This is a genomic window from Pseudomonas sp. H11T01 (genome assembly GCF_048515765.1).
GTDB lineage: Bacteria > Pseudomonadota > Gammaproteobacteria > Pseudomonadales > Pseudomonadaceae > Aquipseudomonas.
The window spans coordinates 343,315-398,178 of sequence record NZ_JBLYED010000002.1; the positions used below are offsets into that span (position 1 = coordinate 343,315).

The 54,864-nt window shown below is 57.5% G+C and carries 58 protein-coding genes and 3 pseudogenes (1 of these 61 only partly in view); 27 read left to right on the forward strand and 34 right to left on the reverse strand.

The window, feature by feature from the left end; genetic code table 11:
- Positions 1–14: 14 nt before the first annotated feature.
- The 3 genes from ACN1C3_RS04150 to ACN1C3_RS04160 form a co-directional block, all read right to left on the reverse strand.
- Positions 15–617, reverse strand: a complete 603-nt coding sequence (locus tag ACN1C3_RS04150; RefSeq protein WP_419114509.1) for an NADPH-dependent F420 reductase — start codon at positions 615–617, stop codon at positions 15–17.
- Between the two features lie 34 nt (positions 618–651).
- Positions 652–1,401, reverse strand: coding sequence for an SDR family NAD(P)-dependent oxidoreductase (locus tag ACN1C3_RS04155; RefSeq protein WP_419114510.1), 750 nt, complete (start codon positions 1,399–1,401; stop codon positions 652–654).
- A 111-nt stretch (positions 1,402–1,512) separates the two neighbouring features.
- Positions 1,513–2,529, reverse strand: a complete 1,017-nt coding sequence (locus ACN1C3_RS04160; protein WP_419114511.1) for an alcohol dehydrogenase catalytic domain-containing protein — start codon at positions 2,527–2,529, stop codon at positions 1,513–1,515.
- A gap of 123 nt (positions 2,530–2,652) precedes the next feature.
- On the opposite strand from ACN1C3_RS04160, the gene ACN1C3_RS04165 reads away from it, so the two are divergent.
- A complete protein-coding gene (locus tag ACN1C3_RS04165) occupies positions 2,653–3,288 on the forward strand; it encodes a TetR/AcrR family transcriptional regulator (RefSeq protein ID WP_419114512.1) in 636 nt (211 codons plus the stop codon).
- Between the two features lie 340 nt (positions 3,289–3,628).
- On the opposite strand, the gene ACN1C3_RS04170 is transcribed toward ACN1C3_RS04165, so the two are convergent.
- Positions 3,629–4,579 carry a GlxA family transcriptional regulator gene (locus ACN1C3_RS04170; protein ID WP_419114513.1) on the reverse strand — a complete coding sequence of 317 codons (951 nt, stop codon included), beginning with the start codon at positions 4,577–4,579 and terminating at the stop codon, positions 3,629–3,631.
- Positions 4,580–4,689: 110 nt separating this feature from the next.
- Here ACN1C3_RS04170 and ACN1C3_RS04175 point away from each other — a divergent pair, with 110 nt between their 5' ends.
- Positions 4,690–5,481: an SDR family NAD(P)-dependent oxidoreductase gene (locus ACN1C3_RS04175; RefSeq protein WP_419114514.1), complete on the forward strand. Its 792-nt coding sequence runs from the start codon at positions 4,690–4,692 to the stop codon at positions 5,479–5,481.
- Positions 5,482–5,588: 107 nt separating this feature from the next.
- Here the strand turns inward: ACN1C3_RS04175 and ACN1C3_RS04180 are convergent, their stop codons facing one another.
- The gene (locus ACN1C3_RS04180) at positions 5,589–5,909 is read right to left on the reverse strand and encodes a cupredoxin domain-containing protein (RefSeq protein ID WP_419114515.1); all 321 of its coding nucleotides are present in this window, start codon (positions 5,907–5,909) and stop codon (positions 5,589–5,591) included.
- 13 nt (positions 5,910–5,922) lie between these two features.
- On the reverse strand, positions 5,923–6,894 hold the full coding sequence (locus ACN1C3_RS04185) for a metallophosphoesterase family protein (RefSeq protein WP_419114516.1): 972 nt from the start codon (positions 6,892–6,894) through the stop codon (positions 5,923–5,925).
- A 152-nt stretch (positions 6,895–7,046) separates the two neighbouring features.
- Here ACN1C3_RS04185 and ACN1C3_RS04190 point away from each other — a divergent pair, with 152 nt between their 5' ends.
- Entirely contained in the window at positions 7,047–7,559 is a 513-nt protein-coding gene (locus ACN1C3_RS04190) for a sigma-70 family RNA polymerase sigma factor (protein WP_419114517.1), read from the forward strand.
- Positions 7,552–8,319, forward strand: a complete 768-nt coding sequence (locus ACN1C3_RS04195; RefSeq protein ID WP_419114518.1) for an anti-sigma factor family protein — start codon at positions 7,552–7,554, stop codon at positions 8,317–8,319. Before ACN1C3_RS04190 ends, ACN1C3_RS04195 begins: the two co-directional genes overlap by 8 nt.
- 69 nt (positions 8,320–8,388) lie before the next feature.
- Here ACN1C3_RS04195 and ACN1C3_RS04200 read toward each other — a convergent pair whose 3' ends face one another.
- Positions 8,389–8,586, reverse strand: a complete 198-nt coding sequence (locus ACN1C3_RS04200; protein ID WP_419114519.1) for a hypothetical protein — start codon at positions 8,584–8,586, stop codon at positions 8,389–8,391.
- Between the two features lie 156 nt (positions 8,587–8,742).
- Here ACN1C3_RS04200 and ACN1C3_RS04205 point away from each other — a divergent pair, with 156 nt between their 5' ends.
- Together ACN1C3_RS04205 and ACN1C3_RS04210 are read left to right on the forward strand one after the other, a co-directional pair.
- Complete coding sequence (locus tag ACN1C3_RS04205) at positions 8,743–9,087, forward strand: NIPSNAP family protein (RefSeq protein ID WP_419114520.1); 345 nt, start codon at positions 8,743–8,745, stop codon at positions 9,085–9,087.
- 145 nt (positions 9,088–9,232) lie between these two features.
- The gene (locus ACN1C3_RS04210; RefSeq protein WP_419114521.1) at positions 9,233–9,754 is read left to right on the forward strand and encodes an N-acetyltransferase family protein; all 522 of its coding nucleotides are present in this window, start codon (positions 9,233–9,235) and stop codon (positions 9,752–9,754) included.
- A gap of 13 nt (positions 9,755–9,767) precedes the next feature.
- Here ACN1C3_RS04210 and ACN1C3_RS04215 read toward each other — a convergent pair whose 3' ends face one another.
- Positions 9,768–10,655, reverse strand: a complete 888-nt coding sequence (locus ACN1C3_RS04215) for a LysR family transcriptional regulator (RefSeq protein WP_419114522.1) — start codon at positions 10,653–10,655, stop codon at positions 9,768–9,770.
- Positions 10,656–10,749: 94 nt separating this feature from the next.
- On the opposite strand from ACN1C3_RS04215, the gene ACN1C3_RS04220 reads away from it, so the two are divergent.
- Positions 10,750–11,733: an SDR family oxidoreductase gene (locus ACN1C3_RS04220; protein WP_419114523.1), complete on the forward strand. Its 984-nt coding sequence runs from the start codon at positions 10,750–10,752 to the stop codon at positions 11,731–11,733.
- Between the two features lie 38 nt (positions 11,734–11,771).
- Here ACN1C3_RS04220 and ACN1C3_RS04225 read toward each other — a convergent pair whose 3' ends face one another.
- Positions 11,772–12,419 carry a c-type cytochrome gene (locus tag ACN1C3_RS04225; protein ID WP_419114524.1) on the reverse strand — a complete coding sequence of 216 codons (648 nt, stop codon included), beginning with the start codon at positions 12,417–12,419 and terminating at the stop codon, positions 11,772–11,774.
- A 10-nt stretch (positions 12,420–12,429) separates the two neighbouring features.
- Positions 12,430–13,689 (reverse strand): molybdopterin-dependent oxidoreductase, encoded by a 1,260-nt coding sequence (locus ACN1C3_RS04230; RefSeq protein ID WP_419114525.1) that lies wholly within the window; start codon positions 13,687–13,689, stop codon positions 12,430–12,432.
- Between the two features lie 637 nt (positions 13,690–14,326).
- Between ACN1C3_RS04230 and ACN1C3_RS04235 the strand changes: the two genes are divergently transcribed.
- On the forward strand, positions 14,327–15,067 hold the full coding sequence (locus ACN1C3_RS04235) for a Mut7-C RNAse domain-containing protein (RefSeq protein ID WP_419114526.1): 741 nt from the start codon (positions 14,327–14,329) through the stop codon (positions 15,065–15,067).
- A gap of 103 nt (positions 15,068–15,170) precedes the next feature.
- On the opposite strand, the gene ACN1C3_RS04240 is transcribed toward ACN1C3_RS04235, so the two are convergent.
- The 9 genes from ACN1C3_RS04240 to ACN1C3_RS04280 all read right to left on the reverse strand — a co-directional run bounded on the left by ACN1C3_RS04240 (position 15,171) and on the right by ACN1C3_RS04280 (position 20,910).
- Positions 15,171–15,653: a DUF2867 domain-containing protein gene (locus ACN1C3_RS04240; protein ID WP_419114527.1), complete on the reverse strand. Its 483-nt coding sequence runs from the start codon at positions 15,651–15,653 to the stop codon at positions 15,171–15,173.
- A gap of 201 nt (positions 15,654–15,854) precedes the next feature.
- Positions 15,855–16,391, reverse strand: a complete 537-nt coding sequence (locus ACN1C3_RS04245) for a GNAT family N-acetyltransferase (protein ID WP_419114528.1) — start codon at positions 16,389–16,391, stop codon at positions 15,855–15,857.
- Between the two features lie 231 nt (positions 16,392–16,622).
- Entirely contained in the window at positions 16,623–17,249 is a 627-nt protein-coding gene (locus tag ACN1C3_RS04250) for a LysE family translocator (protein WP_419114529.1), read from the reverse strand.
- A gap of 272 nt (positions 17,250–17,521) precedes the next feature.
- A complete protein-coding gene (locus tag ACN1C3_RS04255; protein ID WP_419114530.1) occupies positions 17,522–18,178 on the reverse strand; it encodes a VOC family protein in 657 nt (218 codons plus the stop codon).
- A gap of 2 nt (positions 18,179–18,180) precedes the next feature.
- Positions 18,181–18,411: an IS66 family insertion sequence element accessory protein TnpB gene (gene tnpB, locus ACN1C3_RS04260; RefSeq protein ID WP_419114531.1), complete on the reverse strand. Its 231-nt coding sequence runs from the start codon at positions 18,409–18,411 to the stop codon at positions 18,181–18,183.
- Positions 18,338–18,505, reverse strand: coding sequence for an IS66 family insertion sequence element accessory protein TnpB (gene tnpB, locus ACN1C3_RS04265; RefSeq protein WP_419114532.1), 168 nt, complete (start codon positions 18,503–18,505; stop codon positions 18,338–18,340). The genes tnpB (ACN1C3_RS04260) and tnpB (ACN1C3_RS04265) overlap by 74 nt, the downstream gene beginning before the upstream one ends.
- Positions 18,506–18,578: 73 nt before the next feature.
- Complete coding sequence (locus ACN1C3_RS04270) at positions 18,579–18,854, reverse strand: hypothetical protein (protein ID WP_419114533.1); 276 nt, start codon at positions 18,852–18,854, stop codon at positions 18,579–18,581.
- A gap of 35 nt (positions 18,855–18,889) precedes the next feature.
- Positions 18,890–19,237: a DUF6124 family protein gene (locus tag ACN1C3_RS04275; protein ID WP_419114534.1), complete on the reverse strand. Its 348-nt coding sequence runs from the start codon at positions 19,235–19,237 to the stop codon at positions 18,890–18,892.
- A gap of 392 nt (positions 19,238–19,629) precedes the next feature.
- Positions 19,630–20,910 carry a haloacid dehalogenase-like hydrolase gene (locus tag ACN1C3_RS04280; protein WP_419114535.1) on the reverse strand — a complete coding sequence of 427 codons (1,281 nt, stop codon included), beginning with the start codon at positions 20,908–20,910 and terminating at the stop codon, positions 19,630–19,632.
- 264 nt (positions 20,911–21,174) lie between these two features.
- Here ACN1C3_RS04280 and ACN1C3_RS04285 point away from each other — a divergent pair, with 264 nt between their 5' ends.
- Positions 21,175–21,945 carry a DeoR/GlpR family DNA-binding transcription regulator gene (locus ACN1C3_RS04285; RefSeq protein WP_419114536.1) on the forward strand — a complete coding sequence of 257 codons (771 nt, stop codon included), beginning with the start codon at positions 21,175–21,177 and terminating at the stop codon, positions 21,943–21,945.
- Positions 21,946–22,591: 646 nt separating this feature from the next.
- Here ACN1C3_RS04285 and ACN1C3_RS04290 read toward each other — a convergent pair.
- Both ACN1C3_RS04290 and ACN1C3_RS04295 read right to left on the reverse strand, forming a co-directional pair.
- Positions 22,592–22,774, reverse strand: coding sequence for a DUF1289 domain-containing protein (locus ACN1C3_RS04290; protein WP_419114537.1), 183 nt, complete (start codon positions 22,772–22,774; stop codon positions 22,592–22,594).
- Positions 22,775–22,777: 3 nt separating this feature from the next.
- Entirely contained in the window at positions 22,778–23,149 is a 372-nt protein-coding gene (locus ACN1C3_RS04295) for a hypothetical protein (protein ID WP_419114538.1), read from the reverse strand.
- 487 nt (positions 23,150–23,636) lie between these two features.
- On the opposite strand from ACN1C3_RS04295, the gene ACN1C3_RS04300 reads away from it, so the two are divergent.
- Complete coding sequence (locus tag ACN1C3_RS04300; protein ID WP_419114539.1) at positions 23,637–24,545, forward strand: alpha/beta fold hydrolase; 909 nt, start codon at positions 23,637–23,639, stop codon at positions 24,543–24,545.
- Positions 24,546–24,587: 42 nt separating this feature from the next.
- Here ACN1C3_RS04300 and ACN1C3_RS04305 read toward each other — a convergent pair whose 3' ends face one another.
- The 3 genes from ACN1C3_RS04305 to ACN1C3_RS04315 all read right to left on the reverse strand — a co-directional run bounded on the left by ACN1C3_RS04305 (position 24,588) and on the right by ACN1C3_RS04315 (position 26,345).
- Positions 24,588–24,971, reverse strand: a complete 384-nt coding sequence (locus ACN1C3_RS04305) for a VOC family protein (protein WP_419114540.1) — start codon at positions 24,969–24,971, stop codon at positions 24,588–24,590.
- 126 nt (positions 24,972–25,097) lie between these two features.
- Entirely contained in the window at positions 25,098–26,003 is a 906-nt protein-coding gene (locus tag ACN1C3_RS04310) for an NmrA/HSCARG family protein (RefSeq protein ID WP_419114541.1), read from the reverse strand.
- Positions 26,004–26,147: 144 nt separating this feature from the next.
- Positions 26,148–26,345, reverse strand: coding sequence for a hypothetical protein (locus tag ACN1C3_RS04315; protein WP_419114542.1), 198 nt, complete (start codon positions 26,343–26,345; stop codon positions 26,148–26,150).
- Positions 26,346–26,491: 146 nt separating this feature from the next.
- Between ACN1C3_RS04315 and ACN1C3_RS04320 the strand changes: the two genes are divergently transcribed.
- From ACN1C3_RS04320 to ACN1C3_RS04330, 3 genes are all read left to right on the forward strand, one after another.
- Positions 26,492–27,418, forward strand: coding sequence for a LysR family transcriptional regulator (locus ACN1C3_RS04320; protein ID WP_419114543.1), 927 nt, complete (start codon positions 26,492–26,494; stop codon positions 27,416–27,418).
- Between the two features lie 133 nt (positions 27,419–27,551).
- Complete coding sequence (locus ACN1C3_RS04325) at positions 27,552–27,752, forward strand: hypothetical protein (protein WP_419114544.1); 201 nt, start codon at positions 27,552–27,554, stop codon at positions 27,750–27,752.
- Positions 27,753–27,995: 243 nt separating this feature from the next.
- A complete protein-coding gene (locus tag ACN1C3_RS04330; protein WP_419114545.1) occupies positions 27,996–28,559 on the forward strand; it encodes a histidine phosphatase family protein in 564 nt (187 codons plus the stop codon).
- A 133-nt stretch (positions 28,560–28,692) separates the two neighbouring features.
- On the opposite strand, the gene ACN1C3_RS04335 is transcribed toward ACN1C3_RS04330, so the two are convergent.
- Together ACN1C3_RS04335 and ACN1C3_RS04340 are read right to left on the reverse strand one after the other, a co-directional pair.
- Entirely contained in the window at positions 28,693–34,548 is a 5,856-nt protein-coding gene (locus ACN1C3_RS04335; protein ID WP_419114546.1) for a DUF3320 domain-containing protein, read from the reverse strand.
- Positions 34,549–34,744: 196 nt separating this feature from the next.
- On the reverse strand, positions 34,745–36,499 hold the full coding sequence (locus tag ACN1C3_RS04340; RefSeq protein WP_419114547.1) for a L,D-transpeptidase family protein: 1,755 nt from the start codon (positions 36,497–36,499) through the stop codon (positions 34,745–34,747).
- Positions 36,500–36,580: 81 nt separating this feature from the next.
- Here ACN1C3_RS04340 and ACN1C3_RS04345 point away from each other — a divergent pair, with 81 nt between their 5' ends.
- Positions 36,581–37,285 (forward strand): murein L,D-transpeptidase catalytic domain family protein, encoded by a 705-nt coding sequence (locus ACN1C3_RS04345; protein WP_419114548.1) that lies wholly within the window; start codon positions 36,581–36,583, stop codon positions 37,283–37,285.
- 82 nt (positions 37,286–37,367) lie between these two features.
- Here ACN1C3_RS04345 and ACN1C3_RS04350 read toward each other — a convergent pair whose 3' ends face one another.
- On the reverse strand, positions 37,368–38,021 hold the full coding sequence (locus tag ACN1C3_RS04350) for a peroxiredoxin (protein ID WP_419114549.1): 654 nt from the start codon (positions 38,019–38,021) through the stop codon (positions 37,368–37,370).
- Positions 38,022–38,375: 354 nt separating this feature from the next.
- Between ACN1C3_RS04350 and ACN1C3_RS04355 the strand changes: the two genes are divergently transcribed.
- The 8 genes and pseudogenes from ACN1C3_RS04355 (at position 38,376) to tal (ending at position 44,902) form a co-directional block, all read left to right on the forward strand.
- Positions 38,376–38,657 (forward strand): hypothetical protein, encoded by a 282-nt coding sequence (locus tag ACN1C3_RS04355; protein ID WP_419114550.1) that lies wholly within the window; start codon positions 38,376–38,378, stop codon positions 38,655–38,657.
- A 225-nt stretch (positions 38,658–38,882) separates the two neighbouring features.
- The gene (locus ACN1C3_RS04360; protein ID WP_419114551.1) at positions 38,883–40,646 is read left to right on the forward strand and encodes an L-lactate permease; all 1,764 of its coding nucleotides are present in this window, start codon (positions 38,883–38,885) and stop codon (positions 40,644–40,646) included.
- 175 nt (positions 40,647–40,821) lie between these two features.
- Complete coding sequence (locus ACN1C3_RS04365; RefSeq protein WP_419114589.1) at positions 40,822–41,043, forward strand: hypothetical protein; 222 nt, start codon at positions 40,822–40,824, stop codon at positions 41,041–41,043.
- Positions 40,982–41,107, forward strand: a pseudogene (locus ACN1C3_RS04370) (IS5/IS1182 family transposase); the annotation flags it as partial. The gene ACN1C3_RS04365 and the pseudogene ACN1C3_RS04370, both read left to right, overlap by 62 nt.
- A gap of 110 nt (positions 41,108–41,217) precedes the next feature.
- A complete protein-coding gene (locus ACN1C3_RS04375; RefSeq protein ID WP_419114552.1) occupies positions 41,218–42,330 on the forward strand; it encodes a CapA family protein in 1,113 nt (370 codons plus the stop codon).
- A 75-nt stretch (positions 42,331–42,405) separates the two neighbouring features.
- A pseudogene (locus ACN1C3_RS04380) lies at positions 42,406–42,587 on the forward strand (IS256 family transposase); the annotation flags it as partial.
- A gap of 207 nt (positions 42,588–42,794) precedes the next feature.
- Entirely contained in the window at positions 42,795–43,796 is a 1,002-nt protein-coding gene (gene dusA / locus ACN1C3_RS04385) for a tRNA dihydrouridine(20/20a) synthase DusA (RefSeq protein ID WP_419114553.1), read from the forward strand.
- A gap of 179 nt (positions 43,797–43,975) precedes the next feature.
- Complete coding sequence (gene tal / locus ACN1C3_RS04390) at positions 43,976–44,902, forward strand: transaldolase (RefSeq protein WP_419114554.1); 927 nt, start codon at positions 43,976–43,978, stop codon at positions 44,900–44,902.
- A 73-nt stretch (positions 44,903–44,975) separates the two neighbouring features.
- On the opposite strand, the gene rssC is transcribed toward tal, so the two are convergent.
- Positions 44,976–45,458, reverse strand: coding sequence for an anti-sigma factor antagonist RssC (rssC, locus tag ACN1C3_RS04395; RefSeq protein WP_419114555.1), 483 nt, complete (start codon positions 45,456–45,458; stop codon positions 44,976–44,978).
- A complete protein-coding gene (gene rssB / locus ACN1C3_RS04400; RefSeq protein WP_419114587.1) occupies positions 45,458–46,639 on the reverse strand; it encodes a two-component system response regulator RssB in 1,182 nt (393 codons plus the stop codon). The genes rssC and rssB overlap by 1 nt, the downstream gene beginning before the upstream one ends.
- A 277-nt stretch (positions 46,640–46,916) precedes the next feature.
- Here rssB and ACN1C3_RS04405 point away from each other — a divergent pair.
- Positions 46,917–47,216 (forward strand): annotated as a pseudogene (locus tag ACN1C3_RS04405) (PilZ domain-containing protein).
- Between the two features lie 60 nt (positions 47,217–47,276).
- Here the strand turns inward: ACN1C3_RS04405 and ACN1C3_RS04410 are convergent.
- Complete coding sequence (locus ACN1C3_RS04410) at positions 47,277–47,966, reverse strand: VacJ family lipoprotein (protein WP_419114556.1); 690 nt, start codon at positions 47,964–47,966, stop codon at positions 47,277–47,279.
- 201 nt (positions 47,967–48,167) lie between these two features.
- On the opposite strand from ACN1C3_RS04410, the gene ACN1C3_RS04415 reads away from it, so the two are divergent.
- Positions 48,168–48,791 carry an HAD family phosphatase gene (locus tag ACN1C3_RS04415; RefSeq protein WP_419114557.1) on the forward strand — a complete coding sequence of 208 codons (624 nt, stop codon included), beginning with the start codon at positions 48,168–48,170 and terminating at the stop codon, positions 48,789–48,791.
- A 113-nt stretch (positions 48,792–48,904) separates the two neighbouring features.
- Complete coding sequence (locus ACN1C3_RS04420) at positions 48,905–49,168, forward strand: DUF4404 family protein (RefSeq protein WP_419114558.1); 264 nt, start codon at positions 48,905–48,907, stop codon at positions 49,166–49,168.
- Positions 49,169–49,343: 175 nt separating this feature from the next.
- Here the strand turns inward: ACN1C3_RS04420 and queF are convergent, their stop codons facing one another.
- Entirely contained in the window at positions 49,344–50,174 is an 831-nt protein-coding gene (queF, locus tag ACN1C3_RS04425) for an NADPH-dependent 7-cyano-7-deazaguanine reductase QueF (protein WP_419114559.1), read from the reverse strand.
- Positions 50,175–50,243: 69 nt separating this feature from the next.
- Positions 50,244–50,822: a plastocyanin/azurin family copper-binding protein gene (locus ACN1C3_RS04430; protein ID WP_419114560.1), complete on the reverse strand. Its 579-nt coding sequence runs from the start codon at positions 50,820–50,822 to the stop codon at positions 50,244–50,246.
- A gap of 154 nt (positions 50,823–50,976) precedes the next feature.
- On the opposite strand from ACN1C3_RS04430, the gene ACN1C3_RS04435 reads away from it, so the two are divergent.
- Positions 50,977–51,657 (forward strand): heavy metal response regulator transcription factor, encoded by a 681-nt coding sequence (locus tag ACN1C3_RS04435; RefSeq protein ID WP_419114561.1) that lies wholly within the window; start codon positions 50,977–50,979, stop codon positions 51,655–51,657.
- Positions 51,657–53,018, forward strand: a complete 1,362-nt coding sequence (locus ACN1C3_RS04440; protein WP_419114562.1) for a heavy metal sensor histidine kinase — start codon at positions 51,657–51,659, stop codon at positions 53,016–53,018. Before ACN1C3_RS04435 ends, ACN1C3_RS04440 begins: the two co-directional genes overlap by 1 nt.
- 98 nt (positions 53,019–53,116) lie before the next feature.
- On the opposite strand, the gene ACN1C3_RS04445 is transcribed toward ACN1C3_RS04440, so the two are convergent.
- On the reverse strand, positions 53,117–54,361 hold the full coding sequence (locus ACN1C3_RS04445; RefSeq protein ID WP_419114563.1) for a lipoprotein-releasing ABC transporter permease subunit: 1,245 nt from the start codon (positions 54,359–54,361) through the stop codon (positions 53,117–53,119).
- A gap of 66 nt (positions 54,362–54,427) precedes the next feature.
- Positions 54,428–54,864, reverse strand: the 3' portion of a protein-coding gene (gene lolD, locus ACN1C3_RS04450) for a lipoprotein-releasing ABC transporter ATP-binding protein LolD (RefSeq protein WP_419114564.1). 247 nt of this gene lie beyond the right edge of the window; the window shows 437 of its 684 coding nt (coding positions 248–684); its start codon lies off the right edge, out of view; its stop codon occupies positions 54,428–54,430.

Genomic DNA, 54,864 nt, shown 5'->3' on the forward strand with positions numbered 1-54,864 from the left:
TTGAACAAGTGGACTCACTCGATGACGAGCATGTCTCGACCGGCCAAGGGACCGCCGGCCTGCTGGATCCGCCCTCCCGTTTCAAGGCTTCCGAGGTCCGCGACAGCAAAGCCAAAACTCACGATCAGGTTCTTGACCCGGGCCTTGGCATTCTCGTCATCGCCGGACACGAACAGCACCCGCCGAGCATCGCCATGGATCGGCCCGGCTTCGAATTTATCCATCGTGATCGAGTTGAACGCTTTGACTACGCGAGCCCCTGGCGCCAGGGCAGCGACAATCTCGCTCGCACTCCGCCCACCGAGATCGGCCAGGACGAGCTTGGGGTGCGTCTCGATGAACGGGTTGGTGGCGTCGATCAGTATCCGTGAGCCCCAATCAGGCAGCCCGGACAGCGACGACTCTATATTCAGCCAAGGAACAGCCAACATGACCACGTCGGCCTGGGCGGCTTCGGCGACCGTAACGCCGGACGCGCCAACCCCGAGGGCGTCCACTGCCCTGCCGAGTTTCTGCGGCCCGCTGTGATTGCTGAGCAACACCTCGTGGCCTTGTGCAAGGGCGAACCGGGCGACTGCCAGCGACACGCTGCCTGCACCGATCATTCCGATTTTCATGGTGATCTCCTGAACATTAGCAACGCGATGTCACTTAGGCGTTGTAACCACCGTCGGCATCGATGATGGCGCCGGTGATGTAAGAGGCCTGCGGACTGGCGAGGAACAGAATCGGCGCAACAACTTCTTCAATGCGAGCAAACCGTGGGAAGCACAATGTCGCCAACAGCGGCTTCAGGGAGTCCCCAGCTTCAGCATTCATGTCCGTCTCCATCAGCCCCGCATGAACGACGTTGACGGTGACGTTGCGGGGAGCAAGATCGCGGGCGACTCCGCGTGCATAACCATCGATGGCCGCTTTGACAGCGCCGTTATCCGACAGGCCGGCCATGCCAATGCGTGTCCCAAGGTTGGAGCCGATCATGATGATGCGACCGTTGTCGCTGATGACGCGGGAGGCCGCCCGAACGGTTGCCATGAAGCCGGTCAGGGTCACAGCCCAGAAACGATCGAAGGCCTCGGCGTCGTAGTCAGGATCATCGACCACACCAAAAATATTGATCGAGGCGTTGCTCACGAGGATGTCGAGACGGCCAAACCGGGTGACGACGTCGTCGATTAACCGGGTCGCCGCGACACGATCGCCCTGGTCAGCCTTGAACGCAGCACTACGAACACCGAGCGCTTCCAGCTCCCGCACGACGGCTTCAGCCTTGTCGGCAGAATTGACGTAACTGATCGCGACATCCGCCCCCTGCGCTGCCAGCGCTTTGGCCGTTGCAGCCCCGAGGCCTCGTGCGCCGCCCGTTACCAAAGCGACCTTGCCAGCCAATGATTGATTCATGAACGTGTTTCCTTCTTGAGAGATTAATGCGAGCACAAGCCATCGCGTCGAACGCCCGATGGCATCGAGTTGCTGGTCGGTTATGGGTGTTGTAGGCGCGACTGCGCGGTTTCAGAAACTCAGGAGTACAGCGCCGGACTTGCCCGCAAGACTCATCTTTGCGATTGCTGCAGTGATATCAGCCGCCTCGAAACGGGCCACTTCATCGAACAACTCCGGGCGGTTTTGGACCAATCCCAGCGCAGTGTCCATATCGGCACGGCGCTGCTCGGGCGGGTCATTTTTCCACTCGCCGATAGACACCCCGCGCAGTACGAGAGAGCGCGGCGCGATACCCCGAATGTCCGTCCCCGCGCCACCGAGGGAGCCGTAGTTCACAATCGTGCCGCCCTCGATGAGGAAGCTGGCCACCTCGGATAGATGCACCCCGCCGACCCCATCGAACACGGTGAAAATCGGACGCCCGTCGATCTCGCGCTGGAGCACATCCTTCCAGTCGGCGTTTTCGGTTGAAACAATTGGAGGTCCCGGCATGCGCTTGGCGAGGGCCGAAGCACTTGCCTCGCTACGAACGAGCCGGATCGTGTCCACACCATTGGCGATCAACAGCGCGGTCAACAACTGCCCCACTGCCGAGCTGGCGCCTGTCTGGATGACGGTGACACTCGTCTTGCGTTCTGACGGCAAGGCGTTGTGTCCAGCGCTCAAAACCAACCGCGCCGTGATGGTGTTGATGAGCATGTGAGCAGCCTGTTCGTCAGTCACTTCATCAGGCAAACGAACCAGGGATGCCATCGGCGCGACGACGCGTTCGCACCACGCGCCGCTGACCGGGAAAAACGCTACACGATCGCCAACGTTCACTTGCGATCCAGTCACCACAGCCGATCCCAACGCCTCTACAATGCCGACGCCCTCGAAACCGGGAATACGTGTGCCATTGGAAAGGCTCACAAGGTCACCGAAGGCCGGCGATCCTTCGATTGCAAGGAGGTCGCCACGATGGATGGGGGCGAAGGTGACACGAACGAGCACTTCACCCTCCCCTGGAAGCCCTGGCTCTGGAACCACCCTCAATTCGAGGACTTCCCCGGCCAGACCTAACCGCTCATGAACGATGGCGTGCATTGGCATTTCCTCGAAAACGAAGCCAGGTAATGCTGATTTTCTCTTCGCCATTTGTTTTGGAGTGAAAGCTCCTGTATTAAGAAGATAGGCCTTTCAGTAACGCAGTCAAGGATTATTGGAGCTATGACAACAGAAATAGTAGAGCCACCGAAGCGTCGTCGCGGCCGACCCCTTGCGTTTGACCGCGCGCAGGCGATTCATGTAGCAATGACGCTGTTCTGGGAGCGTGGCTATGAAGGTACGTCATTCGACGATTTGATCAACGCGATGGGGATCAGCCCATCGACGTTTTACAATTCGTTTGGCAACAAGGAGACCCTTTACAGGGAGGCGACTGATTTCTATCTGACAGAATCCAGCGAATGGTTCCTGGCCGCCTTGGCCGATGCACCGGATGCAAAAACCGCTTTCATGCAGCTGATCGAGGCTACTGCTGCGCAGTTCACCCGTGACGACCTGCCGGCAGGTTGCATGATTTCGTTGGCTGGAACGCATCTGTCCCCGGCGAATGTATCAGTGCGCAGCATGATGTCTGCCCACCGGGCTTCCTCCGAGAGTGCTTTGGTGGCTCGACTGAGGGAAGGCATGGCAGCGGGCGATGTTCCGCAAGGAACCGACATTGACGCGCTCGGGGCTTTTTTCAGCGCTCTGTTCCGGGGTATGGCCGTGCAAGCCCGCGACGGTGCTTCAAGAGCGCGTGTGCTGGAGATTGGTCACCTTGGCATGCGGGTTTGGCCGGAACCGACAAAGCAGAGTTAAGACCTCCTTTACAACTCTTCAGCAAGAATGAGCTATTCGTAGGCGAGAGACTAAATGGCAGCTTTGGGTCGAGGCTGTGTAAAAACGTTTTAGAGCAAGTTTGACGTTCTGAATCGGAACGTAAATCGCGTTCCTACGCAAACTTCAAGTCCACTGAGCGGCCAATCACTGGCAGATTTTACGCAGCGACGCAGACTTCAAAACTGGGCCTGCGTTTTTATACAACCTGGGTCGAAAGCGGTCATGACAAACCCCGCATATGGGCACAAGCCTTGCCCCCCACAATTAGCCACGGTGCTCAGCGAGCTTTTGTTCAGAACCTTGGGCAAGTGCCTGCTTGCTATACCCCACCAGCGCGCGCATCACGACGCACCGCCAGAGGCGTCACGCCGAAGCCACGCATAAACGCCTCACGCAAATGGCGGCGGTCGCGAAAGCCGGTTTCCCGGGCGACCGTGTCCAGGGGGTGGCGACTCTGCTCGATCATCAGCCGTGCCGCCTCGAGGCGCAGACCTTCGATGGCCTTGGCCGGGGACTGGCCGGTCTCTGCCGTGAACACGCGGGTGAATTGGCGCGGACTCAAATGCACGGTCTCAGCCAGTTCCTCGACGTTCAACGGTCGCGCAAGGTTGCGCCGCACATAATCCAGGGCACTCTGAATCCGATCCGACTTGGGTGCCAGCGCAAGCAGTTCGGAATGCTGGGACTGGCCGCCTGAGCGCCGTTGGTGCATGACCAGCTTGTGCGCCACGGAACGCGCAACATCGGCGCCAAGATCCTTTTCAAGCATACCCAAGGCCAGATCCAGGCCCGCCGTCATGCCAGCAGACGTCCAGATCGGGCCGTCGATGATGTAGATGCGGTCGTCCTCCACCCGAATGTCCGGATGCCGCCTTTGCAACTCTTTGGCGTAGGCCCAATGCGTGGTCGCCCGACGACCGGCCAGAAGACCCGCCTCGGCAAGGACAAAACCGCCGGTGCAAATACCGGCGATGCGGCGTGCCTGAGCACCGGCCCGTTGTGCGAAGGCCAGCACCTCAGGTGAGGGCGGCACCACCAGTGGATTATTCACCCCGGTGAACATCCAGGTTTGCGCCAAGCCGGGCGCATCCAGCGGACGCGTCTCGATGATCATCCCCAACGATGACCGCACCGCACCGCCGGCCGCCGAAAAATTCTCGATCGCATAAAAGGGCTCACCAACCACCTCATTGGCGTACTCGAAAACCGTCTGCGACGCCAACGACATCACCTGGAACCCGTCTGCCAATACATAGCCGATGCGGTGCATGCTCGCCTCTTTTATGAACGTCCTAAAAAACTACCATAAACGTCATTTAAGACATCGTCAAATCACTGCACGATCTCTCCATCGCAACGACACAACCCTGGAGAACCCTCATGACTCATCAAGGTACAGCCCTCATCACTGGCGCATCCTCTGGCATTGGTGCCGTATACGCCGAACGTCTCGCCCGCCGTGGCTACGACCTGATCCTGGTGGCGCGTAACCGCGACCGACTCAACGACCTGGCCAAACGCATCACCAGCGAAAGCGGGCGCCAGGTGGAAGTACTCGACGCCGACCTCAACGACCGTGCCTCACTGACCAGGGTCGAGCACAAGCTCAAGGAGGACGCCAGCATCACCTTGCTGGTCAACAACGCAGGAATCGGCACGTATACAGCGCTTCTCGACAGCGATGTCGACCAGATGACGCGGATGATCGAGCTGAACGTCACCGCCCCTACTCGCCTGACCTATGCCGCAGTACCCGGCTTCATTGCCCGCGGTCGCGGCGCAATCATCAACATCTCGTCGATCGTCAGCATCGCGCCGGAAATCCTCAATGGCGTATATGGCGGCAGCAAGGCCTTCGTCACCGCCTTCAGCCAGTCGCTACATCGTGAGCTCGCCGATAAAGGCATACGAGTCCAGGCCGTGCTGCCCGGCGCCACCGCCACCGACTTCTGGGCCACCGGCGGTCTGCCACTTGAATATCTGGACCCTGCCATCGTGATGTCTGCGGATGATCTGGTCGACTCGGCGCTGATCGACTTCGATCACGGTGAACTGATCTCCATTCCGTCGCTGCACGCACTGGAAGCCTGGCAAACCTACGAAAACGCTCGCCAAAACCTGTCGACACAGCTGTCCAGCAATGTCCCTGCCCCGCGCTATAGCACCCACTGAACCTTAGTACTTCGATCTGGAGCGCACCCGCCGACATCCTTCAGCTGGAATCGGCGGGTCGATGTGAATGCACATGACGGGGCAGCTCCCTGCCATGACACCTAACGTTAATGGGCACTACTGACGATGATCTTTCCAATCATTTGCGGGTGCAGCGCGCAAAAATATTCAAACTCCCCCGGCGTATTGAACACATAGGAAAAGCTGTCATTGGTATCCAGCGCGCCCGAGCGAAACACCTTATGAGTTTCCACGACCGTGTGCGGTATTTGATCGTCATTGACCCACGTCACCTTAGTGCCAGCGGCTATCGTCAAATCCTTGGGTCCAAACATGAACTCTTTGATGTCGACTTTTACCTCTTGCGCCCAAACCGGTATCGAGACCATCAGGCAGCCCAGCATCAGCACCTGCAGGAGCTTTTTCATGTGAACGCCTCCCTTAAACGAGTGTTGAGTCGATCAGCGCCAGCGGGTGATCGCCCTGTGTCGCCTTGACGTCGGTAATCCCCAGATAGCTGCGCAGTTGATCGGCGGCGACCGTCATCGGGCCCGGTGCGGGCGCGGTGCCTGGGGCCGGCTGCGGATAGGCGGTGCCGCGGGCGGTGTGAAAGGTGATATTGCCCTCGACCTTTTGAATCACCTGATGAATATGGCCATTCAGGACCGTCACCGAGCCATATTTGCGAAGCATGGCGATGGCCTGATCGCCATCTTCCGTTCCCCAGCCCCACGGCTGATAAATGGTCCACAAGGGAATATGCGTGAACACAACGACAGGCGTACTCGTCGACACGGCGCGTAAATCATCGGCCAGCCACGTGAGTTGGTCGGCGCCGAGGTTCGCCTCATGGCCTGCCTGGAAGTTGAAGACGTTCACCAGCGCGATGAAATGCACACCATGATCGTCGAAGCTGTACCAGCCATTGCCTTTCGTGCCTTTGCCGTAACGCTGGAGATAGAGTTTGCCGCCGCCTTCGTCGAGGGTGTCGTGCTCGCCCGGAACATAGTGCACGGTGGATGGCAGGCCTTTGAGGAGCTGCGCGGCGGCATCGAACTCTTCCGGTTTGGAGAGGTGGGTGATGTCACCCGTGTGCAGAATGAGTGCCGGTCTTTGAGGCAGCGCGATGACCTTGTTGATGGCCACCCCCAAGGTCTTGACCGGATCAGGGTTGGCCTCCTTGTTGAAGCCGATGTGCGAGTCGCTGATTTGCACGAAGTGGAAATTGCTGGCCAGCGCTGTCGGGTCCGATAGCGTACCGTCGTTATCCAGCGCAAAGGCCCGCGGAATACCGCCGCTCAACGCCCAGATGACACCGGCGCCGGCCCATGCCGAGCATTTGAGTAGCGTTCTGCGGTCAGGGTCCAGTGGGCCGTCGGTACGCTTTTCGTATTGTGCTGAGTGAATGTTCATGGGAACTCCCTTGGTAGCGGTCTACATTGATGAACTGACACGATGTACAACCGACCGAGGTGAGGTTTTATTCCAGGCAAAAAAATAAGTTTTATGTCGGGAATAAAACAGGACACATCACGGTTATAGGGTGGTAAGCGGCTGGAGCCACTATGAAGCGATTTGAGGAGCTGTTTGCACCGCATATGGATGCTGCCTATAACCTCGCGCGCTGGCTCACAGGTAATGAGAGCGCGGCCCATGATGTGGTGCAGGAGAGTGCATTCAAGGCGTTTAAATTTCTGCACCGCTTCACCGACGGCAATGCCAAGGCCTGGTTCCTGACCATCGTGCGCAACGAGAGTTATAACTGGCTCAAGGCATCGGCCAGCAATCGATGGATCGCCATAGGCGATGAAATCTCAGAAGACGACCTCGCGTTGAGCCACAGCCAAACGCCGGAGCTGTATGCGATGCATGCGGAGGATGCCAAGCGGGTTCAGCAAGCGCTGCGAGCCCTGCCTCCAGCCTATCGTGAGGTGATCGTCCTGAAGGAGTTGGAAGACATGCCCTACAAGGACATCGCGAAGGTGGTCGACATACCTATAGGAACCGTCATGTCGAGACTGGCCCGGGCGCGCACCCTGCTCAAGCTGGAATTACTGAAGTTGCACAACCATGAATGACCTGAACTGCACCCACTGCCACGAATTGATTCATGGCTACCTGGACAACGAACTGGATACCGCGACGGCAGCGACTGTTGCCGACCACCTATCGGGTTGCGCCGACTGCAAACGCCTGCATGACGAAGCGAAACTCCTGATCGCCAGCGTGAAGACCCATGCGCCGTATTACGCTGCGCCTGACGCCCTGACTCGCAGTGTATTTGCCACTATTCCATCACAGGCATCTGCCGCTAACCGCTTTTGGAACCTGTTGCGAAACCCATCGCGCCAGTGGCTCGCCCCTGCTTTTTCAGCCATAGCCCTGGCCATGGCACTGGTGCTGTACGTGGCCACCCCATCAAGCGAACAACCCTGGATGGAAGAAGCCGTGTCCAGCCATGTTCGATCGCTGATGGTCGAGCACTTGAATGACGTAGCCTCCTCCGACAGACACACGGTCAAGCCATGGTTCACCGGCAAACTCGACTTCTCGCCCCCGGTATTTGACTACTCGGCACAAGGCTACCCGCTGCTCGGCGGACGACTGGACTACCTGCAACACCAGACCACCGCCGCCCTGTCCTATGGCCACGCCAAACACATCATCAACGTGTTCATCCTGCCCACCACCGAAGCGGACAAACCCCGGCAACACCTGTCCATCCGTGGCTACAACATCGTGTCCTGGCAACAGAACCACATGCGCTTCATCGTGGTCTCCGACCTGGAAAAAAGTGAGCTCGATGCCTTCAGCCAGTTGGTAGAAAAAGGCGCTTGAGGGTGGCCAGTCACCGCTTCTCATAACGAAAAATGGGCGAGCCATTGAGGTCGCCCATTTTCACTCATTTTAATCGTGCAGCAAGCCCGAGCTGTACTCGTTGAAGCTGTTACCGATTGAGCTCCCGCCAAGGTTCAACTTGTTGGGGCTTCGGCCGTCGAACTGCTGGCAACCTTCTGAAAAACAGCTGCTGGTGGTCACACCAGAGCAGGCGCTCAAGAGCAAAGCACCGGCGATAAACGCGACTTTGAAAAGGTTCGACTTCATTTTTCAGTTCCCTTTGGCTGCAATGAGGCAACGCACGACCTTACGTCACCATCCTAGTCGCCAGACCATCTGAAACATAATGAAACATCGCTGGCCGACAGCATTGGTTCAGCTGAGGGAGACTGGTTACCTTGAAATCCACAGGGAAGGTTTGGAATGACTCGAATTGTTGAAATCCTGATGTACACCTTGAAACCAGGATCGGGATCGGATTTCCATCGAATAATGCAGGAAGCAAGCATTCCGCTTCACTTGAAGGCTGGCATGGATGTCATTTCTTATGGCGGCTCAATACATGACGGTGACAGCTATCACTTGATTCGCGCCTATGAAAGCGAAAGCCATCGCCTGGCATCTCAAGATGCTTTTTACGCAAGCGCTGCCTGGAGAGAAGGCCCGAGAGCAGACATCATCAGCAGGATTGAAGTCAGTACAATGACCGTTATGGCGCTCACTCAAGACGCGATTGATGCCATCAGAGCTTCTCGTAAATCTATCTAGGGCTGACGCTCAATCAGCGTAACCATCCACTCCCCCTGCCCTAAAAAGCTATGTTCTGATGGTTCGGCGCGCTCGACACGGATTGGCAGGATGCTTACCAAGGAACGCCCACGAAACGTTTCATACCCATAGATCAAGGAAGAACATGATCAACATTCGTGAAGCCACCAACGCCGACCTCAACGCGCTACGTGAAATCGGCTGTGAGACCTACCGAGAGCATTTTTCAGCCATCTGGTCTCCGGCCGGCATGCAGGGTTTCCTCAATCAAGACTTCTCGCCCAGCGCGCTCGGCAAATCACTCGAATCACCTGCTAGCCATTGGTGGCTTGTAGCCTCAGACGACAGCGGTAGGGTCGTAGGCTTTTCCAAAGTTAACTGGTCAACGCCTGCACCTTTAACTGGCGAAATGGGCGTGGAGCTTCAAAAGATCTACTTCCTCAAATCCGACGCAGGACGAGGCTATGGGAAACAGCTTCTGCGCTTCATTTGTGACCGAGCGATAGAGCACGGAGAACGCTTGCTCTGGCTTGACGTACTCAAGACCAATGCCAATGCACGGCGTTTCTATGAGAGTTTTGGCTTGCGAGAGGTCGGTGAAATCCCTTTCAAAACTGACACCGCTGAAATCGGGATGGTAGTAATGGCATGCGAGCTTTCCCGATAGGCCAGCCCCCTATTCAGGAAACGTGGTGCTGAAGCCCCTCCAGAAGAGCGTTAAAAGCAACCTTGCAGCGCGGGCTATGGCGTAAGTCTTCATGCATGGTCAGCCATGTTTCCAGCTTGAACACAAATTGCTTTGCAAGCACACGAACCACGTTTGGATCACGCTTGGCCAGCGCTACCTGGCACACACCAATACCAGCACCAGCGCGGATCATCGCAAGCTGCGCGAGATCGCTATCGCTTCGCAGAGTGAAACTGTCCCGACGCCATTGTGGCAACGCCTTGCTGGCTCCACGCAGGAAAGGCGTTTCCTCGTCGAAACCGATCAGTGCGTGCTCGGCGAGGTCGGCCAAGTTGCAAGGCGTCCCGCGGTCTTGCAGGTAGGCCTGGTGCGCATGCAACCCAAGCTCGACATCTCCCACTCTTCGCGCAATGAGCGAGTCTTGCTTGGGAGGTGTCATACGGACAGCAATATCGGCCTCTCGGCGAAGCAGATCTTGCACGCGATTAGACAGCACAAGTTCAACTTTCAACTCAGGCCATTGACGTTGCAGACGCGCAATAATGGGCGGCAGCACTTCTGCTCCCATGACTTCGCTTGCGGTAATACGCACCGTACCCTTGATGCCATGCCCCTGACTTTCGGCAGCACGTTTCATGGCAGCGGCACTTGCCCTCATCGATTCAGCATATGGCTTCAGGGCCAAAGCCGCCTCGGTAGGCAACAGGCCAAGTTGAGAGCGGGTGAATAGCTTCAGGCCGAGCCGCTTTTCGAGCGCAGCGATATGCCGCCCGACGGTCGGTTGTGCCACACCTATTGAGCGCGCGGCGCCGGACAATGATCCGTTTTGCAACACGCTGAGGTATGAGCGGTACAGTTCCCAGCTAATGTCAGAGTCCATGCATAAATGTATAGCGACCACACAAATTTAGACAATTTTATTTAAGCTCCATAGGGACCAGACTTTCTCTATCGCAACGCAGAGAAAATTCAACATGGCAGCTGACAACAAGGTACTGGTTCTTGGTGCAACGGGCGGCATCGGCAACGAAATGGCACGGCAACTGCGCGATAGGGGGTGGGCGGTGCAGGCGCTTCGACGCAGCAAACCGCAGGCATCATGCATAAACGATGGCATTACCTGGATAGACGGTGATGCGTCCCGTCGCGACGATGTCATGGCAGCGGCGCAGGGTTGCTCAGTGATCATTCACGCCGTAAATCCGCCGGGCTACCGACGCTGGGAGACGCTTGTTCTTCCTATGCTCGACAACACGATCGCCGCCGCAAAAGCGCAAGGAGCGACGATCGTACTGCCAGGCACTGTTTACAACTTTGGTCCCGACGCATTTCCAATTCTGCGAGAAGACTCTCCACAACAGCCAAAGACCCGAAAGGGCGAAATCCGTGTGGAAATGGAGCGGCGCATGCGACTTGCAACCACTCAGGGAAGCCGAGTGATCATCGTACGTGCCGGTGACTTCTTTGGACCAACATCGGGCAATAGTTGGTTTGCACAGGGTTTGGTCAAACCGGGCAAAGCGGTGGCGAAAGTGAGTCTTCCCGGCGCTCCAGGTGTTGGTCATCAATGGGCCTATATTCCCGACGTGGCACACACAATGATCAATTTAATAGAGCGTCGCGAAGATCTGCTGCCATTTGCGGTATTTCACATGGCAGGCCATTGGGATGCCGATGGCATGCAAATGGCTGAGGCAATCTGCCGAGTTGTTACAGGCCGTGGTGGTAAACAGCCGAAACTACATCCCTTCCCTTGGTGGCTGATCAGGCTGACCTCACCATTTATCGAAACTTTTCGTGAACTGCTTGAGATGCGGTACCTGTGGAGCAGCCTGGTTCGTATGAGCAATACGCACCTTCAAGCTACAATCGGCCAAGAACTGCATACCCCTCTGGACCAGGCGATTGAAGCGACGTTAGAAGGACTGGGCTGCCTGCCATCGAATACACGACCGTGACAGGGAGCCAACGCGATCAAGGCGCCTGTCAGCCAAAGTTACTGGTGCAGTATGAAAGTCGCCAGGGTTTGCAGATCGTCCGGGCTTAACTGCGCGAAAGGGGGCATTGGGATATCCCCCCATTTGCCGGTGCCGCCGTGCTGAATGCTGGACGTTACCTTGGCCAGTGCCTGCGGGTCATTGGCATACTTGGCAGCCACATCGTGATAGGCCGGGCCTACGACCTTATGATCGATCGCGTGGCAGGACAGGCAGGAGTTGCTCTGGAGCAAGGCCATGGGTTCGCCTTTTGCTACAGGCGCTGCCGGGGGTTGGCCCGCCGACGGGTTCGAGGCAGCCTGCACATCGGCATCGCTCGCATGGGCACTACCGTAGGTCACCGCAAGGTAGGCGCCGATGATGCTCACATCCTGATCGCTGATCGGAGCACCATACACGTGCTGCATTTTGCTCGCTTCCCCAGTCCACTGCGCCAGGCTCATGCCGGGGGGCTGGAAGTTGATGTAATCGGCAGAATGGCAGGTGGAGCATTTCTGCTTGGCCAACGGGTAACCAGGCAGCGCACTTGGCTTGAACACGGCCGTTTCGGGCGGCAACGTGATCGATAGTGGCGCTGCGCTAACCATGGCAGCCAAACAAACCTGAGCCGCGCACAGCAAGGTGGTCATGCGTTTCATGCGTTTCATGCAGGCCCCCTCAGGCGACGGTCACGTGGCTGGTTTCTATGACGTGGCGGCGGTAGCCACCGGGGTTCCAGTCGGCTCGCAGCGGCTGCGTTTCGCCCGCACTGTTACTGGCTCGCACCATCAACTGTGTGGCGCCCTTGCTGGTAAAGGTGATCGGCAGCGTCCACTCACGGAAGGAGAAACGGCCAAGATCTTGCCCAAGCTTGGCTTCGAGCCAACTTTTCCCGCCATCGATTGACACTTCCACCTTGTTGACCCCAACACCGCTGTCGAACGCAATGCCCTTGAGCTCCACGCTCTTTTTCAGCGGCAGTACATCGCCGTGTTTGACGCTGGTGATGAAGCTGCGTACCGGCATCTTGGATATCGGCTGCGTTTGCGCCGGAGTGGTGCCGGGGGCGACGCAGAAACAATCGTTGTCCGGAACGCGGTAGCCTTTAGCCATAAAGAAACCGTCGTAGGTGTGGTCGACGACTTCGATCTCACTCAGGTGCTTGACCCAGTACGTGCCGAAATAGCCTGGCACCACCAGACGTATCGGGTAGCCGTTGAGGAATGGCAGGTCGGTACCGTTCATCGACCAGGCGATCATGGGCTCGCCGTCCATGGCATGGCTGATGTCCAGGGCCTTGATGAACTCCGGCGTGCTCGGCAGCACTGGCTTATCGAGCCCACAGAATGTCACTTGCCTGGCGTCGGCTTTCACACCCGCCTTTTCCAATACCGCCTTGAGCGGTACCCCCACCCAGCGGGCATTGCCCATTGAACCATTGCCCAGCTGAGCGCCGAACACGCGCGGCATCGAGAAGCCACGGCTGTTACCCGAACACTGATTGACGGCCACCACTTCTACCGGTTCGGCGAGGGCCTTGAGTTCTGCAAGGGAAAGTGACAGCGGCGTGTTGACCGAGCCCTTGATCGTCAAACGGTAGCTGTCCGGATCGATGCTGGTAGGGAAATTGGCCAGGTGGTAACGCACGAAAAAGGCGTCATTCGGCGTGATGGGCCCTTCGTTGAAGACGGGGAATGGCGTCTCAAGGTGCGGCGGGCGGGTGGTCACCAGGGTCAACGGTCGTTTTTGCGGGTATTGCACCAGCGGCCGTGGGCCAGCAGCAAAGGTCACTTCTTCGGCGGCTTCGTCGGCCGCCTTGGTTTCGTCGGCTGCCTTGGCGAGGCTTGCCAACGGAGAGGCCGCCAAAGCCAGGGTGAAGGCATCGCGTAGAACGCGCCGGCGGCTCGGCTTGCTGTTATCTACAAAACTGAACTTCATTCTGCACTCTCTATGATTGTTTTACTGAGATGCAACCGACAGCCCCGCGTCAGGGCGCAGAGGCATCGGGCTTAAAGTGTAGGTGGGGTTTCGCTTCACTGTTCGACGTCGGTGAGCAATCCAGTATCGTCACGCGCCAGTCGACTGCTTCTCATTGAACGTCAGTGACTTAGCATTTGATGACAGAGGCTGCCGACACGTGCGAGCCCGTCATCAAAACGATGCCTTCAAAGCGTCGATGCAGAAATTCAACGGAGAGTTGGTGGCTCAATCCACTCCCGCGCAGCTCACCACGACCGTGCCTCTCGAATGGGGCACCTCGATACGAAGTTACCGTTCGATTACCACCCTATCGGGTTGTTTGGTTGTCATACATTACGCGGGGAGATCCAGATGACTTCTGGTGTATCCGCGCACCATACCGTTCTATCCGGTCGCCTTCCCAATATTACGACCTTGATGAACGCCAGCCTGCTGGGTAGCAAATGACGCGGATAACAATTTCAAGCAGTACATCCAGCATCGAAGCTCCATGGCATAGCCAATTTCAACATGATTACGATCGTAGTTTGGGGCCTGCCGGAGAAGATGCCCGGACTAGACTCGCTCATCCTGCAGCCCTGCCATACTGTTCAGCATGGCCAGTGCAACCTTCCGCTTCTACGAGGAGCTCAACGATTTCCTGCCGGCCGAACGGCGGCGGCAGTCCTTCACCTGCGAGTGCGCTCGAGGGGCGACGGTCAAGCACATGATCGAGGCGCTCGGGATACCGCACACCGAGGTCGAGCTGGTGCTGCTCAACGACGAGTCAGTGGGCTTCGAGCGGGTGATCTTCGACAGTGACCGGCTGGCGGTGTATCCCAAGTTCGAAGCGCTGGACATCAGCCCGCTGCTCAAGGTTCGTGCGCAACCTTTACGGGTGCTGCGCTTCGTCGCTGATGCGCACCTTGGCGGGCTGGCCAGCCTGCTGCGCATGAGCGGCTTCGACACCCTCTACGACAATGGCTTCGAGGATGGCGAGATCGCCGAGATCGCTGCGCAGCAAGGACGCATCGTGCTAACCCGCGACCGCGATCTGCTCAAGCGGCGGATCATCAGCCATGGCTGTTACGTGCATGCCCTGAAGCCGTCACTGCAGCTGCGCGAATTGTACGAGCGCCTCGACCTGGCTCAAAGCGCGCGGCCATTCAGCCTGTGCCTTCATTGCAACCTGCCGCTGCACGAGATCAGCCCGGAACTGGCCCGGCCGCAGGTGCCGCCACGCGTTGGCGCCCTCTATTCGCACTTCCTGCGCTGCGACGCCTGCCAACGGGTTTACTGGGAGGGTTCGCACTGGCGCGGCATGTGTGCACTGCTGGCACCTCTGCTGGACCGATAGCCGAGCGCATCGGGCCGGCTGCGTTGCCAGGGATAACTGGCTTTTGCATCAGGTAGATAACGGTCAGGAGCGGTCGCAGGGATAAAGCTGAAACAACCAAAATCTACTTCCCTTCAAGCTTTCGTTTCAGTCGCCTGAGATCACTATTGACGATCAGCTTATGAGCTAGACCTACCGGCAACATGTAGATGCGCCCAAAGACGTTATGCGTTACGACAGATGATGTGATCGTGAACACACGATCTGTTATCGAAAGGCAAATCATGACATCCAGGTGCCGGTCACGTTCGGTCAGAACCAGCATGTCGGGGGTACTATGCTCCACCAGAAAGAAATCCAGCCGTTCGCCAGCGTGTATTGTCTCTCGCCTAGCGCCGGAGAACCCGCCGATCCGCTTCACGCCGAATAACGAGGAAATCGCGTCCCTCGTTCGGAAAGCTAGCCGCATGAGCAGTCCCGGTTCGGCCGTCATGATGTTCCAAGCGTCAAGAGTGGTGATTTCAACAGGGAGCGGAACCGACCTGCTGTCATAGTAATCAAGATCGGACAGTGCACGCAGAGTGTGAGCAGGTGATGTGGTAGCCAAACATTATCCCTTTCAGTGGCCCGACTGCCATTCCCGATAAAATCGGAAGCTGATCATCATGTAGCCATGCTATTTCATAATTACCCCCAAATATCCCTTAACTGTTCGCTGAATGAATATCTACCGGCTACAGGCCGGTATGGGTTGTGGATTCAACCGGTCGATGCAACAGATTGGCTAAAAGTAACCGCTCAAAGCTATCTACAGACACCTGGGCGATTCAGTATTCCAATCTTGGCAAGTCAACCGGTACAAGCGCACCGGCCGACCATGAAACTCAAGAACGTCGAACTCTTTAAACCCAGCATGTTCAGCAACTCTGAGCGAGGCCACATGCTCCGGCTCGATTATTACGACTACGGACGCCAGTTGCCTGCGAGCAAAAGCGTAATCAACAACCCCTTTGACCGCTTCGGACGCGAGACCTTGGTTCCAGTACCTTCTGGCGAACCGATAACCCAAATTAGCTTCTTCTACCCCGTCAACCATTTCAGGCCCAACACCACAAAATCCCACGAGGTCATTGGAACCCTTTTCCACCAGGGCCCATGGACCCATTCCGTGAGATGCATAGCACTCCAAACACCAGTCAATAAAATTACGCGTGGCATTCTCGTCACAAACCCCACGAACTGAATACTTCATCACCTCAGGATCGCTCAGAATCTCCGTAAGTGCGGGCAGATCTTGCCGCGATAATGGCCGTCCGATTAGCCTCTGTGTTTCAAATAAATGCACCCGTTCCTCCTTGTGCATAACGTTAAACTAAGGGGTGCGCTTTAGCGTGGCCCTCTTAAATCCGGGGCTAGTCTTCGGTAGTACAGCATCCCAGTCATTGCTCAGTCTCCGATTATGGCTAACTGCAATTAGGTTCTTTACGAAAATTCGCTGAGCCATGTTTGAAGGGAGAACGGGCCTAACAACGCAGACTGCCCCGCCGCATAGAGTCATTGCCGGCAGCGCAGGGGATTACTTCTGGCTAAGCGCCGCGATGGACAGGCCAGACACGACAAAAGTCAGACCGGCCCCCACATTCAGGCCATTGACCAGCCGCGGCCGTTGCCGAATACAGCTCGACAGGCCGGTAGCAAATATCCCCATTAGCGCGAAACCCACGGCCGTCAGTGCGGCAAACCATCCCCCATACACCAGCATCTGAAGTGTTACGGAGCCCAATTGCGGGTTGACGAACTGGGGAATGAACGCCAGGACGAACAACCCCGGTTTCGGATTGAGCGCCGCAGAAAGAAAGCCAGTGAGGAAGATGCTGCGCAGCGACTGACTGGCTGTTGGCGTGAAGTTGATCAGGCTGCGGGCACGCAAAACCTTGATGCCCAGCCAAAGCAGATAGCCCGCCCCGATCACCTTGACGATCCAGAACGCGACTACCGAAGTTTGCATGAGCAAAGTCAATCCCAGGGAGGCCGTCGTCACGTGGAACAGGATCCCTGTGCCCGAAGCCAGCCCTGACACGAAAGCGGCCATACGGCCTTGGCTGAGCCCTCTGCCAATCGCCAGCAGGTTGTCCGGCCCGGGTGATACAACCAGCAAGATGCAGGCTGCGGTATAGGCAAGCCAAGTATTCATTGGGAACACGGTCACTCTCCTTATGCGCGATAGCGGAATCCATCCTCATGTCCACCGCAACTCTAGCCTAGATGTCGCAGGCAGCGCTATTCGAGACATCGATATCAACCTGACTAGATAAACGGTCGCTTTCTGGCAGCGATTGAATCGCCCACGCTTCTGTAGACAGAGGTCGTAAGCGCCCAGCCAACACACCCTCCGGAATCCAAACCTCAATGAAGCACACATCGCCCCCAGCGTTGGGGTCAGAACGAGATTGGCTGAATGGTTAGGCCAATGCATCACCAGTTCATAATCATCGGCAACCCAGGACGGAAATCGTGTGTCTGGCAGCTTGCGCCATGATCGATTTCCAATACGACCAGATGCTCATGACCATGAACAATTTCAAATCCTTTCAGCTGGTTTGCGCAGTTGGCAGGGGTAGAAAAAGCTTGGCTGTTGGGAGTGGTAACTCGCACAGATGTAATGTCGCGAAAGCCGTTGGGATGTTCAAACGGCTGCGCTCGCTCAATCGGAGCCTCATCTGGTCTCTTGGCAAACGAAAGAAAAAACCACATCGGTTCGGATATAGGCGCATGTCCCACGTCGACTTTCAGGGCAGCTGGTAAGTAAACAGGTCGATACTCCCAGACCGGAAATATTGGCTTCTCGCCTACGGTGGATGGTCTGAAGCAAATTCCAAAGGGCGCAGCGACTCCATCTGCGCACTTGAGGCGGTCAAAGAGTTGGGTTGGCGCTGTTAACTGACTTTGAGCTTCTAACTCATCGGTGAGATGTAAAAGCTCAATGAAAGAATTTCGGAAGAAGAACCTTCTATTGGCAGTGCCTTGGCCTGGGTGTACGTTTGGCGTCCCTTCAGCAAGCCCGAGGGCTTTCAGAGCGTCAGCGCCTCGACCTTCATCATTCACACAAATAAAAATGTGATCTATTTCCATCGTTAATTCCCTTTAATCCTGTGATTTGACTGCCCAATTATTCGGCAACAGGCGCGCAGTTGTTCGGTGTCCAACTCCACTGGCGAACCGTGCCGAGAGCCTGACCAGAAGAATTTTCCCTGGTGCAAACGACGGGCTGCCAGCCAGATGCCCAGCCCATCATGCACCAGCACTTTTATGTGGGGGGGCGCGGCGATTGGCGAACAGATAAGCACAGTGCGGCTGCGCCGCACAGAACACCGCCACGACCCGCGCAAGCGCGGTGTCTGTGCCGGCGCGCATATCCATCGGTTCGGTGGCGAGCCAGATCGAATCGATGCGGATCATCGTGTGCTTGAGGGCGGTCTGTCACCGCTTCCCATAACAAAAAATGGGCGCCCTCTAGAGTCGCCCATCTTCATTACGACGCCAACACCTGCGCCTGCAAACGTCGCCCGATAACGTCCAGCAAATCACAGCCATCGCGCAGCGGAATCGCCAACACCCGCGCGAAGTCATGCAGCACCACTGCGTCGCTGCTGATTTCCTCGCGCATCGCGAGATTCTCCAGCAACTGGGTCACGGCGCTAATGCGGTAAGCGGCAGCGTCGTGCAACACGTCAAGGGGCGCTTCGGTGTCGATCAGCAGAGAGTGGAAATTGCTGTCGATGCCGGTGATGGGTATGTAGCGAGCCATGGCTAAACCTCTATTGGATAAACGATCGTGACCACTTAGTGGCCGGATACTGGAGTGACCGCGGACGCCGTCGAATCGGACGTGTCGAGATGGTCCAACGCTCGGTTCACCAACAGCTCGCCCAGGACGATCAATTGCTGAATCGCCAGAGCCTTGTTGCGGCGCGAGCCTTCGAGCTCGAAGGCCAGGTCAGTGATCATCGCACTGAGAGAGGCGAGTGTTTCAGAGGCGTGGACCCATAAGGTCTCGGTGTCGACGTCGGGGGCAATGGTGAAGATATGGCTTATAGGGTTGGCGGGGTTTGGGTTACGCGAATGGTCACAGAGGGGATCTGAGGTGGAAAGGCTTGGAGTTTCGGGGGGATCGGGGGTGATCTTTTTCATTGGCTCATTCCTAGAATTAAATTAAGGAACTGCCGGCATCACTTCCACATGATGGGTGGCAGCTGTACGCAGGTGTGGAAGACCGGGGATCTAGGAACCCGGCGCACCCGAAAGTGCCCCGCGCACAGCTGCCATAACTTAACAGCAGACATGAAAAAAGCGCCTGCTTAAATTTATGGGCGCTTGTGCGCCTAGTCGTGTTACGGCCAGAAGCGGCCTGTGGGGTGCGCCTCGGAAATCTGGGGCAACTCACAATTTTTACTCAATGCTACTTACTCACTCGGGCGGGTAGCGGTACCGATTTTCCGGCGCAGAATCATCATTCCCGCAGATACAGGGCGAGTTGCACTGCGGCTCGCGGATGGCCGCCGGCCACCCGCGAGCCAGTGCCATCAACCCAGCAGCTTAAGCTCGTCTTTACCGTACTTGAGCGATTTCTCGTCTGGAATCATCAGGCCAGTGTGCTCGTCGCGCCCCTGCAAGACGAAGCGGGCGTTCGGGTTGCCCAGTTGGGTAGCGGCCTGCTGGCTGTCGGCGCCGATCTCGCCCTTCTTCATGCGGTTGACGATCACCCCCACCGCCGTATCGTTGAAGTCGCGCAGCATCCAGGCATCGCCATCGCTGTCGCCAGCCACCAACACCGGGCCATAGCCCTTCTGTTTAACCAGCACGTTCTTGATGCCGACGGTCTTGCCCGGACCGTAATTGAAGTGCCAGTCTGGCTGATAGCGACTGGTGTACTTGCCTTCTTCCATCGCCATGCGCAGGCCGATCACGTTCTCAGGCGGCACGCCGTATCCGTAATGCGGATTGCCCGCGAACACGCGTACCACATCGTCGATCGAGGCGGTGCTGACATAGACGTCGATGCCGTTGGCGCGCAGCGTGTGCATCAGGCCGCGGATTTCCTCATGGATTCGGATGCCATGAAAGTGCGTATCCGCCACCACCCCAGCCTTGCCCGGCAATGTGCGTGAACTCTCGTACTTGACCTTGCGCAGCGCGTCACCGATGGCGTAGTTGTTGGAGGCCTCCGCCATCGCCTGCAATTCAGCCGTGGTCATGTTCTTGTAGAAGTACAGAATCCACTTGTAGCCGATTTCCACCGGGTAACTGTCGCAGATCGCGTCGTACATGAAGTAGAGCTTGGCGAGAAAATCCTTGTACTGCTCGCTGGCCTGGATCTCTTCCAGGCTCTTGTCGCCGGCGAGCCCCTTGTAGTTGGCATGCAGCCAGCGGTAATCCGCTTCCACGTCGCTGGCAATGTCTTCCATCTTGACCGGCTTGCCGTCCACCGTGGTGTAGTCCTTCATGAACGCGCCGTTCGGCACGTCCTGACGCACCACAGCGGCGAACTCATCGGGCGTCAGCTTGTACTGCAGATGATTGATCTGGTAGACCAGCAGCGCTTCTTCACAGTCGTTCATGATGCAGGTGTTGTCCCAGTCGAACACCGCGTACGGGCGCTGCTCTGGACGGTAGGACGCGCTCTTGACGCCGTGCTCATCGATCACCGCCTGCAGACGCTTTTGGTTAAGTGGCGACCAGCGCGCCGGGTCCAGCGCACTGGGTGTGGCCGGGGGCGTGGCGGCTTGCGTTAGGCAGGATGACAACAACAGCGGAGAGACGACGGAAACAGTGGCGAGGGTGTTCAGAAACTGGCGACGCTGCATGGCATAGCTCCTACTTCTAGACGAGAGGTTACAACCGAGGCGATGGCGAAAGCGTGTTTCGAAAAATGGACGAGGGGAAGAAACCGTCCGGCCACGAGGCTAGCTCCAAATACACAAAAAAACAATAATGCCTCAACATTGCACAAATATGACGCGCAGACCGCGCCAGCCCAATGATCATGGGGCCGCGCCAAACTTGACAGCGACCGACGCCCCTCCACAATGCGTGCTCGGACAGCGACTCAAACAGCAGGGACACCAGGCATGTGGCAAGAAGAGCGTTATCAGCGGATCCGCGTACTGCTATCGACCTTGCAGCGCGTCACCACCGACCGCATCGTCACCGAGCTGAATGTTTCACGCGAGACTGTGCGGCGCGACCTGGTCGCTCTGGAAGAACAGGGGGAGTTGAAGCGGATACACGGCGGCGCCATCCGCGTTGAGGACGAAGCGCCCATCGCCGAGCGGGCGCAAAGCAACGTCAAGTTCAAGCGCGACCTCGCGCGCGCCGCTGTCAGCCTGCTGTCGCATGGGCAGACGGTGTTCATCGACGCGGGCACCACCACCGTCATCCTTGCCGAAGAGTTGGCCAAGCTGGGAGGGCTGACCGTGATCACCAACTCGTTCAACGTGGCACTGCAGCTGCGCAACCCCGCCGCGTCGGGCGGCCAGCACAACGAGGTGCTCGTACTGGGCGGTTCACTCGACGACCGTGCGCCGGCGACGGTCGGCAGCACCACGGTGGCGGAAATTGGCCGCTATCGGGCCGACCTCGCGCTGTTGTCGCCGGTCGGCATCGACGCCCAGCGCGGTGCCAGCAACTACGACCACCGCGAAGCCGAAGTCGCGCGTGCCATGGCCGACAATGCCGAACGCGTGGTCATCCTCGCCGATTACAGCAAGATTGGCGTGGAGAGCCGCGTCGCCTTCTGCCCGCCAGATCGCATCGACGTGCTCATCACAAACCATAAGGCCAGTACCGAAGCGGCGTTTGCCGCACTGAACGCCAAGCTGAAACGTATTGTCCTGGTGTAGCGGTGGCTTGGCGGTTGCAACAGGAACTGACGCTGCGTGATGCTCTAGTGCGGCGCAACCGGGTAGATCTTGCACGATGCGACTCTCGGCGCGGGCAAACTGACCGTAACTGTATTGGCTGCGAACGCCTGCAATGGGTCGATTCTGTTGAAAACAGTCGGTCTGCCCAAACTGCCTGATCATTGACTGGTGAAAACGCCTTTTTTACACGCTGGTACGTGAAGTCTGAGTCCGGAAGCCTCTGCCAAAAGTAAAGATTTCAATCTCGGACGCGTACTTTTCTGCTGCGCAAACCATGGCCGACTTTTTCAACAGAATCGGTTGGTTTCAGCCGGTCGTGACAGACTGCAACCGCCCCGAAGCATCCGAAGGCAAGGAGGCCTACAAACTGGCCGCGACACTCGTTGGCAAATCGCTCTCTGGTTAAACCCGGCCGGCCTCCGCCCATTGTCCAGGTATTAGATCCCACATTGCCCAGTTCATGTTCCTGACCTTGGGTGACGGATGCGCATACGCGAATATCTTCACGTTCATCGACTGCATGAACTTCTCAGCCCTACCCGCCTGCCGGCCTACCAGCACTACCGTTTCAAGTTTCGGCAACAGCGTCAAGCGCAAAATGGGGACAGATTTATTTTAAGATCCCTCAAACATTCCTTTTTTGAAGACCTTTCAACCGCAAACTCGCCCGTTGCACGGCAGCCATCTTTTCAGGTCGCTTCATGCGCTTCCACTTCCTGATGTCCTCCTTGGTGCGGCCACAACTCACACACAGTTCACCGCTCAACTGGCAAACGGAAATACAAGGGTTTTCGATATCCTTGGCCACGCTTCAACCTCGAGTCGAGCGCTTGCGCGCCAAGCGTTGTTGCCAGTTGCCGGCATTGGCGCGCTGACATTGCTCTTCAGTATCGAAATGCACATGGGCCGAGACCGGACTGACGAGAACATTCGCGTCTCTTAACGCCACGGCAGTCAGTTCGACCATGCGCTCGCCCTGCCCGCTAGCAATGGCCTGGTCCTTATGGGCTTGTGTATCGAAGACCCAGACAACCATCAGGCTGGAAGGGAACACTTCGTAATCTATCTCGTGGGTCAGCCAGGAGAACCCCACTATTTCCGCTTTGGCCGTCTCACACGCCTCGGTCAGGGTAGCCACCAGGCGACGTTCGATGTGCGCCTGATCGCGTTTGTTTAAAAGCATGGGTTGATCCTTGTCACTGCCGAAGTAAAAAACCAATCATAGGATACTTCAATGCCCTCTTTCGGCTCTTACAGGGCAAAGATCAGGTCAATTGAGCAAAACCCTCGACAGTCGCGGTAGGTCGGTAGCTACCGGTCACGAATAGCAGGATACGACCCAGCAATCAGTCGTGACCGGCAGAATCGGCCAATAGGACATTCGCAATCAAAGAGGGATTTATTCGCCGAGGGCAGCTGCTGTGCAGACAACCTGGACGGCGGCTCAATTCGCCCCAAATGACTCCTTTCGATCATTCACAGCCAAACGGTCTAAGCTCATCCGATCGGGACCTTATCTTGCTTCAGATCGCTCGCTATTTTGGGCGTAACGGCTTGCTGGTGGATGGGGCATGTCGATTATAGGCATCTCGTTCCGGGGTCAACCCTGGCCGCCAAGCTACCCTTCCATTGGCTCCGGGCACCTTCCACGCGCACTTGGAGACACCGTCATGTTCCGCGTCCTGTTTCCCGCTTTTATGCTGCTGGCTCTAAGCATCCCGGTACGTGCTCAGGTGACTCCATTTCCTGCCTCCTTTCGTACTCAGGACATCCCTATAGACGGCGTCACACTGCATGTGCGCGTCGGCGGCAAGGGGCCGGCCGTGGTGTTCCTGCATGGCTTCGGCGACACCGGCGACATGTGGGCGCCACTGGCCGCCGAGCTGGCCCGGGATCACACAGTCGTGGTGCCGGACCTTCGTGGTATGGGCTTGTCGTCGATCCCGGACAGTGGCTACGACAAAAAGACCCAGGCGGGCGACATCCGTGCGGTGTTGGCAGTTCTGGGTATCGAACACTCGGTGGTCATCGGCCATGACATAGGTACCATGGTCGCCTATGCCTACGCCGCGCGTTATCCGCAGCGTACCGATCGCCTGGTAGTGATGGATGCGCCCGTACCGGGCATTGCGCCCTGGAATGAAATTGTCCGCTCACCGATGCTTTGGCACTTCGACTTCGGCGGACCGGATGCTGAACGCCTGGTCGCCGGTCGTGAGCGAATCTACCTGGATCGGTTCTGGAACGAGTTCGCGGGCGACCCCACCAAGGTGGATGAAGAAACCCGTCGGCATTACGCCACTCTCTATGCCCGCCCCGGCGCCATGCGGGCAGCCTTCGCCCAGTTCCGCAGCATTCGTCAGGATGAGGTGGACAACAAAGCTTCGATGAAAACGCGGCTGACGATGCCGGTGCTGGCCATCGGTGGTGAAAAATCCTTCGCAGGCAATGAAGCGATCGTGATGCGCAACGCAGCGGACAAGGTCACGGAAGTGGTGGTTCCTGGGGCAGGACATTGGTTGATGGAAGAGGCACCGACACAGACCATTCGATCGATTCGCGACTTCATCGCGCAGTGACGTAGCCTACATTCAATACTCACGCGCCCCTTCTACCCGCCTCTACCCGCCGCTCCCATAAGGTCGAGTAATGACCTCAAGGAGATGACCGTCGGGGTCCTCAAAATACACCCCGCGGCCACCGTCGTTCCGGTTGATTTCTCCAGCCCGGTGCTTGCCAGGGTCTGCCCAATACGGCAGCCCTCGATCGTGGATGCGGGCGAAGGTTTGATCGAAGTCGTCTTCGCCTATCAAGAAGGCATAATGTTGGGAGGAAATCTTGCTATCGCTCTCGTGGAAGTCGAGTGAAACGTTGTTGTTGAGTTGAACGACCAGCGTTGCTCCGAATCGGGTGGCGGATTGCAGGCCCAGAACTTCCGTGAAAAATGTTGCTGATTTCTGCCTGTCGCGGCACCAGACGATAGTATGGTTTAGCTGCACGCTCATGTTGCGCCTCCTTTTAGCATCCTTAGAAATCAACAATCATCTCTGCGGGCCTACGCCCAGTTGTCGCTTGAACGGCCACCATCGCCTCTGCAACCGCTTCGGGATCTCCTTCGCAGCGTCGTGTTTTCAGGCGGGTGCCGGGATCGCGAAGTTCGCCCGGGCCCACGCGGAAAACTTCGTCGGCTGTCGGCCGGCGACTCTGTTGGCCAGCGTAATTGCATCGTGCGAATCCCCTCCAAGGTAGGTGTGGGCTTCGAAATAGGCGAGCATCTCCGCGATTTCCTTGGCGCCCGGGAACCAGCCAGCAAAAAGTTCTTGCGGGACTTGTTTGAACGAGAATGTGTGTCCCTGTTGATTCAGCGTGGCGATGACCTCGTTGAAGCTCAGGAAGTCGCCAACCAGCGGCAAATGTTCACCTTGCCCCGCGAGTTCCGGCTGCGTGAATGCACCGACCACGATGTGGCCGAGTTCGGTGATGTCGCCCATGTGAATGACGCGCTTCTGCGGATCGAGCGGCATCGCCCAACCCAAGGCCCCATCCGCTTGCTTCTGGGGAGCCATTACGCCGAGCAGATTTTGGTAGAAGAACGGCGCGATCACGAATGTGTGGTGCGCAAATCCAGCCTCCCTCACGATGCGGTCGATGTTTGCTTTGTCCGTGAAATGCGGAACATCGAGCTTGCCGCCGCTGATCGTCTCCACGTTCGGAAGCGTCGACCAGATGAAGTGCTGAACACCGGCCTCTTTCGCCGCGTGAACGGCCGCGAGTGCCTGTTTGTGCTCGTCCGTGCCCGCTTCGTGGAAGTTGGTGACCAGAAAAACCCCGTGTGCTCCAGCAAACGCGGCTTTCAGTGTTTGCGGACGATCCAGATCCGCCAGCACGACTTCGTCAGCCAACTGCGGATGCTTGGCTGGATTGCGCGTCAACGCGCGCACCTTGAATTGACCGCTCGCCTGCAGCGCACGCACAACGGCGCCGCCCTGATGACCGGTTGCGCCGACGACGGCGATGAGCTTTTTGGTGTTTGACATGGTAGTTCTCCAATGAATAGTTTCTTGGTAGAAAAATCGTTTCGGCTGCAAGTCTTCAGGCCGAAGGAGATTTCAGCGCGCTCGCAAGCACGTCGCAGAGAGGCTTGGGCGGGCGGCCAGTGATTTCGGTGACGAGGGTGGTGCTCATGCGGCTTCCCTCGCGCTCTTGAGCGCCTTGGTCCACCACGCGATGTCGTCGAGCAACTCGTTGGCAGCCCGCGCCAGGTGCGGAATCCAGTGCGCAGGCTTTTCGCCGAAGCGGCTTTCGCGTGTCGAGCCGATGACGATGCCGATCCGAGGTGGTTGCTGTGGGGTCATGTTGATTGCGGAAGAATGGGTCATGGCGAATCAATCTCCTTGCAAAGCCCGCTGTGCGCAGGCGTTGGGAGCCTCGCGGCTCGGTAACTCAACAGTAGGGTTTGGCCGATTGGTTGACTAGCCGATAGAATTGGATTGCACTCATCCACCTACGCCAGGAATAGCCGACCATGCTCGACCTCAATGACATCGCCATGTTTGTGCAGGTGGTGCGCAGCGGCAGCTTTGCTGAGGCCGCGCGGCGGCTGGGTTTGCCGCCCAATACCGTGAGCCGCCGCGTCCAGCAGCTCGAAGCGCATCTCGGCACGCGGCTGCTGCAACGTTCCACCCGCAAGCTCACGCTCACCAGTGCAGGCCAAAGCTTTCATGAGCGTTGCACGGGAGCGGTCGACGGCCTGCTCGAAGCGGGGCAGGAGTTGATGACGGGCAGCAGCGAACCCAGTGGCTTGGTACGCGTGGCGGCGCCGGCTGACTTCTTCGACCTCTTCCCGATGGAGTGGGTGGCCGAGTTTCTGGCCGCGCATCCGCGCGTGCGACTCGACTTCGTGCTCAGCGATGCGAAGGCCGACTTGATCGCAGAGCAGATCGACATTGCCTTTCGCGGCGGGCCCTTGCGCGATTCAGGCTATGTCGGCCGTCAGATCTTCGACCCCCGCAGCGACGGGATGGTGGCAAGCCCCGCTTACATCGCCACGCACGGCTCACCCAGCACGCTGCAGGATCTGGTTAGCCACGACTGTGTGATCGCCGCGCATCCCAGCGGCCACGCCACATGGCGTTTGGTAGGCCCCAATGGCGAGGAAGAAGTGCAAGTCGCCGGGCGCTTCAGCGGCAATACCGCGCAGGCACTGCGCAAGGCCACCGTGGCCGGACTCGGCATCGCTCTACTACCACCCGCGATGGCCAGGCTCGACGTTCAGGCCGGCGTGCTCGTCCCGGTGCTGCCTCAATACCAGCGCACCGGCTATGGCATGAGCGTGCTGTATCCGAGCCGCCGGCACCTGCCGCTCGCGGTATCGGCGTTCATCGGGTTGGTGATCCAGAAGATGAATGCGGTAGAAGCACCCGAGGTGCATCGATCTGTGCGGCGTCGATAGCGAGTGGCGGCTGGGCCTCTGTGCCTGCATCACCACTACTCGTGGACGACCTGCCCGCCTTCCGCTGTCTATCGCCAGCCACCCTTTACGTGAATTCCGGAGTAGCCTCTCCTTATCTTCACAGGAGCATGAAATGAAAATACGAATCCAGTCTGTCAGTTACAACGCTGATTTAGAGCCAGAAATTTTCTCGGTCCGCCTTCTCCTGGAGCCGGATGATGGCTATGAAGGCGTCTTCATGGGAGAGACCGTTGTGACCATCCCCTTTGATTCCGAGCTGACGTTTTCGCAGATTGAGCTGAAGGCGATAGCCGAGGCAAAAAGGGTTATCTGAAAGCAACGTTGGGGGCATCGGCGGTCGCGGCAGGAATGGCAGTTACCTGCCACTCCCCGCACAGATCCGTACGTGCGGAACTGCCGCATACGGCTCCTGGGTGGGCGCACGCTTACGTCACGTCTAGCTGATACTATTGCGCCCCCATGTGCTGTGTTGTTCAGGCACGATCATCCCGCTTCAAATACCCGCAGGAGTGCACCCTACGTACTCGCGGGAGCGCAAAACAAGGACGTAATTACAATGGACAGGGAAATTATCTTAATGCGTCATGGTCAGCCGAATCTGGCTGTGTTCGACAAGGTTTCAGCGCTCGATATGAAACGCTGGATCGAGCAATACGACCTATCCGAAATCATCAACCAGCCCGTCCCGAAGGCTAGTGTGGAACTGGCCGTTACCGCCAAAGTGATCGTGTCGAGCAGTGCGCCCCGGGCGCTGACCTCTGTTCGGGCGCTGGGCCTTCAGCCCACCCTTGTAGATGAGATTTTCTGCGAGGCGCAGCTGCCCCATGGACGGTGGACACTGCCGCGCCTTTCACCGTTTACGTGGGCATTTATTCTTCGAATTTTATGGTTGTGCGGTTTCTCAGGGAAGGTCGAGTCTGCCCGTAAGGCCAGAATACGAGCTAATACGGCAGCTCAACGACTTCAGTCCCTTGCCAGCGAAGGGCCGGTCCTGCTGCTCGGTCATGGATTCATGAATCGAATGATCGCCAAGCAGTTGGAAGCTGCCGGATGGACTCGCCATACAAACAATGGCAACCGTTACTGGAGCGCGACGACCTATCGAATGAATCAGAGTTAAGACACGGCGACAGCCCGCAGGCTACCTTGTGCAGCCTCTTTTAAGTGGCCTGTCACCTCGTCTCATAACAAAAAATGGGCGCCCCCTTGAGGTCGCCCATTTAAATTTTTAATCAGTAAAAACCTACGACTTACTATCCAGCGGTTACTTTAATGACTTGCTCGATGCGCTCACGCGCCGCCCCGGTAAGCCGCTTGATACCCAAGACTCTTGCTATTTCAAGGGGCCTATCAGAAGCCTGAATCAAAGAAGCCAACATCAGTAGCTCTTCGGCTGCGATTTCCTCTACAGATCTAGCATCATCAAAGGTTGCAGGAATGCGATAGCTGTTCCAAGCAGCGATATCACTTTGCGCTCGCCACACAAATTGCCCATCGACCGGGTCGTTTTTCAGATGATGATTCTGTTCGGTAAGGTCCAGCACTCGATCACGAATCAATCGGCCGGACCGCTGAAAACCATGGGCTCGTGCAACGCGCTGCACCAGTAATGAATCGAGTATCGGAGCCTCTTGAATCAAGACATGCTCAATCAGCTCGGCAAGGACAGGGTTGTACTCTTGCGAGTAGAAATCATCGGCCTTTATCCGGTCACTCAGACCACTAAAATCCGTCACACGGTATTCACTTCGGATCGCAGAAACCGGTGAAATTTCACAGGCGCCGGCAATTTTCATCTCTGCCAAAACGGGATCAGCTTTAGGTGTGGGCTGCTTAGCTGGCTCTACTGGCGGAGTATCCGGCGCCGTCTCGACGGGTAGACTCTTCACTAGCGAAAGCTGAGGAGAATGGGCCGGCGCAACAGGTTCAACTTCGATAGCCCTGCTTGAACGAGAGCTTTCCAGCAAGGCTTCCAGGGCTGCATGCAAACGATCCAGTGCGCCCGCTTTATCAATCCACCACTCAGTCGACCAAAGCCGCACAAGCTTCCAGCCCAAGCCCTTGAGAATCGCGCTGCGTACCTTGTCTCGATCCCTGGCGGTCGCTGCACTGTGATACGTCGCGCCATCACATTCAACGCCGACCAGATAGTCGCCGGGCCTGTCTGGATGGACGATTCCAAGATCAATACGGAACCGAGAAACGCCGATCTGTGGCACCACCTGCCAGCCCTTTCGTCTGAGGCCCTGAGCAACAGCCTCTTCAAACGGCGAATCATATCCACCCACCGATCCTTGTACGGCCTCAGCCAGCGCTCGCGGCCCACGCTGAGCGAACTCGATGAAATGTTTCAAGTCACGCACCGCTCGAGCGTTGGTGCGATTGAGGTCAACCATGGACGCGTCAAATGAGGAAAACACCAACATCTCGCGTCGTGCGCGGGTGATGGCAACGTTCAGTCGACGCCATCCACCTTCCTTGTTGAGCGGGCCAAAGTTCATCGACATCACCTGAGCGCCTGGCTCAGTCGGGCCATAACCCACACCCAGCATGATCAGGTCACGCTCGTCGCCTTGTACTGTTTCAAGATTTTTGACCACGACAGGCTCTGGGAGATCATCCTGAAAGAAAGCTTCAATGTGCGGATTTTGCTGGCGTGCCCGATCCAGGAGATCAGTAATCAGTCTTTGCTGATCGGTATTGAGCGTGATGATCCCGATCGAATGCCCCGCTGCTACAAAAGCGGGATCAGTCAAACGCTTCACTGTTTCCGCTACGATTGCTTCTGCTTCCGCTTGGTTATGCCGACCTTTACCCTTCGCGTAGACACCTTCTACTCGACGCCATTCAACGGCACTGGCACGGGTTTGCGCGGCAGGGAAGGTAATCAAGTTACTGTCGTAGTAACGATGATTGGAGAACGCAATCAAACTCTCATGACGGCTTCGGTAGTGCCAACTGAGACTGTGGCTTGGAATCCCTGCGCCCAGGCACTCGTCCAGAATGCTTTCCATATCCTCCGCCGTATCATCCTCTTCAGAGGCAGAAGCGCCTCGGTTGAAGAAGTTGGTCGGTGGCATTTGTCGAGGGTCACCGGCGATGACGACCTGCTTACCTCGAGCGATGGAGCCAATGGCATCCCATGGAGCAATCTGGGACGCCTCGTCAAAAATGACCAAATCAAAAAGCGCCTGATCGGGCGGCAAATACTGCGCAATAGAAAGCGGGCTCATCAGCATGCAAGGCGCCAGTTTGGACATTGCATCGCCCATTTCCACCGCAAGCTGGCGTACCGGTTTGTGGCGTCGCGACTTTTGCAGTTCATGTTTGAGGATGCCGAAACCACCCTGCTTGCCGATTTCGTTCTTGGACGGAATCAGGCCGCACAGTTTTGCACGCACATAACGAACCGTGAGTTTGGAAAGCTCGTCATCCAGTCGGCCAAATGCCTCAATATCACTGACATGCTCTGCTGGAACGAAATTGCGCAGCAGTGGCTGCGAATCAATCACGACCGTTGCAAACCATCGGGCGTAAGCCGTTTCGAAAGCGTCGCTGGCTCCCCCTTCAGGAAGTGCATTGATGGTTAGCGCCTCTGTAAGCGGTTGCAAACCGAGCACTATCGCCTCCTCCCGAACCCTGGACCAATCGCACCATGCCTTGAGCTTCGTCTCTTGCTCTACGATGGCGTTAGCGGTGTTGAGCAGTGGCTCGATCGTAACTTTGGCATCAACGGCGTTGCCCGCAAGCTCGTTAAACCGTCCAGCTATCTGATTGAAACGAGAAAGAGCGTCCTTCAGTTGATGCAAAGCCGAGTCGATAAACCCGCCTCCACCGAGCAACTCATTGGCCTCAACGACCAACTTTGCTGTAGCGCTTCGCAGGGTCATCAGGTCCTCGGGAGAACTCGAGAGCACGATGATCATTGCGCGGATGCGCTCACTGAGCTCAACCGAGGTGGTGATGAGAGACGTGTCGCTGGATACGCCATTCCAGCCGGGTATTGATTCCAAGTCCGCAGCGAGAGCATCCAGCGAGGTGAGCAAGGTACGCAGTTTGAACAGCTTTGGCAGGTCAGACTCCGTATCCGGCAGGCCAGATACACGGCCTTCGGCAGCCAAATGCTTCGTCACTTTCTTCTTTGCCAGCGTCGCGAATATCCAGAATTTACGCTGCGCTTGATCCCAATCGTTCTTTATTTGCTCGAGATTGAGCCCCCGACAGGCCTCCTGCCCATAAGGTAAAGACAGTGATTGCTCTATCGTTCGATAGTCATCTAAAAGCTGAACGGCTCGCTTCGCCGCAACGATTTTTGCATTCGCATTGAGCGTGAAGGCAAACGTTAGATCCAGACCGTTCGCGTCGATCAAGAGTGATACGAAATTGGCCAACCGGGCAATGTCATCGCCCTGCGCAACCGGTAGAGAGAGATGGGTTGCTTTGAGAAGGCTAGCGCTCGCCGCCTTCAATTCCTGGATCACCACAGGAAGCGCTCGTGCGGTGGCAACGATTGCCTCTTGCCAACCGTTCGACCACTCAGTACGACACAACAACCCAAAGCGACTGGAAAGATCCCGCGCAGCAGGACTGTTAAGATCAAGGCGCCTCACTACATCCCGAAACTGCGCATACATAACTGCGTCATGCACTGTTCCTTCAGGCCACGCCAAACGAAGTGTGGCTGAGGTTCCGTCACGAACAACACGACCAATCGCTTGATGTACCGATAAGCCATTGGGCCAACGCCGATGTAATAGCTCAACGACCGCGTTCAGTTTATTTCGTAACGTGAGTATTTTCGCCGTTTCTCCTGCCCACTCCTCAGCCGTCAGCGTGTCACGCACGTCCCAGGCACGCTCCAATTGCTTGAGCACTTCGACTTTTGACGTCTTGCTCGAGTGGAGTTCCAGACAAAATTCACCTAAACCCTTTTCTTCCAGCCGACGATAGACAACATCCAGAGCCGCCATTTTCTCGGCGACAAACAGCACCCTGCGTCCCAATGCCAGGTTATGAGCAATCATATTGGCAATGGTTTGCGACTTTCCTGTTCCGGGTGGTCCGTCGAGTACAAAGTCACAACCACTGGCCGAAGCGACGACGGCCGCAAGCTGGGAAGAGTCTGCGGGCAATGGCGTAAATAAATGTGCCGGATCGACTTTGGCATCCAGTTCATCAGGTCGTGGAAACTCGCCTGACGAAGTGAATCCCGCTCCGCCCGCTGGACGCTCCAATAAGTGCTTGACCAGAGGGCTTTGTAGAAGCTGCTCAGAGCGAGCAGCCAAGTCCTGCCACATCAGGTATTTGGCAAAGGAAAAGGTCCCCAGGACGAGTTCGGTCGTCACCTCAAACCCAGGAACATCCCGGACTGCCCGCCTCACGGTATTCCAGATACCTTCAACATCGATGCCGCTCTCATCGGTAGGAAGCTCTCCTTCCAATCCCGGGATCACCAGTTCAAAGTCGTGCCGAAGCAGCTCAAGCAACGTCAAATTGAAGCGTGGTTCATCCTCAAGCAGGGTCATCGTCACGCCAGACAACGCGCTTTTTCGATCAAGTTTGACCGGGAGCAATATGAGCGGCGCCGAATAGGTTTTTGGGTCGTCTGCAGATTTTTTCCACTTCAGAAACCCGATCGCCAAAAAGAGCGTGTTGGCGCCACCTTCGTCAAGGTCGCTACGGGCCTTGCGATACAGTTCGATCAAGGCGACTTCGAGTTTGCTCTTCTCTAAGGTGGCCAGTACCTCACCGCGTGTTGTTAGCGCGGTACGCGCATACTCATCGCGCAAATTTTCTCGATTCTGCTGTTCGTAGAGCGCCGCATCTCTACCTCCGGCTTCCAGATCAGGTATTGAGACGATCCGAATGCGCTTACCACTGGCAAGTTGATCTTCTAGTTCAGCAGGATCCGGGCATATCAGACGCACACCTTTTGCACTATCGGGTAGGTGCAAGAGCCGGTTACGCGTGGTGAGGTCCAATAGTTTTCTTTGCCACAGCGTGAGCTTTCCCGCTGGACTATCGACTTCAGAAGCTATCTCCACGTCAAAGCCTGGAAGGACAGGTGCATCCTCCAGCGCCTCGAATGCCTGCGGTTCATGACTGTCGTCAACTTTTAGCGACGTCGATGACATCGCCAGAGGGCGAATGCGTTGCATCCGGGCACGATGTATATCAACCGCCATGATGAAATCATCATCATTGATCTGGCGCTCAGCGTTGGATACGGCCTGGCTGAAGCTGGGTACGGGCATCTGGGTTGCCAGCGTGGTTTCGAAAACCAGAATTTCCTTTAGATCGATCCGCTTTCGTACAGCCGACGCTTCATCAGTGATGAGTTGAGAAAACTCCTGCGGCTGCAGCCACACACCGACAAACGCGTGGCCCTTGGTCAGAATCAATAACGCATTGAGCCCTGCCTGCTCCAACGCCGCCGCAAAAAGCAATGCGGTATCCAGACACGTCGCCACGCCGCCTTCCAGAATCAAACCCGGCGTTCGTACCTTCTGTCCTTGAGTTTCAAAGCTCGCGGGAGGCACGGCATAGCTCAGCCTAAGGCCACACACCGCTGACCATAGAGCGGAAGCCAGCTCCCAGGTTCGGGTTCTCGATTGGCCGGTATACCCGTCAATGCCATCTTTCTTCCCGGCACGACGCAGCACATCAGCAGCCGATTTCAATACGCGATCCACAGCAGGATCGTTTGGCATCGCAAACGCGGCCAACAGCTCCGGCATGGAAAGGACGCCTCCCCATTCATTTTTTGCCAAAAGCTCAACGGGAAACGATTGGCTATAAAGCACTTCGTCTTTACAACTAAGGCGCAGGATTACATTCGCGTTAAGACTTTCAGTCAGGTCAGCCAAATATCCAGCATTGAGGTTCAGATTGCGCTCAGCAATGTGAAGACGTGAATCTTTGCTCAGACGGTCAAGACGCCATGTCCGCGCCTCCAGAAAGGGCGGATCGGCAACGAGTTCAAGAACAAGATCGTTGTAATCGGTATGACCATCGTTGAGCACAGCAAGCTCTCGCAAAACTGGCACAGCATTTTGGTGGGAGGCAAAGCCAATTTTGCTGGCAATCACTCCTTCGATCTTGATGGTCATCAACCATTACTCCATGGTGAGCGCAGTCACGCTTATCTGAAAAATGCTGTAATTAAAGACGGACCTAGCCGGTAACGCTGTGCGCACCCAAAAAGCGATATAGAAAAAGTAGAAAAAGGGGGGGGGCAGATTTATTTCTATGCGCCTCAACGCCGCCCCTATAGAGGCTCGAAAAACAAATCCGTTCCCTTTTCCTCTATCGCTTATTTTGTGTCGCCGCCACAGCGGGAACCCCTACCCGCTGCAAATCCAAAACAGACCGTTCCGAAGGCAGATTCAACGCCCGCAACACCGCTAAATCGTGCCCATACACATCGGGTTTAAACGTCACTCGACCATCGATACTCAGGTCCACGGTCCAATAGGCTAATAGCACCGGCACTTTGACGGGGAGCGTAATGTTTTCCGTCTTGCCGTTGGCTAACTGCGCTTGAATCGCGGCGCTATTCCAGCGAATCGGGTCGTTGAACAACAGTTCGACCAACTGCAGCGGGTTTTCGACCCGGATGCAGCCGGAGCTGGTGGCGCGGCGTGATTGAGCGAACAAGTCTCGATGAGGGGTGTCGTGGAGATAAATCGAATAGTCATTGGGAAACCGAATGACCACTTGGCCGAGGGAGTTGTCGGGGCCGGCATCCTGACGGAGGGTGATGCCGCGCGGGTTGTGCCAGTCGATGGTCGACGGATCGACGACAGCCCCTTGTCTATCAATGGCTCGGATCAGGTGTGCGTCCAGGTAATGAGGGTCTTTTAGAATCTTGGGAAGAATGTCTTTGACGAGAATCGTCGGGGGTACTGTCCAGGTGGGATTGAAGGTTATGTAAGTAATCTGGGATTGAAACACTGGCGTGCTGCGAAACGGTTTACCGACCTGTACACGAGAACGCCAAATAGCCTTGCCGTCACGATAGAACGCGACCTTGTACCCGGCGATGTCAACGATGACGAAGGTTCCCTGCAGCTTGTACAGCAGCCAGCGCGCCCGTTCCATGTTCACTCGGACCTGGTCGATACGCGCCTCAATGGGTACGTTCAGTGCAGCGAGTGTCGTCGCACCCACGACACCGTCCACCGGAAGGTATTGCTCGGTTTGAAACTTTTTAACCGCAGCGGCAACGGTTTCGTCGTAGTCACTGCGTGTTGCCATTGGCTCGTTCAGATAACCACCGGCCGTCAAACGGGCGCGCAACACCGCGACTGAGGCGTCGGTCACGCCCGGCTTGAGGACTTGCCCTGCGGCAATCTGCGGCCAGCCGCCAGTGTCTCGAACCCGGCGCAGTTGCGCCAACCCCTCTCGCAACCTGCCGTAAATCGCTTCTTGTGGCGGCGCTTGATTGAACGCGCGGGCAACGTCATGGGCATCGATGGCGGCGAAGAAGGCTTTGACGTCCTCACGAGGATCGACGTCGACGGGGTCGAAGTTCCACTGTAGTTCCAGGCGAGAGGGATCGACTTTGCCGCGCCGCAACTGGAGCAGCGCCGTAATGTAGGTATGGCTGGCCGCTATATCAAAGGCCGCGCGTTGTGCGGGGGTTGGCGCCGTTGTTTGCATCGATGCTTTGGCTCTGGCCAGCTCATCGATACGGAAATCACCAGGGTCCAGACCGTCGGCCTGAGTGTCGCTCAGGCGTTTCAACAGCTGGGCGACGTCGTTATCGTTGGTCCAGGCTGCACGAAAGCCTCGCTGGGCATAAAAATCGTTGACCGCGCGGCTGACATCCACACGTTGGTGGCCCGCAGAGGTGGCGGGTGGAGGGGCAGGCATTGAGCCTCCCGGGGCGAGAATGGCCTGGATCGCCTGCGCGACGGCGTCGTTCGGCGCAACGTGAATAACGCTGGGTGATGGCGTCGGAGGCGAACCAGGCGAAGACTGTGCGGTCGCTGAGCTGCCTATCAGGAGTCCCATAAAAAAGACGCGGCTTAACCTGGATATATTTGATAGCTGCCGCATGGATAATCCTTAATTTCCCGTACAGAAGGGCTAGCATCCGTCACACTGCTAGACTTGAATTAATCGCGATGAGATACGCACATGCCGCTAAACCGCGTTGGTTTTTTAATGACGGCCATGCTGCTGATGTCCATTTCAGTAGAGGCAGCCTACGCCGATTCGCTGGAGGCCGCGCTGGTCAAAGCGGCACCAGACGCTAACGCCAGGGTTATCGCGTTGGCCGTCCGTGCCTCTCAGTGCCGATTGGCGCAAGGCGAAGTACCGGCGCAACGACTCGCTGTGATTGATTATTCCCTTCCCTCTACCGAGCAGCGGTTGTGGGTTTTTGATCTGCAACGCCGCACATTACTGTTTCACGAACTCGTCGCGCACGGTCGCAACAGTGGCGAGAACATGGCCAGTCAATTTTCCAACCAGAATGAAAGCAAGGCCACTAGTCTTGGCTTGTACAGGACGCGTTCGACCTATGTCGGTCATAACGGTTATTCCTTGCGCATGGAGGGGTTGGAGCCTGGTTTCAACGATCATGCACTCGACCGGGCTATCGTCATTCACGGGGCGCCGTATGTCAGTCCCGATCTGGCGCGGTCGAACGGCCGTATTGGCAGAAGTTTAGGTTGCCCAGCCGTGCGCCCTGCTATTGCTCATCAACTTATCGATTCGATGAAAGATGGCCAGTTACTGTTTTCTTATTATCCTGATCAGCGCTGGCTGAAGTCCTCTTCGATTATAAATTGCGATAACTCCACCGTGGCTGAAGTGTCCAAGCCGGGTACAGGCTATTAAGTCGACTGCGCACCAGCAGTCAGGTGGATGAGCCCAGTCAACAATCCAATTGATATCGTGACTGAGCCCTTGTTGGTTGATGTTACTTCGGCTGCTCCACGGTGCGCAGATAGGGTTTCAACGTTTTGAAGCCTTGCGGGTATTTCTTCCTGGCGTCCTCGTCGGACACCGAAGTGGGAATGATAACGTCCTCACCCGGCCGCCAGTTCACCGGGGTGGCCACGGTGTGTTTGGCGTTTAATTGCAGCGAATCGAGCAGGCGCAACACTTCGTCGAAGTTGCGTCCGGCACTCATCGGGTAAATCAGCATCGCCTTGACCTTCTTGTCCGGGCCAACGATGAACACCGAGCGCACCGTAGCGTTGTCCGCGGCGGTGCGTGAGCCACCACTGGCATTGGGGTGAATCATGTCGTAGAGCTTCGCCACGACCAGGTTCTCGTCGCCGATCATGGGGTAGTTGACCGCATGCCCCTGGGTTTCCTGGATGTCGCCGACCCAGGCTCGATGGTCACTGACCGGGTCGATGCTGAGCCCGACTATCTTGGTGTTGCGTTTGTCGAACTCCGGCTTGAGCTTGGCCATATAACCGAGCTCGGTGGTGCAGACGGGAGTGAAATCCTTCGGATGCGAGAACAGGATGGCCCATTTGTCGCCAATCCACTCGTGGAAATGGAGAGGGCCTTCGGTGGTTTCGGCGGTGAAATCCGGTGCTTCGTCACCAATGCGGATTGCCATGTTCGGTCTCCTTGCAGTGACTGGGAGGGTAGCTGTCAGCACGCTGACTGCTGCTGCGACGGCGTTCGAGTATCTGCTTTGAACCTGTCGGCGCGAATCAGTATAGGAGACATACCAAAACAAGGCGCAAACCAGAGTGATAACTCTGTAAGTAATTGAATTATAAAAATATTTATCACTTATTACCCTTTTCGCTGCTGGCCTCCCGAAATACCGGCTTCTGTATCAAGAACAGAACCCTTGCGCGCACCAGTAGTCCACTGATCAAGTCCCGCAGAAAACGGGGCCTACCCCCAAACTTGGCAGCCGCCCTGATGGCCGGCAGTGCCTGGACCTCAGTTCAAGGAGATACCTATGAAACGTTCCGTACTGGCAGGTCTGTTCATCACTGCCACAGTGCTGGCATCGCCCGCGTTTGCCGGTGGCCAGGAGGATCTTTGCCAGGTCAACCTTCAAACCCTCAGGAATTCCCAAGCAGCGATTCAGAACCCTGAGTTGAAACCTCAGATCGAAGCCGCCATGCAGCAGGCCAAGACTGCTCAGGCCAAAAACACCGAGGCTGGCACCAAGGAATGCATTTCCCTGACCACCAAGGCCATTCAGCAGATCGAGAACAGCACCAAAGGCGGTCAATAAGCCCTTGTGCGTAATGTTGTTCACTTAACGAAAAACGCCGCTTGCTCATTTAGAGGTCAGCGGCGTTTTTCGTTAAGTGAACAACATGGCAGCCTCTCGCACGCCCAAAAAGCTGTCATTCATGGGGGTGGAGGCCTCCCCTGGCAGCGGCGTAATGCCACCTATACTACAAACCACCTACCCCCCGGGGGCTGCACTACCCACAATAAAAAGCAGAGGTGGAACATGGTCTGGCAGCAAATCTACGATCCCTTCGGTAACCCGGTGGTCTCGACCCTCATGGCAGCAGCGCCGGTGGTGGTGATGCTGACATCCCTGGCGTTTTTCCATGTCAAGGCGCATCTGGCGGCATTGCTGGCCTTGAGCACAGCCTTGCTGATCGCGATCTTCGCCTTCGGTATGCCAGCGAACATGGCCGGTTCCGCCGCGCTGTTCGGCGCCGCCAACGGTCTACTGCCGATTGGCTGGATCGTGCTCAACATCATCTTCCTGCATCGGCTGACCACTGAAAACGGCTCGTTCAAAGTGCTGCAAGACTCCCTGGCGCGCATCACCGACGATCGCCGCCTGCAATTGCTGCTGATTGCCTTCTGCTTCGGCGCCTTCTTCGAAGGGGCTGCCGGCTTTGGCACGCCAGTGGCGGTTACCGGCGCCATTCTGATCGGGTTGGGCTTCTCTCCCCTGGCCGCATCTGGCCTGGCGTTGATCGCCAATACCGCGCCCGTGGCGTTCGGCGCCCTCGGTACGCCCATCATTACCCTGGCCAAGGTTACCGGGCTGGATGAAATGGAGCTGTCGATGATGGTCGGCCGGCAATTGCCGTTTTTCTCGGTGATCGTGCCGTTTTGGTTGATCTGGGCTTTCGCCGGCTGGCGCAAGATGCTGGAAATCTGGCCGCCGATCCTGGTCGCCGGCGTCAGCTTCGCCGTGCCGCAGTTCATCGTTTCCAACTACCACGGGCCGATGCTGGTGGACGTGATCGCCGCGCTGATTTCCATGGCCTGCCTGACTGCTTTCCTCAAGGTCTGGAAGCCGGCCCATGTGCATACCTCTGCCGCCTTGTCAGGGCGAGTCGACAACTCAAAAATAGATGAATCCCAGGACGAAAAACCGGTGGCGAGCGCGACCTTTTCCAGCGATGCCCGGCCCGCAGTAATGCGCGCGTGGATGCCCTGGATCATCCTCACGGTCTTCGTCTTCGCCTGGGGCACCCAGGGCTTCAAGAACATGTTCGATACCCGTCCCGCCATGGATCCGCAAACCCACTCGGCCAAGCTCGATCCCCAGGGCAAACCGATGAGCGAGGCGAACCCCATCTTCGCGCCGGCCCTGACCTTCACCACCCTGCACCTGCAGGTCGAAAAGGTTCCGCCCGTGGTGCCTCAGCCTAAAGCCGAGGAAGCGATCTACAAATTCACCTGGTTCACCAGCACCGGCAGCGGCATCTTGCTGGCGGCGATTGTTGGCGGGCTGCTGATGGGCTATTCCATCCCGCAATTGGTGCGCCAGTACCTGCGAACGCTGTGGGTAGTGCGCTATTCGATCACCACCATCGCGGCCATGCTCGCCCTTGGCTACCTCACCCGCTACTCAGGCCTGGATGCCACCATGGGCCTGGCCTTCGCCGCAACAGGCATCTTTTACCCCATGTTCGGCACCCTCCTGGGCTGGCTGGGCGTTGCCCTGACCGGCTCAGACACCGCATCCAACGTGCTGTTCGGCGGCTTGCAACGGGTGACCTCCGAGCAGCTGGGAATCAGCCCGGTGTTGATGGCTGCCGCCAACAGTTCCGGCGGGGTCATGGGCAAGATGGTCGACGCCCAGTCGATCGTGGTGGCGTCCACCGCCACCCGCTGGTACGGCCATGAAGGGGAAATCCTGCGTTACGTCTTTTTCCACTCCATTGTCCTGGCCATTCTGGTCGGCGGCCTGGTGACCTTGCAGGCCTATGTGGCGCCCTTCAGCCGTATGGTGGTGGGCGGGCATTGATCGACGCGGCCCGGATTTCTCCCCGCAAGCCTATTATCCATGCTTGGGTTCGAGTCAATCCCGATCCTCACTTCTGTGCCCAGCTAAAACCGCAATCCAACAAACGCGCCAATGCCTCTAGATCTCGCTCCAACTACCCCTTCCAGCCCTCTCCCGCCGCTTCTTCGTGGCGCCTATGATGATAACCACCGGTGGATGGCAGCATCGTGTGCGTTCATCAGCATGGCGCAGCAAAAAAACCGATCAGGACGTCGAAGCCATGGGCAAATTCCGAGGGGGATTGAGCACCAAGATTCACGCAGCCGTAGATGCCATGGGCAATCCGGTGCGCCTGCAACTTGGTGGAGCGCTTTTTCCAGAAGCTGAAGCAGTTTCGCCGGATCGCAACAAGGTATGAACGACTGGAGAGAAACTATCAGTCGATGCTGAGCCTGGTGTCAGCCGTCATATGGCTGGCCTGATTGAGAACCCTATAGTTGAGGCGTGATGATCATTGTGATGGGGCCGCAGGTGAGCTAATCGGGGGCTGTCCCAGGCTTACGTCGTTATTCGGGATATCCGGGAGGGCGCCATGGCAGCTGTTACCGATACGCTGAAGCTGTTTCTCGCCGGCGACGTCATGACCGCCCGCGGCATTGACTCAGTACTGCCGCATCCTGGCGATCCGCGGCTATACGAAGCTTACGTCAAGAATGCCGGCGATTACGTTCGGCTGGCAGAAAGACTCAATGGCTCGATTCCCCGCCCAGTCGATTTCACCTATGTCTGGGGCGCTGCGCTGGATGAGTTCGAACTTCGCCAGCCACACGCACGCATCATCAATCTGGAAACGGCGGTGTCCCGCCGCGGACGACCGGAGCAAAAGGGCATCAATTACCGCATGAGCCCGGAGAACTTCCCGGCCATCAGCGCAGCCGGCATCGACTGCTGCGTGCTGGCCAACAACCATGTGCTGGACTGGGGGCCAGCCGGCCTGGCCGATACGCTAGATACCCTATCGAGCAACGGTATGTGCAGCGCCGGCGCCGGGCACAACCGGCAATCTGCCGAAGCCCCCGCCGTGCTGCCGCAGCCTGGCGGGCGGCGCTTGCTGGTGTTTGGCCTCGGCGCACCCGACAGCGGCATTGCGCCGGACTGGGCCGCCACGGATAGGCGCGCGGGCGTTGCGCGGCTGGAGGATCTGTCGATGCAAAGCCTGCGCCCTGTGGCCAAACGGATTCTCGAGGGCAAAAATCCAGGGGATCTGGTGGTCGCCTCCATTCACTGGGGCGGCAACTGGGGGTTCGATATCCCGACGGAGCAGGTCCGGTTCGCCCACGCCTTGATCGACGAGGCCGGAGTTGACTTGGTGCACGGGCATTCCTCGCACCATGTCAAGGGCATCGAGGTGTACCGCGAACGCCTGATTCTCTATGGCTGCGGTGATCTCCTGAACGATTACGAAGGCATCGAGGACCACGCAGCCTTTCGCGGCGACCTGGGGCTTTTGTACTTTGCCTCGCTGGACCCGGGCGGGCACCTACAGTCGCTGGACCTGATTCCCACCCGCCTCCATCGCTTTCGCCTCTGTCGCGCCGAAGGGGATGACCGTCAATGGCTGCACGACACCCTTTCTCGCGAGTGCGCACGCTTGGGCAGCAGCATCCAGCTGGGCACGAAAAATGCCTTTGAGTTGCGTTGGTAAAAGCAAAAAATGGGCGTCCCCTTTTCCGATAAGGTTGAATACCCGAAGGAAGCACAGGTGCCACCACTAGGAGTCATGTTGCGCAAGATCATCAAACCCTAGGCCACTTCCCAACCGACAATGCGGCGACAAAGTTGATCTGGTTGGGACTACGCAATATCACCGCGAACTGGGGCAGTGCGGCCCATGACTGGAAGAGTGCGATGAATCAATTCGCGATCTTGTACGGAGATCGATTCATCAGGCCGACCTGGTGAAATCAAGGCCTGCCTGACGGCAGGCCATTGCCGGCCCGCACACAAAAAATCTGACAGTTCCCATTGGCATGCTGAGACTGACTGCCTAACCGATCATAATAGTTTAGAGTTGAAGGCACACCGAGACACCCGACACAGCTCACCCCTTTCAGCCATCCCACCCCATTCCTGATAAACTGCCGCCTCGCCCCACCCATCCAGATACCCATGCCCTTACTCACCACACCAACCACACCCCAGTCCCTCTCCAGACGCTTCAGCGTTGCCCCTATGATGGATTGGACCGATCGCCATTGCCGGTTCTTCCTGCGCCTGCTCTCCAGGCACGCCCTGCTCTACACCGAGATGGTCACCACCGGTGCGCTGCTCAACGGCGATCACGACCGTTTCCTGCGCCATAACGATGCCGAACATCCTCTTGCCCTGCAATTAGGCGGCAGTGTTCCGGCGGATTTGGCGGCCTGTGCCCGCATGGCTCAGGAACACGGCTACGACGAGGTGAACCTCAACGTCGGCTGCCCAAGCGACCGGGTGCAGAACAATATGATCGGCGCGTGCCTGATGGCGCACCCGGCTCTGGTGGCGGATTGCGTAAAGGCGATGCGTGATGCGGTGTCGATTCCGGTGACGGTGAAGCATCGGATCGGGATCAATGGGCGCGACAGTTACGAGGAGTTGTGCGACTTCGTCGGTACGGTTCGGGATGCCGGATGTACAAGTTTTACGGTGCATGCGCGGATTGCGATTCTGGAGGGGTTGTCGCCGAAGGAGAATCGGGACATTCCGCCTTTGCGCTATGACGTGGCGGCGCAGTTGAAGGCGGATTTTCCGGAGCTGGAGATTATTCTCAACGGCGGAATCAAGACGCTGGCGGAGTGTCACGAGCATTTGCAGCGTTTCGACGGGGTGATGCTGGGGCGCGAGGCGTATCACAATCCTTATGTGATGGCTGAGGTGGATCAGCAGTTGTTCGGCAGTTCGGCGCCGGTGATTACGCGGGCCGAGGCGTTGGCGCGTTTGCGGCCTTATATTGCCGAGCATCTGGCGGCTGGCGGGTCGATGCACCATATCACCCGGCATGTGCTGGGGCTGGGCACGGGTTTTCCAGGTGCGCGGCGGTTTCGGCAGTTGTTGTCGGTGGATATCCATAAGGCCAAGGAGCCTTTGGCGTTGCTGGATCAGGCTGCGGAGTTGCTCGAAGGTCGATAGTCATCAGGTTGGTTGAACCTGCCGGGTGTTTTGGCATCGAATTTATCGAGATGACGCCCCGCTATTCAAACACCTGTTTTCAGGTTGTTGCCCCTGGGGCGGTCGTTAAGCATAAGCGCCCTTGAGTGGCTGTCAGCGCTCGGGTAATGTCAACAGACTCACAGGACCAGAGCACGCCCATGACTTCCAAGCTGGATCAACTCAAGCAGTTCACCACCGTTGTTGCCGATACTGGCGATTTTGAAGCTATCGCTCGCGTCAAACCGGTGGATGCCACCACCAACCCTTCGCTGCTGCTCAAGGCCGCGGCCATTCCAGGTTATGCCGAGTTGCTGAACGCCTGCGTCAGTGACTGCAAAGGCGATATCGGTCTGGCCAGTGATCGCTTTGGTGTGGCGGTCGGAAAAGAAATTCTGAAAGTGATTCCTGGGCGTATTTCCACTGAAGTGGATGCGCGCCTGTCGTTCGACACTGACGCCGTATTGAAGCGCGCGCACCGTCTGATCGAGTTGTATGACAAGGCCGGTATTGGCCGTGAACGCGTACTGATCAAGGTTGCTTCGACCTGGGAAGGCATCCGTGCCGCCGAGCAACTGGAGCGCGAAGGCATCCAGACCAACCTGACCTTGCTGTTCTCCTTCGCCCAAGCGATTGCCTGTGCCGATGCCGGGGTATTCCTGATTTCGCCGTTCGTGGGCCGGATCTACGACTGGTACAAGAAGAGCAGCGGCAACGACTACACCGGTTCCGATGATCCGGGCGTGCAGTCGGTCACTCGCATCTACAACTACTACAAGTCCAACGACTACAAGACCGTGGTCATGGGCGCCAGCTTCCGCAATCTGAACCAGATCGAGCAGTTGGCCGGTTGTGATCGCCTGACCATCAGCCCTGACCTGCTGGAGAAACTCGCTGCCGACACTGGCAAGCTCGAGCGCAAACTGGCGCCAGGCCACGCTGGCGAACCCCGTCAGAGCCTGACCGAGAGCCAGTTCCGCTGGGCCTCCAACGAGGACGCCATGGCCACCGAGAAGCTTGCCGAAGGTATTCGTCAGTTCGCTCGTGACCAGGAAAAACTCGAAGCGCTGCTGTCTGCCAAGCTCTGATCAGAGTTGACCGATGCAAAAAGGGCGAACCCTCGCGGGTTCGCCCTTTTTTATGCGCTGAAGGTTGCTCCGATCAGTGACGCTCCAGGGCGTTCACCAGATCGTGGAACGCTTCGCGATTGGAGTCGTTCAGGCCCATGAGGATCTTGTGCGCTTCGAGCACCTTGATCCGCACCACTTCTTCCGACTGATCCTGGGATGGCAGGTCGGTGAGGCTTTCCGGGCACGGGATCGGACGATCAACGATGTTGAACACCTGATCGAAGCCCATCGACTGCAAGAGTCGGGTGATGTCTTCGTGGGTGGTGACGACAGTCGGCAACAGGCCGACCTTCTGCCGCGAAAGGATCGACAATTTGGCCAGCAAGCCAAGTGTCGTGCTGTCTATGCTGCGGGTTTCGGTCAGATCGATCACGATCGCTGAGAAATTCAGCGAGGTGAAGATCTTCTCAATAGTCGCATCCAACGCCGAACATAGGGTCAGGCGTACTTCACCGACGAACTTCAGGACGAAGGTGCCGTCCTGCTCGGCGAACTGGATTCTACCGGTACTCATTAAAGATTCCTGCTCAACACCAACAGGGCGATATCATCCGGCATCTCCCCTAGCGTGGCCAATCCAAAAACCTGCCGCAGACCATCCAGGCTGCCGCCCGCCGTTCTCACCCTTTCAGGTAAGGCGGCCTCTTTCTCTTTGAGTGTCTGCTCGGGCAAAAGGTCCAGAATGCCGTCAGACATTAGCGTCAGGCTGAATGTCGGCGGCAATTCCATTACGTGATCTTCGTAGGTGGCCTCATTGAACAAGCCCACCGGCAGACCACGCCCTTCCAGATAGCGAACACTGTTTGGGGTGTACAACACAGGCAATGGCAGGTGACCGCCAATGCTATAGGTCAACAAACCCGTCTCCTCGTCGATGACTCCACCGACCATCGTGACATGTTTGCCCAGCTTACAACTGATCAGGCCACGGTTGATATGCCCAAGGACTTCCGAAGGCTTGAATTCCGGCAAAGTGCCATTGCGCTTGGACTCGAACAACAACCGCGTGGTCATGAATTTCAACAGCACCGTGACGAATGCCGATGACGCACCATGACCGGAAACATCTGCCAGATAAAACGCTACCCGGCGCTCGTCGACCCGAAAATAGTCAACGAAATCACCGGAAAGGTACAAAGACGGGATGATTTGGTGCGCGAACTTAAACTCATCGATCGTCCAGGGACTGACCGGCAGCATGTTCATCTGCACCTGACGCCCGGCGTTCTGGTCCTCCTGAAGCAGGTTCAGGCTGGCTTCGAGCTCGCGGTTAGCGGTTTCCAGCTTTTCGCGGTAGCGCTGGTTCTCCAGCAGCAGACGCGCACGATCCAGGGCCCGGCGCACAGAGTGCTCGAGCACAGCCAGATCTTCCAGGGGTTTGATCAGGTAATCCGCCGCACCGAGGCGCAAGGCCTCGACAGCGTCATTCATGACGCCGGCGCCCGAAACAACGATCACTGGCGTTTGCGGAGCAAGCTCGGTCACCTGACGAATCAGCTCGAGTCCGCCCATCTGCGGCATGCGCAGATCGCAGATCACCAAGTCGGGCTTTGCTTGCTCGAATACCTTAAGACCTTGCTGGCCATTGCTGGCCTGAAGGACGCTGAACCCACTGTCTTCCAAATAGGCCGCGAGGCTCGCGCGCACTACTTCGTCGTCATCGATTATCAGCAGCGTGGCACTGGTTTTTTGCATGTGGGCAAACGGCGCCAGAATTAGGTTGGCGTAGGAGAGCTGGATATTGGCAGAGCTCACACTACTGGATTCGCTTTCTAGCCTCTCTGAGTCGCAGCTTTTGGAGCTATTGCCCTATTTGCGCGTTAATCAGAGGTGCCCTTCTAAGGCGCAGACGGTACTCCCATCCGCGGGGCGTTTCAAGCTCATGCCGATGGTCGCTTGACGTCTTTACACCGCAAATCACCGGGAGTTATAAGAACAGGCAAAACCGTAACGGAATCGAAGGATAGAACCCATGGGTCAGAATGATCGTGACTACAGCGAAAAGCGCGATTACATCCGCATGCAGGTGGATGCCGAAGTCACGCTGATTCACGCCGGCTAGGTGATTCCAGCGGTCTGCGTGGACCTTTCCAGCAGCGGCATGCACGTCCAGGCTCAGCGCTCATTCAAGGTGGGCGACACACTCAGCGTACGCATCGACTCCGAACATGCCGCGCTCAAAGGCCTGGAAGCCGAGACCGAGGTCGTCTGGGTTAGAGAAGAGGACGGCAGCAGTCAGAAACTTGGGCTTACAAACCTGAAAATGAATTAATCCCGGATAGAATTGCAGAAGGCGGCCAATGGGCCGCCTTCGTTGTTTGCAGAGCCTGGCTTAAAAGTCGTCTTCGACCTTGCCGTCTTTGACTTTGAATTCGCGGTTCTGCAGATAGGCATTACGAATGAACGTGTACTTGTCGCCGCTGACCAGCTTCTCCGCCGACAATAGGCTGGCGCGGGTATCGATCACATCCATGCCGATGGCCATATTGCGCGCCGGAATGTTATTCATGTACCGGTAGGGTTCGGTGTAGCTGTCCACGTACTTGGAAGGCGCATCACGCAGCGTACTTGGACCAAAGAACGGCAGCATCACATACGGACCGCTGCGCACGCCCCAGTAGCCAAGGGTCTGACCAAAATCTTCGTCGTTGCGTTGCAGACCCATTTTAGTCCCGACATCGAAGAAGCCGAGTACACCGAACGTGGTGTTGAACATCAGCCGAGCAGTGTCGACACCCGCCGCCCGGGGCTTGGCCTGCAACACATCGTTGGCCAGGTTGCCAACGTCGCCGACGTTACGGAACATGTTGTGGATGCCATCTTCAAGGAACTGCGGCGTGATCGCCTGATAGCCCTGCGCCAGGGGTTTCAGAGCATAGGTATCGAGCAGGTCGTTGAACCGGTAAATCGGCCGGTTAATGCTCTCCCAAGGATCTTCTTCCGTTGCTGCCTGAGCGACAAACGGAACCAGCATGACGCTGGCACACACACTTAGTTGAGCTAGACGATTGCTCCAGCGCATAGCAAAAACTCCTTGGATGTTCTGTCACAGGGACTATGCCCTGGTCGTATGCGGGCTAGTATAAGACGGATCGGCTTTATTACGCAGCATTCAGAGAAACGCTTCAGCGCGGGCTCGGCTTCGCCTTGCACCATTTGTACAGGTGTCACCCAACTGTCATGGGTCGTGGCTAGCCTGTGATGCTATTTCAGGGACGTTGATATGCCGCACGCTGAAGCCTTACCCGTAGCCGCTCCTGCCCTGACCGCCGTACTCTTCGGCCTCAGTGGCTGTCTGGTCGATTTCGGCGCCCGCATGCACCAGCACGGCGTCGATAAGCCATCCCACGAGCCCGCCAATGCCACCCCGGGCGCACTGGACATTCTGCACAGTTTGCAACGCCAGGGCATCCCCTGCGCCTGGCTGGATGAGCTGCCGCACGGGGTCAGCCACTCCCTCGCGGCATCACTGCCGGACTGGATCAAACCCACCAACACCGAAACAGCCAGCCAATGGCCTGCTCCAAACGCCTGCTGGCAGGCGCTGATGGCACTGAATGTCAGTCGCCTGGATGGCTGCGTACTGGTCAGCGGTGAACCGCGCTTGCTGCAATCGGGCCTCAACGCCGGGCTCTGGACTATCGGTCTGGCATCCTGCGGTTCGTTGTGCGGATTAGCCCCGAGCGAATGGCAGGCGTTGGGCCAGCAAGAGCGCGAGCGCAAACGCGGCAAGGCGACGCTGCAACTATTTGGCCTCGGCGTGCATTCGGTGATCGATCACTTGGGCGAACTCACAACCTGCCTGGCAGACATCGGCCTGCGGCGACTCAAGGGTGAAAAGCCCTGATTTGATCGAGATCATGCACACGACGATGGAGTGGATTACTCTAAGGTCTAGGTATGGACCTTTAGTCTGCTGCAGCGGTCCATGCCTGTGCCTATCAATAAAGGGAGAACGCCATGCCTGCCCGCGAACTGCAAGAACAGCTCAATACCCTGCGCGAGCAATTGGAGCAAAACCCACCGCTTTCGGAAGCAGAACGTGCCGATCTGCAAGTGCTGATGCAGCAGATCGAACTCGAGATCGAACTTGAGAAAAAAACTCAGGACACCAGCCTGGCCGATGGCGTCAACCTTGCCGTAGAACGCTTCGAAGTTGAACATCCCGCGATTGCCGGCACCTTGCGCAATATCGTGCTGGCGCTTGGCAACATGGGGATCTAACACCCCATATACAAAAGCCCCGCTCTTTAAAGCGGGGCTTTTTCGTTTGTGATGCGGTACAGCAAGCGCCAACAATTTACTGTGGGAGCGGGCTTGCTCGCGATGCAGGCGACTCGGTTTGTCTGTATCACCGAGGTGCTGCCATCGCGAGCAAGCCCGCTCCCACATTAGATCTCTACTGCCGGACCAATCTGAGATTGGGCAACTCCACCGCCTCAGTGCTGCGATACGGGTTGATATCCAGACCACCACGGCGCACGTAACGCGCATAGACCGTGAGCTTCTCCGGTTTGAGCAAGCGTTGCAGGTCGAGGAAGATCCGCTCCACGCACTGTTCGTGGAAGTCCGCGTGCTGACGGAAGCTCACCAGATAGGCCAGCAAACTGGCGTGATCCAATGCGGCACCGCGATACTCCACGGCGACGCTGCCCCAATCCGGCTGGCCGGTCACCGGGCAATTGGACTTGAGCAGATGGCTGTGCACGCTCTCCTCGATCACTCGCGAATTATCGCAACGCAGCAACTCCGGGCGCGGCTGCTCATAGTCGCTGACGCTGATATCCAACTCGTCGATGCAGACACCCGGCAACCCGGCCACACCTTCGGCCTGGACATCACTCAGGCTGCGAATCCGCACGCCTACTGGCTTGCCGGCCGCAGCCGACAAATCTGCTTGCAAGGTCGCTACGAGGCTTTGCTTGTCAGCGAACGGCGTCTGGTTCAGCGAGTTCAGGTACAGCTTGAAGGACTTCGACTCGATGATGTTCGGCGAATCGGCCGGAATGCTGAATTCACCGATGGCCACCACCGGCTTGCCGGACGGCAACAACCAGGACAGTTCGAAGCAGTTCCAGAAGTCCACACCCTTATAAGGCAGGGTGTCGGCGCTCAAGCCCAGCTCGGCCCATTTCGCCGCACGCGGGATCGGAAACAGCAAAGACGGGGTGTAAGTGGAGATGTATTCACTGGACTTGCCCAGCGGCGAGTGTTCGGCTGCGGGATGCATGGCGGAAACCTGACTAAATAAACCCGACAAGTCTACCAGCCTTTGCTCCCGCCTTTGAGTGCGAAGCGCTTACTGGGTGACGGTAAGCTTGCCGACCATCCCTGCCTGATAGTGGCCGGGGATGTTGCAGGCGAATTCAAGATTGCCGGCCTTGCTGAAGGTCCAAGTCAACTCGGCGGTTTTTCCCGGTTCTACCAGCACGCTGTTCGGGTCGTCATGCTTCATGCTCGATCCATGATCCATACCCGCCATCGAGCCGTGGTCCATCGCTGCGTGATCCATGGCACCCGACGGCATTGGTGCGCTGTTCATCCCGGTCGGGGTGAGCATGCCGCGCTGCTGCATCTGGAGCATTTCCTGCTGGTGTTTGGCATGCATCGCTGCGTCACCGAGGTTGAACTCGTGCAGCAGCTGACCCTTGTTGATCAGCACGAAGCGCACGGTCTCACCGGCCTTGATTTCCAGCGACTTGGGCGTGAATGACATATCGCCCATCACCACTTCGACCGTGCGCGTGGCTTTCGCTGCCGGCGCAGGTTGGCCGAAGGCGTAGGTCTGTGGGGGCGAGGCCCAGACAGGAAAGCTCAACACAAGCAGACAAGCAGCCAATACCAGTCGATTTCGCAAAAACCGATTTCCCAAAAACATCGTCACACTCCAACAAGATGAGGTTCAGCCTGTGGGAAACTCTAAAGCCACCCCGCTGCCAGCCAGCTGACTGCTAGATTACAACTTTGTCAGGTTGCGCCACATCGCAGCCGCCCACGGTATAAAGCTCCCGTCCGTTTGCCATGAGTCGCCCATGAAACTGCTGATCGTCGAAGACCAACCGAAAATCGGGAAATACCTGCGCCAAGGACTGAGTGAAGCCGGTTTCAACGCCGAACTGGTAGCCGATGGCACCACTGGCCAGCACCTGGCACTGACCGGCGATTACGCGCTATTGATCCTGGATGTGATGCTGCCCGGCCGCGACGGATGGCAGATTCTGCAAGCAGTGCGCAGCGCTGGCCTGGACATGCCGGTGCTGTTTCTGACCGCCCGCGACGCCGTGGAAGACCGCGTGCATGGCCTCGAACTGGGCGCCGACGACTATCTGGTCAAACCCTTCGCGTTCTCCGAACTCCTCGCACGCGTGCGAAGTCTGTTGCGCCGCGGCAACGCCACACCTCAAGAAACCAGCCTGCAACTGGCCGATTTGCGCCTGGACTTGATCCGCCGCCGGGTCGAACGCAACGGGCAGCGCATCGACCTCACCGCCAAGGAGTTTGCCTTGCTGGAAATGCTGTTGCGCCGCCAAGGCGAAGTGCTGCCCAAATCGCTGATCGCCTCACAGGTCTGGGACATGAATTTCGACAGCGACACCAATGTCATCGAGGTAGCGATTCGACGCTTGCGCCTGAAGATCGACGATGACTATCCAAACAAACTGATTCATACCGTGCGCGGCATGGGCTACGTCCTTGAAGAGCGCCCGTGCTGATGCGCCGACTGTCTCTAAGCAGCCGCCTGGCCTTGTTGTTTGCCGCCTGCACCGCCGTGGTTTCGTTGTTTGCGGGCGTGCTTTTCAGTCGCGCCAGTGAGGGGCATTTCATCGAGCTCGATCAGCAACTGCTCGACAGCAAACTGATCGCACTGCGCAGTGCCTTGCAAGGCGCCGACGACCAGGCCCGCTTCTCTGAACGCACAGCCCGGTTGCAGGATGAACTCAGCCATCAACCAGACCTGTCGCTGCGGGTCAGCGCAGCAGATGGCAGCGACTGGTTCGACAGTTCAAGCGCCCTGCCCGCCGACTTGCCGAGCGAACCCGGCTTGCACAGCCTGCAAAGTGCAGGCACCGCTTACCGGGTCTACCGCGCTGCGCTGCAGCCGGATAAACCGGATTCTCCACAATTGACCTTGATGCTCGACATCACGCACCACCAACACTTCCTGCAACGCATGCAGCGCTTGATCTGGCTGACGGTTGGCCTGTCGGCGCTCGCTACTGCGTTATTGGGTGCCTGGGCGGCGCGCAGCGGTTTGCGTCCACTGCGGCGCATGAGCGAAGTCGCTGCCAGCGTGTCTGCCAGCTCGCTGACCAAACGCCTGCCCCACGATCAACTGCCGGCCGAACTCGCCGAACTGGCCCATACCTTCAACGCCATGCTTGAGCGGCTGGACGATTCGTTCCAGCGGCTTTCGGCGTTTTCAGCCGACATCGCCCATGAACTACGGACACCACTTTCGAACCTGCTGACCCACACCCAGGTCACCCTCACCCGCCCACGGCCGCTGGAAGACTATCGCGAAGCGCTGCACAGTAACCTCGAAGAGCTGCAATGGATGGCACAACTGGTCAACGACATGCTGTACCTGGCCAAAGCCGATCATGGTTTGCTTATCCCGAAACGAGAGCCTTTGGAGCTTGGGGACGAGGCGGACTTACTGCTGGAGTTTTTCGCGCCGCTGGCAGAAGAAACACGGATCAGCCTGACCCGTGAAGGCAACGCGAGTTTTGCGGGGGACCGCAGCATGCTGCGTCGCGCCCTATCCAACCTGCTGGACAACGCGCTGCGGTTTACCCCGGCGGGCGGCGAGGTGCGGGTGCGAGCGGTTGATCAACCCAAGGGCTTGAGCCTGAGCATCGAGAACAGCGGAAGCGGGATTGACCCGGCGTTACTGCCGCGCTTGTTCGATCGCTTTTACCGGGCGGACCCTGCGCGCCACGAAGGCAGCAGTGAACATGCGGGATTGGGATTGGCGATCACCCAGTCGATCATCCGCGCCCATGGCGGGCAGATTCATTGCGAATCGGATAAGGGATGGACTCGGTTTGTGATTGAGTTGCCAAAGGTGGATTGATGCCGACAGCACCGGCCCTATCGCGAGCAAGCTCTCTCCCACAAGGGCGATGCAAAACCTGTGGGAGCCGAGCTTGCTCGCGATAGCGGCATACCTGCTTACGAATAACGCAACGCATCCGCCGGCTGAATCTTCGACGCGCGCCAAGCCGGATACACCGTGGCCAGGAAGCTCAGGATAAAACCTGCGGAGCAGATCAGCGCCACATCAAAGCCTTGCAGTTCGGACGGCAGGTTGCTGACGAAGTACACATCGGAACTGAAGATGTGCTGCCCACTGACCCGCTCCAGCCAACCCACCATTTCACTCACATTCAGCGCCGCGATCACACCAAGAACGCCGCCGATCAAGGTACCGACGATCCCGATCACGGTGCCTTGCACCATGAAGATCGCCATGATCTGCCGAGGCGTGGCGCCAATGGTGCGCAAGATCGCGATGTCCGCGCCCTTGTCGTTCACCACCATGATCAAGGTGGCGATAATGTTGAAGGCCGCCACCGCGACGATCATCAGCAACAGCAGACCGATCATGGTCTTTTCCATCTTCATCGCACTGAACAGGCTGCCCTGGGTGTGAGTCCAGTCATCCGCCTTGAAGTTGGTACCCAACCCATTGGCGATATCCGTCGACACCTGTGGCGCGGCATACAGATCCTTCACCGCCAAACGAACGCTTTGTACCTGATTGGGCTCCCAATGCTGCATTTGTGCGGCATCGGCGACGTGAATCAGCGCCATGGAGCCGTCCAGCTCGGCACCGACCTTGAACACGCCGACCACATTCAGGCGCTGCATGCGCGGGGTAATGCCGCCCGGCGCGGAACTGATTTCCGGGACAATCAGGGTCAGTTTGTCGCCGACGTTCAAACGGAAGCGTCGCGCGGTGATTTCACCGAGCACCACCCCGAATTCGCCCGGTTTGAGGGCATCCAGACGGCCCTGCACGATGTGCTGGGCAACGATGGAGACCTTGCCTTCCTGAGCCGGGTCGACGCCGCTGATCTGGATCGGCTGCATCGAGCCCTTGTAGGACAGCATGCCTTCCATTTCAGTGAACGGCACCGCGGCCGTCACTTGCGGGTTCTTCATGGCGGCGGCGGCCACCGGTTGCCAATCATCGATCGGATTGACCCCAACGATAGTCGCGTGGGGCACCATGCCGAGGATGCGCGAGCTCATTTCGCGCTGAAAGCCGTTCATCACCGACAGCACCACGATCATCGCCAATACACCGAGGGCGAGGCCGATCATCGAGGTCATCGAGATGAACGAAACAAAGCGATTGCGGCGCTTGGCGCGGGTATAGCGCGTGCCGATAAAAATCGATAACGGTCTGAACATTCGCTGGGGCACCGTATGAAAATAAAAGACCCGACGCGCTTTTCAGTCACACCGGGTTTTGGTCTGTCAGATGGGTGTCAGGAAACCTTCCTGCAAATGCAGTACGCGATCCATCTGACGGGCCAGGTTCATGTCGTGGGTCACCACCAGGAATGCGGTGCGCATCGAGGTGCTGAGCTCCAGCATCAGGTCCTGAATGCCTTGGGCCGTGTGCGAATCGAGGTTGCCGGTCGGCTCATCGAGCATCACCAGACCTGGGTTGTTAACCAATGCACGGGCGATGGCGACACGCTGGCGCTCGCCACCGGACAGTTCCGCAGGTTTGTGCTCCAGGCGATGACCCAACCCTACCCGGTCCAGCAAGGCCGTCGCACGTTGACGGGCCTCCGGGATCGCCGTGCGGCCAATCAACAGCGGCATGCAGACGTTTTCCAGCGCAGTGAACTCGGGCAGCAAGTGGTGAAACTGGTAAACGAAGCCCAGCGAACGGTTACGCAACAGGC

Coding starts and splice junctions, on each gene's coding strand:
- ACN1C3_RS04150 (WP_419114509.1), bottom strand. CDS start 617: ATGAAAATCGGAATGATCGGTGCAGGCAGCGTGTCGCTGGCAGTCGCC.
- ACN1C3_RS04155 (WP_419114510.1), bottom strand. CDS start 1,401: ATGAATCAATCATTGGCTGGCAAGGTCGCTTTGGTAACGGGCGGCGCA.
- ACN1C3_RS04160 (WP_419114511.1), bottom strand. CDS start 2,529: ATGCACGCCATCGTTCATGAGCGGTTAGGTCTGGCCGGGGAAGTCCTC.
- ACN1C3_RS04165 (WP_419114512.1), top strand. CDS start 2,653: ATGACAACAGAAATAGTAGAGCCACCGAAGCGTCGTCGCGGCCGACCC.
- ACN1C3_RS04170 (WP_419114513.1), bottom strand. CDS start 4,579: ATGCACCGCATCGGCTATGTATTGGCAGACGGGTTCCAGGTGATGTCG.
- ACN1C3_RS04175 (WP_419114514.1), top strand. CDS start 4,690: ATGACTCATCAAGGTACAGCCCTCATCACTGGCGCATCCTCTGGCATT.
- ACN1C3_RS04180 (WP_419114515.1), bottom strand. CDS start 5,909: ATGAAAAAGCTCCTGCAGGTGCTGATGCTGGGCTGCCTGATGGTCTCG.
- ACN1C3_RS04185 (WP_419114516.1), bottom strand. CDS start 6,894: ATGAACATTCACTCAGCACAATACGAAAAGCGTACCGACGGCCCACTG.
- ACN1C3_RS04190 (WP_419114517.1), top strand. CDS start 7,047: ATGAAGCGATTTGAGGAGCTGTTTGCACCGCATATGGATGCTGCCTAT.
- ACN1C3_RS04195 (WP_419114518.1), top strand. CDS start 7,552: ATGAATGACCTGAACTGCACCCACTGCCACGAATTGATTCATGGCTAC.
- ACN1C3_RS04200 (WP_419114519.1), bottom strand. CDS start 8,586: ATGAAGTCGAACCTTTTCAAAGTCGCGTTTATCGCCGGTGCTTTGCTC.
- ACN1C3_RS04205 (WP_419114520.1), top strand. CDS start 8,743: ATGACTCGAATTGTTGAAATCCTGATGTACACCTTGAAACCAGGATCG.
- ACN1C3_RS04210 (WP_419114521.1), top strand. CDS start 9,233: ATGATCAACATTCGTGAAGCCACCAACGCCGACCTCAACGCGCTACGT.
- ACN1C3_RS04215 (WP_419114522.1), bottom strand. CDS start 10,655: ATGGACTCTGACATTAGCTGGGAACTGTACCGCTCATACCTCAGCGTG.
- ACN1C3_RS04220 (WP_419114523.1), top strand. CDS start 10,750: ATGGCAGCTGACAACAAGGTACTGGTTCTTGGTGCAACGGGCGGCATC.
- ACN1C3_RS04225 (WP_419114524.1), bottom strand. CDS start 12,419: ATGAAACGCATGAAACGCATGACCACCTTGCTGTGCGCGGCTCAGGTT.
- ACN1C3_RS04230 (WP_419114525.1), bottom strand. CDS start 13,689: ATGAAGTTCAGTTTTGTAGATAACAGCAAGCCGAGCCGCCGGCGCGTT.
- ACN1C3_RS04235 (WP_419114526.1), top strand. CDS start 14,327: ATGGCCAGTGCAACCTTCCGCTTCTACGAGGAGCTCAACGATTTCCTG.
- ACN1C3_RS04255 (WP_419114530.1), bottom strand. CDS start 18,178: ATGGAAATAGATCACATTTTTATTTGTGTGAATGATGAAGGTCGAGGC.
- tnpB (WP_419114532.1), bottom strand. CDS start 18,505: ATGATCCGCATCGATTCGATCTGGCTCGCCACCGAACCGATGGATATG.
- ACN1C3_RS04270 (WP_419114533.1), bottom strand. CDS start 18,854: ATGGCTCGCTACATACCCATCACCGGCATCGACAGCAATTTCCACTCT.
- ACN1C3_RS04275 (WP_419114534.1), bottom strand. CDS start 19,237: ATGAAAAAGATCACCCCCGATCCCCCCGAAACTCCAAGCCTTTCCACC.
- ACN1C3_RS04280 (WP_419114535.1), bottom strand. CDS start 20,910: ATGCAGCGTCGCCAGTTTCTGAACACCCTCGCCACTGTTTCCGTCGTC.
- ACN1C3_RS04285 (WP_419114536.1), top strand. CDS start 21,175: ATGTGGCAAGAAGAGCGTTATCAGCGGATCCGCGTACTGCTATCGACC.
- ACN1C3_RS04295 (WP_419114538.1), bottom strand. CDS start 23,149: ATGCTTTTAAACAAACGCGATCAGGCGCACATCGAACGTCGCCTGGTG.
- ACN1C3_RS04300 (WP_419114539.1), top strand. CDS start 23,637: ATGTTCCGCGTCCTGTTTCCCGCTTTTATGCTGCTGGCTCTAAGCATC.
- ACN1C3_RS04305 (WP_419114540.1), bottom strand. CDS start 24,971: ATGAGCGTGCAGCTAAACCATACTATCGTCTGGTGCCGCGACAGGCAG.
- ACN1C3_RS04310 (WP_419114541.1), bottom strand. CDS start 26,003: ATGTCAAACACCAAAAAGCTCATCGCCGTCGTCGGCGCAACCGGTCAT.
- ACN1C3_RS04315 (WP_419114542.1), bottom strand. CDS start 26,345: ATGACCCATTCTTCCGCAATCAACATGACCCCACAGCAACCACCTCGG.
- ACN1C3_RS04320 (WP_419114543.1), top strand. CDS start 26,492: ATGCTCGACCTCAATGACATCGCCATGTTTGTGCAGGTGGTGCGCAGC.
- ACN1C3_RS04325 (WP_419114544.1), top strand. CDS start 27,552: ATGAAAATACGAATCCAGTCTGTCAGTTACAACGCTGATTTAGAGCCA.
- ACN1C3_RS04330 (WP_419114545.1), top strand. CDS start 27,996: ATGGACAGGGAAATTATCTTAATGCGTCATGGTCAGCCGAATCTGGCT.
- ACN1C3_RS04335 (WP_419114546.1), bottom strand. CDS start 34,548: ATGACCATCAAGATCGAAGGAGTGATTGCCAGCAAAATTGGCTTTGCC.
- ACN1C3_RS04340 (WP_419114547.1), bottom strand. CDS start 36,499: ATGCGGCAGCTATCAAATATATCCAGGTTAAGCCGCGTCTTTTTTATG.
- ACN1C3_RS04345 (WP_419114548.1), top strand. CDS start 36,581: ATGCCGCTAAACCGCGTTGGTTTTTTAATGACGGCCATGCTGCTGATG.
- ACN1C3_RS04350 (WP_419114549.1), bottom strand. CDS start 38,021: ATGGCAATCCGCATTGGTGACGAAGCACCGGATTTCACCGCCGAAACC.
- ACN1C3_RS04355 (WP_419114550.1), top strand. CDS start 38,376: ATGAAACGTTCCGTACTGGCAGGTCTGTTCATCACTGCCACAGTGCTG.
- ACN1C3_RS04360 (WP_419114551.1), top strand. CDS start 38,883: ATGGTCTGGCAGCAAATCTACGATCCCTTCGGTAACCCGGTGGTCTCG.
- ACN1C3_RS04365 (WP_419114589.1), top strand. CDS start 40,822: ATGATGATAACCACCGGTGGATGGCAGCATCGTGTGCGTTCATCAGCA.
- ACN1C3_RS04375 (WP_419114552.1), top strand. CDS start 41,218: ATGGCAGCTGTTACCGATACGCTGAAGCTGTTTCTCGCCGGCGACGTC.
- dusA (WP_419114553.1), top strand. CDS start 42,795: ATGCCCTTACTCACCACACCAACCACACCCCAGTCCCTCTCCAGACGC.
- tal (WP_419114554.1), top strand. CDS start 43,976: ATGACTTCCAAGCTGGATCAACTCAAGCAGTTCACCACCGTTGTTGCC.
- rssC (WP_419114555.1), bottom strand. CDS start 45,458: ATGAGTACCGGTAGAATCCAGTTCGCCGAGCAGGACGGCACCTTCGTC.
- rssB (WP_419114587.1), bottom strand. CDS start 46,639: ATGCAAAAAACCAGTGCCACGCTGCTGATAATCGATGACGACGAAGTA.
- ACN1C3_RS04410 (WP_419114556.1), bottom strand. CDS start 47,966: ATGCGCTGGAGCAATCGTCTAGCTCAACTAAGTGTGTGTGCCAGCGTC.
- ACN1C3_RS04415 (WP_419114557.1), top strand. CDS start 48,168: ATGCCGCACGCTGAAGCCTTACCCGTAGCCGCTCCTGCCCTGACCGCC.
- ACN1C3_RS04420 (WP_419114558.1), top strand. CDS start 48,905: ATGCCTGCCCGCGAACTGCAAGAACAGCTCAATACCCTGCGCGAGCAA.
- queF (WP_419114559.1), bottom strand. CDS start 50,174: ATGCATCCCGCAGCCGAACACTCGCCGCTGGGCAAGTCCAGTGAATAC.
- ACN1C3_RS04430 (WP_419114560.1), bottom strand. CDS start 50,822: ATGTTTTTGGGAAATCGGTTTTTGCGAAATCGACTGGTATTGGCTGCT.
- ACN1C3_RS04435 (WP_419114561.1), top strand. CDS start 50,977: ATGAAACTGCTGATCGTCGAAGACCAACCGAAAATCGGGAAATACCTG.
- ACN1C3_RS04440 (WP_419114562.1), top strand. CDS start 51,657: ATGCGCCGACTGTCTCTAAGCAGCCGCCTGGCCTTGTTGTTTGCCGCC.
- ACN1C3_RS04445 (WP_419114563.1), bottom strand. CDS start 54,361: ATGTTCAGACCGTTATCGATTTTTATCGGCACGCGCTATACCCGCGCC.